Below are 57,671 nucleotides of genomic sequence, written 5' to 3'. Positions count from 1 at the left end.
AATCCTTCTGGGGAACATCTGAAAATGCCGTAAAAATCCAGATTTATTGTGCGATAAGTGCTTACTGTCTGGTCTCTATTGTGGCAGATAAACTGAAATTGCAGCATTCAACCTACGAAATATTACAGGTTTTGGGCATCTCATTATTAGATAAAACCTCTATAAATGAGCTTTTTATGAATATAGATTATAGTAATGTCAAAGAACTTGATTATAACCAACTGTCACTCAGTCTATTTTAACTGGACAGTAATGATATGATTTCCTAACTAATAAAACCATAAAATCAATTCCATTTGTCAATATTCCAAATAAGGCACCAAATTATTTTATGGTACAGAAGGATTTTAAATTGGAAGGAAAATACAGAAATGGCTTCTCTGTTAATAATCTTTTTACCTTAAATAATGTAGGGATAGTTACTTCAAGAGATTCTTTTGTAATAGGCGAAACCAAAGAAGAACTTGAAGAAAGAATTAGGAATTTTTTCTTGTTAGAGAAATCAGAACTTCAAAGAATATATGGCTTAAAAGAAAATAAAAAATGGAAAATTAATGAAGTTAAAAGTCTAAGAAATTCTTACAATCCGGATTTTATAAAAGAAGTTTCATACCGGCCTCTTGATAAAAGATATATTTATTATGATACTGTTTTTATTGAAAGAAGCAGAACTGATTTAATGCAACATTTCATTAAAGGTGAGAATGTTGGTTTAGCAATCGGTCGTCAAGGTCAGGTAATAGGTACAGAAAATTGGGATATTGTATCAATTACAAATAAAATAATGGACTTTAATTATTATAGAAGAGGTGGAGAATTGGTTTTCCCCCTCTACCTCTACCCGGAAACCAATGAGCAGCAAAGTCTGGAGCAGCCTTTGGTGAGAACGCCAAATTTAGACCCGCAGCGCGTAGAGCAAATAGCCACCGGTTTAGGCCTGGAGATCCTTGGGGAGGAATGACAAAAAAAACCGTGATGAGAGACCGGGTCATCCCGATAGTTGAGTTGTTTCCTGGTTAAGGTTCAAGGTGGTTTTTAAAAGGATAGGGCAACCAGGTTAAAAATTGTTATTTATTGTTACTATAAAAACGAAGTACCTCTAACAGCAAGGGAGCTTCAATGCGGTTTTTATAATCGAGACTGATATATTCAAAAAGTATTACCCCTTCTGTATTTACTACTATTCCGTTTCAGCAGCTGTATTGGCTAAAGTTTCCAGGGCGGTAGCTATTTGTGTAATTTCCTCATCGTTGGCCTGAAGTTGATGTTTCACCCTTAAAAATTCAGGGTTATTATAAGAAATATGTACAGCTCCGGTTTCATCTTCCCATACCAGCATTTTCTGAGGAAGATCAAGACCAATACTGTTAACAGATTGCATTAAATGAGTACCCAGGTTAGGATTTCCAAACATAATCACTTTGGTTGGGCGAAGTTCCATCCCTACACTGGCAGCGTTTGCCTGGTGATCTAATTCTGCCACAATACTTAAATTCTCATTAGCTTCTATTGCCGATCTAAGATTAGAGTAAGTGGAATCGAAATCGGTGGTACTTTCTACACTTTCAATTCCGGCATGTTCATCCACCAACTGGCTTGTAGTTTCGGTTGCCGAAGCATCTACCGCAGTTCCCACCAGGTTACTTAAGGCTTCAGATATTTGAGGAAGCGTAATTATATCTGCAACTCCGTATCTGGAAGCCAGATATTCTGTACTGTTGTAAAGCGCGAATACCTGTCCTTCTTCTTCATAGAACAAAACTTTTTGAGGAAGGTCAAGGCCGGCAAGCTGATTTTCCTGCATTAACGGAGTACCCAGGTTCGGGTTTCCGAAGAAAATAATTTGAGTGGGCGCCAGATCCATATCAACAGATGCCGCGTTTTGCGAATGATCCAGTTCCTGAACGATACTGATATTTTCATTATCCTCCAGGGCGGATTTTAAATTAGCATACGAGATTTGCATATTAAATGCACTTTCAAAATAAACTATGCCTGTGGCCGTTGGTGGATCTACTGAAATTTCAGCATTATTGTTGTCATCATCATCTGAGCACGAAGTCATCAGAATGAGAAAAGCGAAAAGTAAATTCATCTTCAGTATTATATAAAATTTTGATTCTAAGATACTTATCAATTTAAAAAAATGAGCAGCACTTAACATAACTTAACCCGAAGCTTTAAAGACTTATTAAATTTTAAAATATATTAGAAAATTTTTAAGATGTTTCCCGTCTTATTAGATTACCAATCAATTTTTAACTTATCTCTTATGAATTCCATCCTGAAAGATATCTGTAAAAGAGGAGCTCGGCTCCGCTAACAAAGAGGAAATCTTCAACCGGATTTACAAGAAATACTTTCCATCGGTAGAGCGCTATGTCGTTTTGACAGCGGAAACACAGCAGATGCTCAAGACCTGTTCAACTGGGCTTCAGATATGGTAGTTGGAGATACTGCTGAAGTTACCATAAATATGGAACTGAATCGAAAAGAATAGCTAGTCTATTAACCACATTAACTTTATTTCGGTTTTTTAATCATTGAAAATATAGTGTCGTAAACAAAGTTTGCGGCACTATATTGTTAAACCTTGCTAAAAAACATTCTGTGTAGAATGTTTTTAATTAGCTTTGCCATATGGAACAGGAATTAAAGACAGAAGCCACACGGAATCTGATCACGGAAACAGCTTTTATGCAGTTTTATAAAAACGGTTTTAAAGCTACCAGTGTCAATGAAATAATGAAAGCTACCGGACTTTCAAAAGGTGCCTTTTATCATAATTTCAAAAATAAGGATGAACTGGGCGTATTGGTGGTGAAAACAGCATTGAACAAAAGAATTTACCAGGCAATGATCGAGCCCCTCTATGCTCAAGGCGAAGCCAAAACTATTCTGAAAACAACTTTTCTGAATAAGTTTCAGGCTTTCACCAGCGATGAAAAACTAATGGGATGCCCTGTGAATAATTTAATCAATGAAATAGGCGGCTCCCAGAATTTGCTAAACGAGGCTTTAAAAGATCTTATAGAATCCTGGGTGAAAGCATTAGTTCAAATAATAGAAAGAGGTCATAAAGATGGTTCTATAAAACAGGAAACGAATCCGCAACAGGCGGCCATTTACCTGGTGAGTTCTTTTGAAGGGATGCGGGGCATTCGCAAACTTTATTCAGACGATACCAATTGGAATGCCTACAGATTCGCCCTTGAAAATTATATCGATCAGCTTTAAAAATAATATGACTAAATCAAGAAGAGACTTTATTATAAAAACCGGTCTGGCGGGAATGGCAGGACTATCATTTTCTGTACCTGGAATAGCAAATTCAAAGACAAATACAATGGATAACATTCAAAATAAACGCCCTGAAATCTTATTTTTTGATGTAAACGAAACTCTCCTGGATCTCAGGTTACTAAAAGAAAGCGTTGGAAATACCTTAAATGGAAAGAGTGAATTGGTGTCTTTATGGTTTACTACTATGCTCCAGTATTCTTTGGTAGAGACTGTGGGAAATCAATATAAGGATTTTGGAGAAATTGGTGCTGCTACCTTAATGATGGTAGCTGCTAATAATCATATTAAGCTCAGTCGCGAGAAGGCGAAAAAGGCTATATCTCCTATCACCTCGCTTCCACCCCACCCCGAGGTTAGAGATGCATTGGCCAAGTTAAAAGATGATGGGTATCGCCTTGTTTCCTTAACCAATTCTTCCAACGCAGCTGTTGAAAAGCAATTTACCAATGCCGGACTACTGGGTTTTTTTGAAGAGTGGCTTAGTATTCAGGATATAGGAAAATACAAACCCCACGCCGATGTTTATAACTGGGCAGCCCGAAAACTGGGAGTGAAACCGGAAGAAGCTATGCTTATTGCCGCACACGGCTGGGATGTGGCCGGAGCCCTTTGGGCAGGATGGCGTGCCGCATTTGTTAGTAGGCCGGGGCAGCAACAATACCCCCTTGCACCATCCCCTGAAATTGTGGCTCCCGAGCTAAAAGCTATTTCCGATAAACTAATTGCAATAGGGAAATAGGTTTTCCCTTGTGAATCATTTAAAAAATTATCAGAGACGCTCTTTGTCTATTTAGACATAGTACAGTTTACCAACAGCGTCTTTAATCTTAATGTTTAATCTTAAAATTTAAAATTATGTCAAACCAAACGTACAAAATCGGTTTAGAACCAGTAGAATTAGAAAATGCTAATGAACAACAAAAGGAGATCCTTGAGAATGCTAAGAAGGCAAACGGAATGATTCCTAATATGTATCAAAACATGGTGAATTTTCCGGCTTTGCAGAATACTTATGATTCCGGGTACAGTGATTTCAGAAAAGACAGTGATTTCACCCCTGCAGAACAAGAGGTAGTATTGCTAACTGTCAGCGTTGATAATTCCTGTGAATATTGCACGGCTGCCCATAGTTATTTGGCTGAAAATGTTTCTAAAACACCCAAAGCTGTTATAGAAGCTATCAGAGAGGGAAAGGAAATTGAAGACGATAAACTTAGAGCCCTTCACGAATTCACTAAGGTGATGAATGAAAGCCGGGGAAACCCTACCCCCGAACAAGCTAAGAAATTCCTGGATGCAGGATATTCTGAAAAACAGATCCTTGCCATTATTCTGGCCCAGGCAGTAAAAACTATAAGTAATTATTCCAACCATATTTTCCATACAGAAGTTGATGAAGCTTTTGCCGGACACAAATTGGAAACCGCATAGATTAGAATAGAAATTAAGGGAAGCCTTTAGCTGCTTCCCTTTTTATTGAACTATTTTTCTTTCCGTAGATAGTTATTATGTAAAAATCGACGGTATACAGAATATCTGCAGCTATTATCTTTTCATAAAGTTTTGGCAAGTCATCGCAGAGCTTCCCTTCTTTTGGAAGGATGATGATAAGACCAACTCCACCCTGGTTATTCTTATGTTGGCGCATGCCAATCCCTCTATAACTCAAGACTCCGGGGCCATAGCTTTTATGGATCAAGCCTAATTGTTGCTTTTATCACCAAACCTTTTGATGTAGTTTAGTTCTACAGCCGGCTTACCGATTATTTAAATAAGGTTTTTTTACAAAAAAGGGAACAGTTTTCAGAATAACTTATCCTGTCACTGATCCCTTATCTAATAATGAAAAAACTCAAGCTTCCTAAAAACATCTCTCGGGAAACTTCTACTAACCTTAAATTTAACCATTCCGGTTAGAAATCATACAGTGTATCAAGTACGCACTTTTTATTTATTTCTACTAAAGGGGAAAACCCCTGATTTTAACCAGGATTTTTCCCTGTTTTACTTAGAGGACGGTTGCACCTTGGTAAGGGATTGATAGTAACTAACAAAAAAAAGCCCTGAACAAGTCAGGGCTTTTATGATCAATAACTCTCTATTAAAAAATAGGTAGGGCACGAATTATCAATCTTCTATAAAGATGAAAAATCTATAAAGTTAAAAAAGGAGGGCAAAAAAGTGTGAACTCTTTTAGTCTAATTAAAGATAAGTATTTTTATCTAATGTTTAGGAATTATTCTATAAAAGCCCAACAAATTCGATTAAAACCTATATTTATCTTAATCTTGTAATGATTCTCCTATAATTTACTGATTATCGCGGCTATTAGAGCCTAACAAATCTCCTCTATCCTGGATTTATTATTAGCAGAAACCTCCTATTTCAGCCCAAGCATATTTCTGTTTTTCATATCCTAAAAAAAACCCAAAGTCTGACTTTCATCTTTTTAAGCCCAATATTCTTTCTAAATTTAATCGAGCGGTTCCGGGAAGTTCCGGGAAATAATAGGCTTTATCAAAGACTTCCAGACCCTTGCAAAAAATTAGATTCATAATAACAAACCAAGACGTTTAAAAGAATGCTGGATATATCGGAATTATCTGAAAAATCGATTAATCAAATTTTAACAAAGCTTGAGGAAGAGAAAGAGTTAAGTTGTAGTCTTCCCGGGGGTGGATTGCTTCATATAGAAAAGGATCTGCCCTATTTAATTGTGTACCGCCACCGGGAAAACGATGCCGGTACAGCCCGTATCGTAATGAGCGAGGCTTCTTATCTCATTATAGGAAATTCGGATTTTGAATTATATCAGGACTTGCTTTTTCAGGTTTCAGATAAACTGGCCACCGAATTTAAATCTTATCTGCTCTTTGAAATATATGCCGGAGAGCCCGGTTCCAACTGTTTTACCATTAAAGGTCCGGCCAAAAAGCTGGCTTCCTCTCTGGAACTTTTACAGGAGGAATTGGAAAAGATCAATGAACGCTATTCAGGGCTTTATCTCAAATCTGAAATAATGGATACCCCCAACCGGCAAAAAGAAGACGAATCTCCTTTAATGGAGATCGAACAAACCAAGCAATCGGGGGCTGTGGTGGTAGGCCTGGAAATCCCTCCTGTTTATCGAAATATAGATGGAGAGCTCTATCCGGTATTTTTCCGTGATTATCGCGATTTTATCGTTAAGGCTATCCATAAAGGGATCTTTGATTACATAAGAGTGCAAACCTCTTGTGGGGTGGCAAGCTTTCATGCCTTGGGTAGAAAGTATCTTAAAGACAAAATTTTTGAGATCGATAAAAAGCTGGGGCAGATTGAGAGTTCTTATGAATTCCTGTGGTTGATTTCCCCTTCCAATATTCACGAGATAAAAAAGGAATTTTTCGATTCGAATTACGAAAAACTGCTCGATTATCACTACCGCCTTTTACCCATAGATCCAGATGTGCTTAAACGGGAATTATACAACCTTAAAATAGAAGATATAGACGATCCTGCGATGTCTCATCTCTTCAGGGAAAAACGGGAAGAACTGGACCAACAGATCACAATGCTGAGTGAAAGAGGTACCAAAAACTTCTTTTACAACAGTATCAGGCTTTATAAAGGGATAGACAACATCTTATGTGAAGAAGCGGGAAATCTTCTGCGGGAAGTAGCCGAGGAAAAACCCGACAAGGATACTGAAATGATAGACTCCAGAGGTTTTGCCAGCCTTGCACGTCGGGAATTCGATTACTACGCCGAACAGGATGAAAATTTTAAAAGTAAGGTGCATATCCGCAAGGATGTAAATATCCTGATGGTCTCCAAAGGGGAACTTTTTATCCCTGAAGATTATAAAATGAATAAAACCGAAACCGAGGCTCTTATCCAGCACGAGGTAGGCACGCATGTACTAACCTATTACAACGGTAGCCAGCAACCGCTGAGTTTGTTAAAAACGGGCCTTGCAGATTACGATCCCTTACAGGAAGGCCTGGCGGTTATGGCTGAATATCTTGTAGATGGACTTACCGCAAACCGCTTGAGAACACTGGCCGGAAGGGTAATTGCCGGCTCGGCCCTGATGGAAGGAGGAGATTTTCAGCAGATATTCAGCCTGCTGTCTACAGAATATGGATTTTCAGGAGAAAGAGCTTTTAATATCACCTCCAGAATTATGCAGGGCGGCGGCTTTTTAAAAGATATCATCTACCTCAAAGGCCTGGTAGAACTAAGGCATCACCTTCAGAATGGAGGCGAATTTGAACCGCTACTGGCAGGGAAATTTGGCTTAAAACATATCGGGATCATCAAAGAACTAACAGAGAGAAAAATATTGAAGAAATCTGTGCTTAAGCCCAGGTATTTATTAACCCAGAACGTTCAAAACAAATTAAACCTAATCAAAGAGGGCTTACCTCTTTCAAAAATGATAACCAGATGAAAATTTGCTTTGTATTAAATGATGTGGAGACCGAGAAGGTTGGAACATCGGCACTGCTAATGAATGCAGCTTTTAACCGTGGTCACGAGGTATTTGCCATGGGAGTTGGAGATTTTAATTTCCACCATGACGGCCCTGTAAGTATTAATACTACACACGTACCAAAAAATACAAAAACGAAATCTCCCAAAAAATTCCTCGAGTTCCTGCAAAGCAGCAAGGCCAAAAAAAAGAGATTGACCTCCAAAGATATTGATGTGCTTTTCATTAGAAATAATCCTACTGAAGAGGAATCTGGTCGGGAATGGGCCGAGCAATCCGGGGTGGCCTTCGGACGTATGATGCAACAGGAAGGAGTGCTTGTTCTAAATGATGCCTATGCTCTATCCCACGCCTTTATCGATAAACTTTATTTCGAAGAGCTCCCCGAATCCATAAAACCCGATTCCCTTATCACCCGAAGCAAGGAAGACATCCTTAAGTTTTGGGAAAAACACGATAAGAAGATGGTCTTGAAACCCCTGGAGGGGTCTGGCGGAAGAGATGTTTATCTCATAGACGAAAATGAAAAGAATGTCAACCAGATCATTGAAACTATAAGTCAGCAGGGTTATGTGATCGCCCAGGAATTTCTTCCGGCTGTGAAGGATGGCGATGTACGTATTCTGTTGCTCAATGGCCGGGTAATGATAAAGGATGGTGTTCAGGCAATAATCCGCCGATCTCCGGGCGAGGGTGAATTCAGAAGTAATTTCACCCAGGGTGCCACAGCAAACAGCAGTGTTCTAACCCCGGAAATGCAACGCATTGTAGATCTTACCGCACCAAAATTAATCCGCGACGGACTTTTCTTTGTTGGACTCGATGTGGTGAAAGACAAACTCATAGAAATTAATGTGCTTAGTCCCGGTGGTATGGAACGATTCAAAGATATTGGCCTGCCCGATTTCACTCCAATGGTTATTGAGGCAATTGAGCGCAAGATAGATTACAAAGAAATGTATAAGGGACAGCTTTCTAACCAGGTCCTGGCTACTATGGAATAAATGCAGGAAGTATGGATAAACAAAAGAAAGAGATTCCAAGAATAATAGGAAAATACACCAGTGGTAAAAAAGGCCCGCTCCTTTTTGTCACCGGTGGCGTGCACGGAAATGAACCCAGTGGAGTGCAGGCGCTGGAAAAGGTGTTTTCTGAACTGGAAAAATCCAAACCGGAGATTGAAGGAACAATTATTGGCGTTTCCGGAAACAAGAAGGCCCTTAACCAAAATAAGAGGTTCCTGGATGAAGACCTGAACCGCACCTGGACGGAAGAAAACATTCAGCAGAGGAAAAAAGAAACCCACGAGCAACGAGAAATGTGGGAGATCATTGAAGTGCTGGAGCAACATCCTGAAAGCGATTTTACCAAACGCTATTTCCTGGATTGCCACACCACCTCCTCGCCCAGCCTACCCTATATTTCTGTGCAGGAAGTGAATGAAAATGATGAATGGGCACATAGGTTTCCAACCTATATCGTTCGTGGTTTCAGCGATATCGTGTATGGTTGCATAGACCATTACTTAAGCCGAACCGGGTTAACCGGGTTTGTGCTGGAAGCCGGACAGCACACCGATAAGACTTCAGTGGAAAATCACGAGGGAGTGATCTGGCTGGCACTGAAAGAGGCCTGTAACCTGGATCTCACCAAGATTTCCTGTTACCCGAATTGCATAGATAATTTCGCAGAAAAGAATGCTCCTGAGCAAAAGACTTTTGAACTGGTGCATCGTCACGGCCTGGAAGATTCAGACGAGTTTAAAACGGAACCGGGCTTCGAGAATTTTCAGAAGATTAAAAAAGGAGAGCTTCTTGCAATTCAGAATGGTAAGGAAATTAAAAGTGAGTGGGATGCACGCATTTTTATGCCGCTTTATCAGGCCCAGGGCAACGATGGCTTTTTCGTGATAGAAGAAGTAGAAGAAGTAGACTAAATAGAATTTTTTTACTATTCTCCGATAAAAAATAGAATGCCTATCATATTACGCCTCCCGAAAAATCGGGACAAGCTCTATGGGGCTTAAAAAACCTAAACTCTTATATTTCGCTCCTAACCGAGCTTTTCTAGTTCCATCGGGACCATATATTGATAGTAACGAAAAGTTTGTCATCGAAAAGAGAAGCCACGTGGGGGCGATATATTAGATAAGTCAGGGTGATTGCAAAGATTCAGGCAATTAGGTTAATTTTTACCGGCCGCAATTATAATCCCCTTAAAGTGAAATTACCTTAAGGGGATCTTTTATTTCCTTAATACACCTGCAACTTCACCTGTTTCGCAGTAGATGCGTAAAAACCAGTTATCTGAAATAAGTGTAATTCATTATTTTGCAAATTCAATACAAACCGGGGTTTTTACTTCCGCCGGCTCTAAATGAGGAATCAGTTTACCATCCATTTTATTGATCCTGAAAATACTGATATTATCAGAATTCTGATTTGCTGCATACAAAAAATTGCCATCGGGAGAGATCGCGAAATTTCGCGGAAACTCTCCCTGGGTAGCATAATGACCTATGAGTATAAGTTTCCCGCTTTCCTTGTTAACCTGAAAAGCAGCTATACTGTTATGTCCCCGATTGGAAGCGTAGAGAAAATTGCCGTTTGGATGAAGGTGAATATCGGCCGTAAAATTCTTTTCATCGAAATTTTCTGGAAGGCTGGGATAAGATTTAATGAGGCTTAGGCCACCTAAGGAATCCTTTTTAAAGACACTCAGAGAGCTGTTAAGCTCGTTTATGGTATAAGCGAACTCTTCGTCTTTAGAAAATGAGAAATGTCTTGGTCCGGCTCCCTCTTCCAATTCCACATAAGGTTTATCCTTAGGAGTTAGCTTTCCGGTTTCGGCATCAAAATTATAGATCCACACCTTGTCATTGCCCAGATCATTGATATAAGCAAATTTGTTATCCTTAGAGATACTCACCGAATGGGGATGAGAAGCTTTAGGATTTTCCAGCTCTATTTTTTGTTTTTTCTGAAGATTTCCCTTTTCGTCTCTTTCATAAAGCATTACCACGCCTCCAACATAATTTGAAACAAAGACGTATTTCCCGCTTTGATCGATCTCTATATGACAGGGCGCGAAGCTTTCCGTAGAGATTTTGCCGAGTTCTTCCAGGGAATTATCCGCATTTCTGCTGAAAGAATAAATATAACCTGACTCCCCGTCCCCGGGAGCCAGTTCACTTACGGCATAAAGATTTTTACCGTCGGATGAGGTTTTTACAAAACTCGGATTGATGACTTCGGCAACACAAACAGGATCACTTAAATCTCCGGTTTTAGCATCTTGATGCATCAAATAAACCCCGTTGGCCTTACCGTCTACGTGGCCCTCGGTTTTTGTGTAAGTACCAATGTAAACCGGGTTCTGAGAGACCAACGGAATACTCAATAGACCGAATAAAAATACAGGAAGGAATTTCATTTTGTTTATAACCATTTTTTACGTTTAAAATAGAATAGCATTAATACAAAGATAGTGAGCATAATTCCCAAAAGTACATAATAACTATATTTCCACTGGAGTTCGGGCATAAACTCAAAATTCATCCCGTAAACCCCTGCGATAAAGGTAAGCGGAATGAAAATGGTAGCGATAATGGTAAGCACTTTCATTACCTCGTTCATCTTGTTACTGATAGTAGTCATGTACATATCCATAAGGCCCCAGGTCATTTCGCGATATATATCAATATTATCTGAAACCTGGAGTATATGATCATAAAGGTCCCGCAAATAATTTCGGGTGCGATCGTTAATGAGATCCCCATCCATTTTTTCCAGCCTGCTCGCCACTTCCCGAAGCGGAAAAACAGCTCTTCTTATTCGTAAAATAGTACGTTTAAGCTCCTGTATCTCGAAAGTGATATCATCATTAGGCTGGCTTTCAAAAAGGCGTTCCTCAAGGTATTCTATCTTATCGGCAATATCTTCTATCACGATAAAGTAGTTATCTACAATCGCATCGAGTAAGGCAAAGAGCAGGTAATCGGCACCGTTTGAGCGTATTCGCCCGTGGGACTCGCTAAGCCGATCTCTTACATTATTGAATACATCTCCCCCGGCCTCCTGGAAACTGAGCACGTAATCTTTGCCCAATACAAAACTTATATGCTCATTTTCTAGATGTCCGTTCTTCCCGTGATAAAGCATTTTTGCCACTACGTAAATGTAATCTTCGTACTCATCGATCTTTGGTCGTTGGTTGGTGTTTACAATATCTTCAATGATTAGTTGATGCAGCTCATAATATTTACCCAGTTTTTCAATGTCTTCTGTATTGCTGAGCCCATCGATATTAAACCAGGTGACCTTGTCGGGTGCTTCAAATTTAAAAGCGTCCTCCGGAGTTTTGGAGATAAAGCGTTCAAAGCTTTTTTTATTATAATCAATAACCTCCAGTTTAGTCTCAACCGAGTCCTTATGGCCAACATAAGTCGCCGTGCCCGGGGCCTGGTGTAGCGCTTTATTAGGTTTGGGACGCCGAAGGGAATACCTCTTTCTTTTTACCATTAATTAATCTTTCCCATAAAGGTAGGAAAAAGACTTAAAGTTTAAGGCAAAGAAAAGTAAGCCGGTAATTTTCATAATAAAAAAGAGGCTGTCTAAAAGGAATACAGATCCAATTTTGTCACATTGAGCGGAGTCGAAATGTATCGATTTACAGCAAATGATTCTCGACTCAGCTCGAAATGACTTTTTGGAATTCTTTTTAGACAGCCTTTTGTAATTGGTTGTATTGATAATTACTCCACCACATACATCTCATTGGAAGCCTTGATATATTCCTGCGGATTAAAGGTATTTTCAAAACTGTTTCTCACCAGGTCTAATTTCAGTTTAAGCTGAGCCATCCTGTCCTTAAGGTATTTGTCTTCCTTATATTTTTCTATCAGGTGCTCATACTTATTGAGGTTCTCCAGAATTCTGAAGGTGATAGTTCCAAACCTGATCTTAAGATTCTGCACGGCGATCATTTGGTCGTGATAATCCTGTTTCCAGTTTTCCGGGTTTTTCGCCTTTTCTTCCACGATCTTATTTTCAGCGATCTTTGAAATATCTAAAATATACTGGGTTCGTTTTTTAGCATCGGTTTCGCCGGTGAAATTCTTTTCAAACTCTTTTAGATCGATCTCCAGCATAACGGTTAGGTTTTCTTTCAGAGCTTTATTCTGAAGTTCCTTCAACTCATTCAGACTCTTATTAATAGATTCCCATTCGGTTTCGATAAGGTCTTTATCGTGGGTAAACTGGGCCACCGTAGTGGTTAGCTTCAGCATTTCGGTGCTGCGCTCTCTAAGGTCCTGGTCGCGGCGTTTCAGGTTATTGATAAAACTACCAATTCCGTCAAATAGGCTTCCGGCAAGCATGCCGGTGAAAGGTGTTCCACTGGTTAGATCACCGGTTACGGTCAAGATATGACTTAAAGCATCGAGGCGGGCATCACCCTTTTTTTCTTCATCCACATATTTTTTAAAGGTGCCAAACCATTCCTTGTAACCATCATAGTTCATAGGATTACTCACCTGATCCAGCGTGGAATAAAATTCCCGGGAACTGTTAAAAAGGTTGAGCGGTTTAATTTCCCGCTCCATCGAGGCAAGGTTAAGCACTGCAGAACTATAATTGTATTTATAAACACTAACGATGTTTTTATCAAGCTCCTCCTGTTTCTCCTCCAGGTATTTTACACGCTCCAGAAGCTTCTCAACCTTTTCGGCAGAGGAATTTGAATTTTTTATACTTTCATCCAGGGTACTAATTTTAGAATCGATCTCTTTGATCCTGTAATCCAGGTTCCTGCTTAGGAGGCTTCGTTCCCTGTTGAGCTCGCTTAGCACCTGCTCGGTGACCGATTGATTTTCATTAAAGCTTTGAGCCTGGCTCACTGCAGGAAAGGAAAGCAGTAAACTAAATATAAATAAGTGTATCTTCTTCATAATATTTGGGTTAATAAAACCTGATTTTCAGTTTATAAGGTTAAAACGTACAGGATTTTTACATATTTTGTGCCAGCCTGTTATAAGGGTAAATTTAATGCCGAAACCCTTGCCTAAGCCTTAAATTTTCCTGAGCATTTGTAATTCAAGTGGTCATAATTTCCCCACTTTATGTTATATGTTACAGGTACCAGTTCCGGGATCTTTTTTATAAATTAATACCTGAGCCTTATCATATTCCTTATTTTTAAGAGGTTGTAACTTTAAAAACAAATCAGCAGTTGAATTATGAAAAAGTCTGGTCTTGATCTCTATTTTTTATTACCTATTAAGAATTTTATAGAAAAACAGACCTCGGTTGGACTGGTGTTGATCTTTTCGGCAATTCTGGCGATGATCGTGGCTAATTCTCCGTTAGCTGAAGCTTATCACAGCCTCTGGAAACAATACATCCATCTTGGCATAAACGATTTTGTTTTACGAAAAAACCTTTTGCATTGGATAAATGACGGGCTGATGTCTATTTTCTTTTTTATGGTAGGCCTGGAACTAAAAAGGGAAATCCTGCAAGGGGAATTGTCCAGCTTCGGTAAATCTATCTTACCCGTTGTTGCCGCCATCGGTGGAATGCTCGTACCGGCTGCTATCTACTATTACTTTAACGCCGGCGGACCGGGAGTCTCCGGTTGGGGAATCCCGATGGCTACCGATATTGCCTTTGCTTTAGGTATCCTTTTTCTGCTGGGGGACAGAGTTCCATTTACCTTAAAAATCCTCCTTACGGCAATTGCTATTGTAGATGATCTGGGAGCAGTACTGGTGATCGCCTTTTTCTATACTTCAGAAATTTCTATTGAAAGCCTGGCAGTGGGCGCTTTCTTTCTTTTAATTCTGATAACCGCAAATATTATTGGAATAAGAAATACGCTCTTTTACGCAATTATGGGAATAGGCGGTTTATGGCTGGCAATATTGCTTTCAGGGGTTCATGCCACCATCGCCGCGGTGTTGGCTGCCTTTGCTGTGCCTACTTCCAAACGTATCAATACCCCGCTTTTTCTGCGGAAGGCAAAAATGCTTTCTTTTGAAATAAAACAGCACAACCGCGACAGAGAAAAAAATCCCCTTGAAGCCGAGGAAAAGATTACCCATACCATAGAAAAGTTCTCTTCGTTAACTGAAGATGCAACTCCTCCCCTCCAACGCCTGGAACATGCACTTTATCCCTTTGTGAGTTTTGTGGTGCTTCCAATTTTTGCCTTTGCCAATGCAGGAGTTACTATAGATGTTGCCTCTTTTGATATCCTCCACAGCCCGGTAACCCTGGGCGTTATCTTCGGACTAATTTTCGGAAAATTCTTTGGAATTGTCATCTTCACCAGACTAATGGTCTTCTTTAAAATTTCGGCGCTACCCCGGAATGTGAAATGGAAACATATCTACGGACTGGGATTTCTTGCGGCGATTGGATTTACTATGTCCTTATTCATCACCGAACTCGCATTTGTAGATGAAGCTTTACAAGCCCAGGCAAAGATCGGGATTCTATTCGCTTCGATGCTTGCAGGATTAATAGGATATTTCTACTTAAACATCATCTCTAAAGCCAAAAAAAGAAAGAGTAAAGTTTAACAACGGAAGGATGTCGATTATTAAAATTTTCCTAAATTTAACTTGCAAAAGTTGATGGGACAATTCTTAATTAACTAATAAACCTGATTCTAATCATATTACAACCGGGACAATTGCCCAAAATTTGCCTCAAAATCTAGCTTGCATATGACCAGTTGTTTTCACTGTGGTGAAGAATGTAGAGAAGAGCATATACGGTATCAGGAGAAGGATTTCTGTTGTACGGGTTGCAAAACCGTCTATGAAATTCTGAATGAGAGTGACCTTTCCTATTATTACGAAATGGATAATAATCCGGGAATCTCACCGGCTTCTTCCCAGCGAAAATTTGACTTTCTTGACAATAAGGAGATCGTTGCAAAACTTCTGGAATTCAACGAGAACAACACCCAGGTGGTCAACCTGCTCATTCCCTCTATGCATTGCAGTTCTTGTATCTGGGTTTTGGAAAACCTCAATAAACTCAATCCGGGCGTAAAAACCTCTCAGGTTGATTTTCCGGGCAAAACAGTGCGAATCACTTTTGATTCTGAGGAAGTCTCATTAAAAGATCTGGCATACCTGTTAAGTAGAATTGGATATGAACCTTATATTTCCCTCAAAGATTTTGATGAAAAGAAACCGGATATAAACCGGAGCCTTATCTATAAATTAGGAGTGGCGGGCTTTGCCTTTGGGAATGTGATGTTCCTCTCTTTCCCCGAATATTTTGAAGTGGATGAATTCTGGTTAGACCGGTTCAAAAATTTATTCCGTTGGATGATGTTTGCTTTTTCCCTTCCCGTTGTTTTTTATGCGGGCTCCGGCTATTTCATTTCAGCTTATAAAGGTTTGCGGGCTAATATGTTGAATATAGATGTGCCTATAGCCCTGGGAATTGCCGTATTATTCCTGCGTAGCACCGCAGAGATTGTCCTGGACCTGGGAACAGGCTTTTTCGACAGTCTAACCGGTCTGGTGTTCTTTCTGCTTTTAGGTAGATTTTTTCAGCAAAAAACATACTCCTACCTCTCTTTTGAGCGGGATTATAAATCTTATTTCCCCATTGGAGTTACCAGGCTAAATTCAGAAAACATTGAAGAGCAGGTGCAGGTTTACAATATCGAACCCGGAGACCGTATCTTGATAAGAAACGGCGAATTAATTCCAATAGATGCGGTCCTGATGAAGGGCGATGCCCTTATAGATTACAGTTTTGTAACCGGAGAAGCCAACGCCGTAGAGAAATTACAGGGAGATACCCTGTTTGCCGGGGGACGCCAGCAAGGCGGATTGATCGAGATTGAAGCGATAAAAGCTATGAACCAGAGTTATCTTACAAAACTCTGGAGCAATGAAGTTTTTAAAAAGAATAAGAGTACAGCTTTTCAAAGTCTTATTAACCAGATCAGCAAGCGTTTTACCGCGGCCGTATTGAGTATTGCATTCCTGGCAAGCCTGTTTTGGATAATTTATGATCCTTCAAAGGTTTTAAATGTTTTCACCGCCGTACTCATTATAGCCTGCCCCTGTGCCATAGCCCTGGCTACCCCTTTTACACTGGGAAATTTGCTTCGCATCTTCGGAAGGAATAAATTTTACCTGAAGGAAGCAGGAATTATTGAACAGATGGCACAGATTGATTGCCTGGTCTTTGACAAAACCGGAACGATCACCACCAACAAAAAGGCAGAAATCTATTACGAAGGCCTTAAGCTCACCGAAGAAGAAGAAAAATTGCTCAGCGGAAGTCTGCGAGCATCCGGACATCCACTCAGCCGGCAGTTATATGATATTCTCAATAAAAATGAAATACTTACTCCGGATGAATTTACCGAACATACCGGAAAAGGCATTGAAACAAAACATAAACAAAGCAACTTAAAGATAGGTTCAGCCGAGTTCGTACAGCAACCTTTAAGCGAAGCCGCGCAAGCCAATAAAACCGCGGTGCATATTAGCAGTAACCGGGAATACAAGGGTCGTTATGTTTTCAGGAATTCCTATCGGGAAGGTCTGGAAGAACTCCTGGAAAAGCTTGGAAAAAACCGACAGATCTTTATTCTCTCGGGGGATAATGACGGGGAGAAAGAGCGCCTGGAAAAGATGCTTCCGCTGCAAACCAAATATTATTTTAACCAGAAACCTGAAGATAAACTGGAGTTTATAAAAAAGCTTCAGCAGCAAGGGAACAAGGTGATGATGGTTGGGGATGGTCTTAACGATGCCGGGGCCCTGGCCCAAAGTGATGTGGGAATATCGGTTTCAGAAAATATAAATGTTTTTTCTCCTGCCTGTGACGGGATTTTGGATGCTACCAAGTTAAAAGACCTGCATAGCTTTTTTGAAATTTCAGAAAAAGGGATGAAGATCATTAAATGGAGTTTTGTACTAAGCCTGTGCTATAATCTTGTGGGTCTGGCATTTGCGGTAACGGGGAATTTAATGCCGGTTATTGCAGCAATCCTTATGCCCCTGAGTTCCATTAGTATAGTAGCTTTTACCAGCCTGGCAACTAAGCTTGTTGGAAAAAGACTTAAGCAATTTTAAACTTATGAAACCTGATTGAAGTCATATTTTAAATTTTAACAAGCCATTATTTTTGTGGTGCAATTAACTAAACAATGAATATTATCTACCTGCTACTGGCATTAAGCGTTTTGGTAGCCATAATTTTCTTTATAGCTTTTATCCTCTCGGTAAAAAAGGGCCAGTATGACGATATGTATACACCTTCGGTCCGGATGCTGTTTGAAGACGAATTAGTAAACTCAAAATCCAAAAATAAAACCACCAAACAAGAGAAAACTGAATAATTATGCAAACAGAACAGTTTTATTACGATAATAAGATCGTAAAGAATTTTACCATTGCCACCCTTGTATGGGGTATTGTGGGAATGAGTATTGGCCTGCTTCTGGCCTTCATGTTTCTATTCCCTAACCTTACCGATGGCATTTCCTGGCTTAGTTTTGGCCGATTAAGACCGCTACACACCAACGCGGTAATCTTTGCTTTTGTGGGGAACGCTATTTTTGCCGGAGTATATTACTCCACCCAACGGCTACTCAAAGCCAGAATGTGGAGTGACGCCCTTAGTAAAATCAACTTTTGGGGGTGGCAGGCAATTATTGTTGCTGCAGCTATCACCCTGCCAATGGGTTTTACCAGTTCTAAAGAATACGCCGAACTTGAATGGCCGATAGATATCGCTATTACAATTGTTTGGGTAGCTTTTGGACTTAACCTTATTATGACAATGATTAAACGCCGGCAGCGCCACCTCTATGTAGCTATCTGGTTTTATCTGGCTACTTTCGTAACTGTTGCTGTTTTGCATATCGTAAACAACCTGGAAATACCTGTTTCAGCATTCAAAAGTTATTCTATTTTCTCTGGAGTTCAGGATGCCCTGGTACAGTGGTGGTACGGGCATAATGCGGTGGCTTTTTTCCTTACCACACCTTTCCTTGGGCTTATGTACTATTTTGTACCTAAAGCGGCCAACAGGCCTGTTTATTCATACCGACTATCAATTATTCACTTCTGGTCATTGATATTTATTTATATCTGGGCCGGACCACACCACCTGCTGTATTCTGCATTGCCTGATTGGGCTCAGAACCTTGGTGTTGCTTTCTCGGTAATGCTGCTTTTCCCGTCCTGGGGTGGGATGATTAACGGACTGTTAACTCTGCGTGGAGCCTGGGATAAAGTAAGGACAGATCCTGTACTTAAATTTATGGTGGTAGCTATTACCGGGTACGGGATGGCAACTTTTGAAGGCCCTATGCTTGCGCTAAAAAATGTAAACGCAATTGCCCACTTTAGCGACTGGATTATAGCCCATGTACACGTTGGTGCTTTAGCCTGGAACGGTTTCCTAACCTTTGGGATGGTCTACTGGATGGTGCCCAGATTGTTTAAAACAAAACTTTATTCGGTTAAACTTGCCAATGCGCATTTCTGGATAGGTACTCTTGGTATTATTATTTATACCCTGCCAATGTATGTTGCCGGATTCGTGCAGGCTTCTATGTGGAAGCAATTCAATCCGGACGGAACTCTTACCTACGGAAACTTCCTGGAAACCGTAAGTTCAATTATACCGATGTACTGGATGCGTGCAATAGGCGGTAGTTTGTATATCGTTGGTGCTTTCATCCTGCTTTATAACATCGTGAAAACCGTAAGACAGGGAAGCGCTGTAGAAGATGAACTTGCTGAAGCCGCACCGCTGCAGAAAGTTACCAGAAAACGTGTTACCGGTGAAGGTTACCATACCTGGCTGGAAAGAAGACCGGTAAAACTTACTCTTTATGCTACTATAGCTATTCTAATTGGTGGAATCGTACAGATAGTACCTTCGCTGATGGTAGACGATTATGTCCCGGTGATTTCCAGTGTAAAACCATACACGCCACTCGAACTTGAAGGCCGCGATATTTATATCAGAGAAGGTTGTGTGGGATGTCACTCCCAGATGATCAGGCCTTTTAGAAGTGAGGTGGAACGCTATGGAGAATACTCCAAAGCGGGTGAATATGTTTACGACTATCCTTTCTTATGGGGTAGTAAACGTACCGGCCCCGATTTAATGCGGGTGGGCGGAAAATACTCCGATAACTGGCACCTGAACCATATGTACGATCCGCAGAGTACCTCTTCCGGTTCTATTATGCCGGCCTACAAATGGTTGATCACCGATGAGTTGGATAAGAGCGATACCGAAACTAAAATGCGAGCTCTTAATACCCTGGGAGTACCATATACTGAAGAAGAGATCGCAAATGCACAGCAGTGGATGCTGGAACAGGGAACTGAGATTGAGGAAAATCTTCATACCGATCCTGACTTCGCACGTACCTATCAGGCCGATAAAGAATATGCGGAAGAGAACAACACCGAATTCGTAGAGATGCGTAACCGGGAGATCGTGGCACTTATTGCCTATCTACAACGTTTGGGAACCGATATTAAGGTAATAGATTCACAGGAAATTTCAGCTAAAAACGAGTAATCATGTTAAAATTTATAAAAGGAAATCTTGAAGCTATAGATGGGGTAACAATCTACCCCATCATCTCCCTACTTATCTTCTTCATCTTTTTTGTTGCCCTTTTCTGGTGGGTTTTCACTGCGAAAAAGGAACACATCAATGAAGTAAGTCAGCTACCCCTAGACCAAAACCAAGAAAACAACGAATTATGAAATCTACTTCGTCATATTTAAGAATTGCAGGATTCGTAATCCTGGCGTTCCTCTTAATAGAATTAAGCATCGAAGCTGAAACCACCTGGGTATTTGAGCAGTATCCATTTGTCTGGGTTGTTTTAGGCTTGATCCTTATCATTGCCATCGCTATTGAAGTCTCTCTGGCAGCCCTTAAGAATATGGTGCATAAAAGTCTTGATGAGAAGGGGCGCGATAAGCTTTTTCAGATAGAAAAAACCCAGCACGAAAAACGTACTGCCTGGTTTAGACGTATCTATGACAAGATGCTCACCAAAAAACCCCTGGAAAAAGAAGATGAGATTATCTTAGATCACAATTATGACGGAATTCGCGAGCTGGATAACGATCTGCCCGCATGGTGGTTATATGGTTTTTACATCAGTATAATCTTCGCGGTTATCTATATGGCACGCTACCACATTTTTGACGGACCAGACCAAACAGAAGAATACCTTGCTGAAGTTGCTAAGGCCAAAGAACAGGTAGAAGCCTATAAAAGAGAGAATCCGGATCTACTGGATGCCTCCAACGTTGAATTACTAACCGATGCTGCTGACCTTGAAGCCGGGGAAACAATTTATATGGCAAACTGTATTGCCTGTCACCGTACAGATGGCGGGGGTTCTATTGGCCCTAACCTTACCGATGAACACTGGATCCTTGGAGGAGGAATAAGCAATATTTTCCACACCATTTCTGAAGGAGGTCGCGATGGAAAAGGAATGGTGGCCTGGAAATCCTCTCTTAGTTCTGAAGAGATCGCCCAGGTATCAAGTTACGTGATGAGCCTGGAAGGCACCAATCCGCCAGATGGCAAAGCCCCTGAAGGCGATGTTTGGACAGAAGATTCAGAAGATTCAGAATAACTGGGAAATTGAATTTAAGAGAATAAAAAGTTGGAAAACAACGAAAGTTTTAGAGATACAATAGCCACCGCGGGCTCAAAAGGAGAGAGAAAATGGATCTATCCCAAGAAACCCGAAGGAAGGTTCTATGACTATCGTAAATACGTTAGTTACCTGCTTCTTATCTTTCTTTTTGCCGCACCTTTTATAAAGATAAATGGGAACCAGTTCCTGATGTTCAATATCCTGGAACGACGCTTCAATATCTTCGGATTTCCCTTCTGGCCTCAGGACTTTCACATTTTTGTGATTATGATGGTGATCGGGGTGGTTTTCATCATCCTCTTTACGGTTGCCTTTGGAAGGATTTTCTGCGGATGGCTTTGCCCCCAAACTATTTTTATGGAAATGGTGTTCCGAAGAATAGAATACTGGATAGAGGGCGACCGAGGTAAACAAATGCGTCTCAGTAAACAGGAATGGAATGCCGAAAAGATTAGAAAAAAAGCAATTAAATGGTTCTTGTTTTTCATTATCTCCTTTCTTATCGCTAATGTTTTTCTGGCATATCTTATTGGAAGCGACCGTTTGCTGCAATACGTAACCGATGGCCCGATGAACCATCTAAGCACCTTCTTTTCTCTGCTTATCTTCACCGGGATTTTCTATTTTGTCTTCGCCTGGTTCAGGGAGCAGGTTTGTGTTATCGCCTGCCCTTACGGAAGGCTTCAGGGTGTGCTTCTGGACAACAAATCCATTATAGTTGCTTATGATCATAAACGTGGGGAAAAAGAAAAAGGGCGTGCCAAATTCAAAAAGAATGAAGACCGTGAAGCCAGCGGAAAAGGAGATTGTATAGACTGTTTTCAGTGCGTACAGGTTTGTCCAACCGGGATTGACATCCGAAACGGGACTCAGCTGGAATGTATTAACTGTACGGCCTGTATAGATGCCTGCGATTCTATGATGGAAGCCGTAGATCTTCCAAAAGGCCTTATTCGCTATGCCAGTGAGGAAAATATTGAAAAAAAGGCAAAATTCAGGTTTACACCAAGGCTTAAAGGCTATACAGTAGTATTAGGAATTTTAACTGCAGTCCTTATCGGGATGCTGTTTGTTCGCAGCGAGGTAGAAGCGCGTATTTTACGCTTACCCGGCCAGCTTTATGAACACAAAGACGATAACGTGATCAGCAATGTGTATACCTATAAACTGGTAAACAAGACCACAGCCGATTTCGGTGATATTGAATTTAAACTGATGTCCCATCCGGGAACTGTAAAACCGGTGCAGGATAAGGAGATCGTGGTACCGGGACAGGAATTGAGTGAGGGAACATTGTTCATAGAGATCAATGCCTCGGCACTGGAAGATGAAAAGGAAAAGGTTGAAATAGGAATCTATAGCGGCGATAGACTCATTGAAACGACGAAGACGATGTTTATGGGTCCGCGCAGTTTTAATTAGGTCCTGTTTAACTAAAATTAAAATGATATACATATGAAAATTAACTGGGGAACAGGCATAGTGATTGGGATGACACTTTTTATAAGTTTTATCCTTTATCTGGTTTTCAATATGCTCACAAATGAAAAGTTTGATCACGATCTCGTGACTGAAGATTATTACAAAAAAGAACTTTTATTCCAGCAGGAGATCGATGCAGAAACACGGGGAAATGCCCTGACTGAAAATATAAGCGACCGAAGAATCGAAAACGGATGGCTTATTGAATTTCCTGAAGACCTTAAGCTCGCTGAAATTTCAGGGAATTTAAATTTTTACCGACCTTCTAACGCGGAGCTGGATTTTGATATTCCATTAAATCTGAAATCCAATCGTATTGAAATCGACGACGCAAAGCTGATTCCCGGAAGATGGAACATTAATATTCACTGGGAATATCAGGGGGAAAACTACCTGTATAAAAAAGAAATCGTATACTAAAATATGCTTGTTTCAGCGCTCATTTTCGGCCTTTTAGGAAGTTTTCACTGCATAGGAATGTGTGGACCAATAGCCTTTTTACTTCCGGTAGACAGGGAAAATTCCCTGCGGAAAGCGGGCCAGGTGAGCCTTTATCATATCGGGAGAATTTTCTCTTATGCTATTATCGGACTCTTATTCGGAATTATAGGCAAAAGCTTTGGTTTGTTTGGGCTTCAGCAGCAATTATCTATTGCCGTAGGAATCCTGATGATCCTGGTTATCTTCTTACCCTATAAAGCATTTAATAAAATTAATGGCTCCGGCCCTGTTTACAAGATTATTTCAAAAGTAAAATCGGGTCTGGGACAAAGCCTTAAGAAGAAAACGCCCGATACCTTTCTCACCGCCGGATTCCTAAATGGATTCCTTCCCTGTGGCCTGGTATATATGGCGGTTTTTGGGGCAGTAGCTTCGGCCAATGCACTAGAGGGTAGCCTGTATATGATGCTGTTTGGCCTGGGCACCGTACCGATGATGACCGCAGCGGTCTACCTGGGAAATTTTATAAGTGCCGGAGTAAGGCAAAAAATCACCAAAGCTGTGCCCGTATTTGTAGTGATTATAGGTCTGCTTTTTATTATACGCGGGATGGGATTAGGAATTCCCTACCTCTCTCCCATTGAAATGACTCCAAAAATAACCGCAGTTCAATCCTGCCATTAAATATAAAAATGATGACTTTAGCTAATAATCTCGCATTGGTAAACTGGGAATTGGGTACCTACATTATAGGTTTCTTTGTCGTGGTATGTGCCGCTCTTATTTTTATCGTAATAAAGATGATCTATGGAGATAAAAAAGAATAAGTTCATATTCTATAATCAAAAAAAAACACGGATTCATCCGTGGTTTTGGTTTTATAACAAAAATAAAATACGTTTTACATCGTCATAGAAAATAACCTGGTATCGGGAACATTTCTTTGTAACCTTAGATCAAAAGCCATACAGATATTGCGAACAAAAGGTCTTCCTTTTTCAGGAATATGTAATCCGGTTTCTGAGAACTCTACCAGCCCATCACTTTCCATTTCTCTAAGTTTCACCAGGACTTCCGGTAGTTCCTCAAAATAATCTTCAGGAGCTTCCCAGCTGGTTTCCAGACGACACATAAGATTAAGAATATGTTTCCTGATCTTAAGATCTTCTTCGTTTAAAATATGACCTCTAAAGACCGGGATTTCTCCTTTTTCAACTCTTTCCTGGTAAGTTTCAACAGTTTTTTCATTCTGCGCGAAACCATACCAACTATCGCTAATTGCCGAAACTCCCAGCCCAATCATCAAACCTGTATTGGAGGTGGTATATCCCATGAAATTCCGGTGAAGACTTTTCTCCTCAACTGCTTGATAAAGCGAATCGGATTTAAGGGCAAAATGGTCCATGCCTATTTCAACGTAACCGGCTTCTTCCAGCATCCGCTTCCCGGTTTCATACATTTCCCGTTTAGTTTCCCCATCGGGAAGATCATCGTCATTAAATCCTCGTTGGCCGCTCCCTTTTATCCATGGCACATGGGCATAGCTGTAAAAAGCAATACGATCTGGCATTAGCAACTTGGTCTTCTCTATGGTTTCAATTATATGTTCTTTTGTTTGAAAAGGAAGACCAAAAATTATATCGTGACCTATAGAATTATAGCCTGCTTCGCGCGCCTGGTCTGTAGCCCGTTTTACATTTTCAAAAGGCTGAATTCTGTGAATAGCGATCTGCACCTTCATATTATAATCCTGAACCCCGTAACTCACTCTTCTAAAACCTAATTCGGCAAGTTTAGTAAGATGTTCTTTGGTCGTATTATTCGGATGACCTTCAAAACTAAACTCCACCTCCTCTGCAAGCTCTGCTTTTCTGAAGATGGTTTTTAGCAAAAATTCAAGATTTTCTGGAGAGAAAAAAGTAGGTGTTCCTCCCCCAAGATGTACTTCTTTTATAATCGGTTTATAAGGAAGCTCCTGAAGGTACAATTCCCACTCGTGAATTAAGGTTTCAATATACGGAATCTCCACCCCGTGCTGTTTGGTGATGCGTTTGTTACAACCGCAAAAGGTGCACAGGCTTTCACAAAAAGGCAGGTGTAGATAAAGGCTTATTTCCCGATTTTCATTAAAGCGTTTAAGTAAGCTATCCTTCCAGGCCTGAACCGAAAATCCGGTATCTTCCCAGAAAGGAACGGTTGGATAACTGGTATAACGTGGCCCTGGAATATTGTATTTTCTGATAAGATCAGAACTCATTTAGTTTCGTTTAGGCTACAAAGTTAAAGCACCACCTAAACGATTAATATGATTTGAATCAGGTTACCGGGGTTTCTGGAACTCTAGTCTCCACCGACTTCTCCAATTAAATTAAAAGCACCTATAAGAAGTATAGTTTCGTTTTCTAAACTTTCCGGATTTTCTAAGCTAGTTACTCTTTCAAAAGTCTCTCCAGGAGATACACTTTGTTTTCTAAAATAATAGTTTTCCTCATCTTCCTTTTCCAGAACAAGAACAAAATATTCCCCATCCTGTTCAATTACGGCTTCTTCCGGCAAACCTTGTTTTTTAGCTTCACTTGTCAAAATTCGGGCTTCCACAAACATTCCCACCGTAAATTCTGAAGCAATACTGTCGGGAAGATGACCATGAACTCTTACATTCCTTTTCTGCTGGTCAATAGTTTTCCCTACCAGTACAACTTCGGCCTCAAAACTCTCATTTGAAGCTTCTGGAGTATTAAAAAGTATCTTCTGACCTTCCTTTATCTTTCTCACGTCTTTTTCAAAAACAAGGAGTTCAAGATGAATATGTTCAGAATTAATGATTTCCATTATTTGATCTGTTGGAGAAACGAAACTTCCCCGGCTCACCGAAATATTGCTGGCATTTCCACTAATTGGAGAATAAATATTTACCACAGAACGTATTTTACCGGCTTCTACTGCAACGGGATCTATGTTCAGCATTCGCAGTTTACTTTGCAAACTGTTTCTTGCGGTTTGAGCCCGTTTATAATCGCTTTCGGCTTTCAGAAAGTTTTTTCTGGAAGTTATATTTTCTTCAAGCATAGTTTGCTGCCGCTCAAATTCGGCTTTCAGGTAATCCAATTGACCGGCTACATCCATATAGTCCTGTTGCAACTGAACATATTCTGTACTTTCCAGGCTCACCAGAAACTGTCCTTTGGAAACCTTATCCCCTTCCAGCAACTCAATATCCCTTATGTACCCACCCATATAGGCATTAATGCTGGCCCTGTTTTGTGGGGGCACATCAATACGACCATTGCTACGCACTACTTCAGGAAAATTAGACTCTCTTAGATTTCCTGTTTCAAGTTCGCTATCCTGAAACTGGGCTTTTGATATAACGATCTGGTCATCCTGTTCTACTTCTTCCACCTCAGATTGATCAGCAGATTCTTTACAGGATACCAAACTTAAGGTCAAAAGCGCTATGAATATATATATGGATTTCATCGGTAATATTTTACAGGTTTAAATAATTTAAAGAAATGATGGTTTGGTTGTAGGCATTTAGGTTTTCCAGGTAAGACAATTCGATATCATAAGCATTTTCGAGACTCTGGATGTATTGAAAGAAGTCTATCTCTCCGTTCTCGTAACTGCCGTTTGCGGTTTTCAGGATCTCCCGGGAAAGCTGTCTGCCCTCATTTTCGTAATAACTAAGAGCCTCCTGGTATTTTCTAAGCTCGGCCTCGAGTTGGTTGAATTTGGTTTGAAGAAGGATTCTGTTATTTCGGGTCTCCTGCTCTGCTCTATCCATGGCGATTTTTGAAGCCTTAATCTTTGAGGCCTGTCCGCTAAAAAGAAGCGGAATTTTAATCCCTACCTGGTATCCATACAAACTGTAATCAATATCAGGAGTGGTCCCCTCAAAATAATTTATACTGAAATCGGGCAAAAGTTGCTGCTTTTCCAGCCTATTTCGAACCGTAAAGTAGTTTTCCCGGCTATCATAATAGTTCAGAAGTTCGTGGTTTTCTATTCCCAATCGCGTCATTTCCAGCTTTCTCAAACTATCTTTTTCAATACTGAAGTCTTCCTCTGCCTGAACTCTGCTCAACAACATCTCATAAGCCGCTTTAACTTCTTCTCCTGCTTGTTGATATCGGGTTTGTAATTCTCTTTGTTTTGCCTGAGCCGTGATCTTTTCGAGATAATTCGTTGCCCCCAGTTCAAATCGTCGTGTTGCCGCGTGAGCAAACCTGCTGTATAAACTGTCCAGAACTCTATAGATTTCCTCTTTCTCCTGTTCATATTTGAGTTGGTAAAAGGCTGAAGCCAGCTCTTTTTCTAACTGAAGGCTTACAAGTTGATAAGCCTCCTCTTGTACTCTCACATTTGCCTTATTGAGTTTTTTAGCCGAAAAGTAAACGGTGGGAAAAGAAAAGTTCTGCTGAATTCCAAAAATCCTAAAGGGCTCATCTGTTGGTCCCTGTTCCATTTGATTATAGTTGTAATAGACCTCGGTTTTATCGAAACTAAATGCCGAATTCACCATTGCATCAGCTTCAGCTCTGTTTAGGTCTGAAACCTGTAGCCCGGCGTTATTTTCAATAGCCAGCTGGCGAACCTCTTCAAAATTCAAATCTTTTTCCTGGCTGAATGCGGGAAGGGAAAACATCAAAATAATAATTGGTAATTTGTATTTACTCTTTTTAAAATGAACATTCTCCTTTTCTGTTTTTTTGCCCCCGAAAATGGAATATAAAACGGGCAATACCACCAGGGTCAATAAAGTTGCTGTTACCAGTCCTCCAATAACCACGGTTGCCAATGGTCGTTGCACTTCGGCTCCTGCTCCAGTTGAAATGGCCATAGGAAGAAAGCCCAGGGCAGCTGCAGAGGCTGTTAACAATACTGCCCGTAGTCTGTCTTTGGCTCCTTTTTTCATTAAATGGTCTGTATGTTCCATTCCCTCCTTCTTTAATTCTTTATAATGTTCAATAAGCACGATCCCATTAAGCACGGCTATCCCAAAAAGTGCGATAAATCCAACACCCGCCGAAATACTAAACGGCATATCTCTTATCCAAAGCAATAACACGCCTCCAACCGCAGCTAGTGGAATAGCCGAATAAATAATCAATGCATCCCGCACCGACTGAAAAGCGAAATACAGCAGAAAGAAAATAAGCACCAATGCTACCGGCACCGCAATCTTCAATCGGTCTTTAGCGCTTTGCAGGTTTTCAAACTGCCCGCCATAAGTGATGTTGTACCCTGGTGGTAATTCAATATTAGCACTAACCAGAGCTTCCACATCATCCACCACCGATTGAAGGTCGCGATTCCTAACATTCACCCCTACTACAATCCTTCTTCGCGTATCATCTCTGGAGATCTTGGCCGCACCTTTTTGATAACTTATTTCTGCAAGTTCACTAAGTGGAATTTTGTTTCCTGCCGGAGTGTCTACATACAGATTTTCCAAGTTTGAAATATCTTTTCGATTTTCTTCATTCAGTCTCACTACTAGGTCAAAACGTTTCTCACCTTCGAAAACGCTTCCCATTTTTTTACCTGCAAACCCGGCACTCACCACTTCATTAAGGTCTGAAATATTGAGCCCGTAGCGGGCAATTTTTGATCTGTCGTATTTTACACTCATCTGAGGCAGGCCGGCGATCTTTTCAACGATAATATCAGCGGCGCCTTCAACATTACTGATTAGGCTCTCGATTTGGTGGGCTTTGCGATTGAGGATATCAAGATCTTCCCCAAAGATCTTGATCGCAATATCGGCACGTACTCCGGTGATGAGTTCATTAAAGCGCATCTCAATAGGCTGGGTGAATTCTACTTCCATCCCGGGGATAATCATTAATGCCTCTTTGAATTTTCCTGCCAACCCATCTTTGGTATCAGCCGTTACCCACTCCTTTTTTGGGGTAAGAGTGATAATCACATCGCTTTCTTCCATAGACATGGGATCTGTTGGAACTTCAGCAGCTCCAATTCTGGTCACCGCCTGTTTTACTTCGGGAAATTCAAGCAGGATCTTCTCTATTTTGGTTGTGAGCTTTATGGTCTCACTCAAGGAAGTTCCTGTTTTAAAAACCGGCTGGATTACAAAATCTCCTTCATCCAGGGTGGGTACGAACTCTCCCCCCATAGTAGTGAAAATATATACGGTAATGGCAAGGACAACCACAGCAAGGCCAAGCACAAGTTTTTTGGCTTTAAGTGCCCATGTGACTGTGGGAGAATAAAGTTTAATAAGAAAACGCATCAGCCGAACTGAAATGTTCTTATCAGATAATTTTCCGGGTTTTAAAACCATGGAAGATATTACCGGAACATAAGTAAAGCACAAAATCATAGCTCCCACTAAGGCAAAACTAAAAGTTAAGGCCATGGGTCTAAACATTTTTCCTTCTACTCCACTTAGGGAAAGAATTGGAATAAAAACTATTAAAATGATAAGTTGGCCGAAAATTGCGGAGTTCATCATTTTCGAAGCTCCGGTAAAGGTGATTTTATTTTTAGCGCTGCTTAATTCAGATTTAGAAAGATTTTCAAGATCAGATCTTTTCATGGTCATCTGGTAGGCGATGTACTCAACGATAATCACAGCCCCGTCGATAATTATTCCGAAGTCGATCGCCCCCAGGCTCATTAAATTGGCGTCTACTCCGAAGAGATACATCAGGGAGAAAGCAAAAAGTAAACAAAGGGGAATTACCGAAGCTACTACCAATCCGGAACGCAGGTTTCCGAGCAATAAAACTACTACAAAGATCACGATTAGAAATCCCAGGATGAGGTTTTCTGTAATGGTCCAGGTGGTTTTTTTTATAAGTTCGCTTCTGTCCAGAAAAGCATTGATATACACCCCTTCAGGCAAGCTTTCAGAGACCTCAGCTACCCTATCCTGTACGGCTTCAATAACCTGTTTGGAGTTTCCATCTTTTATCATCATTACCTGGCCGAGTACCTTCTCCCCTTCGCCATTCCCTGTAATCGCACCAAAACGGATAGCATTTCCGAAGCCAACTTCAGCAATATCCCGAATATAAATCGGGTTGCCATTAGTATTTTTAACCACAATATTCTCAATATCCTCCAGGGAGTGCACCAGACCTTCTCCTCTTATAAAATAGGCCTGATTGAGACGTTCTATGTAACCACCACCGGCTATGCTGTTGTTTTTTTCCAGGGCGGTGTAGACTTCAGAAGCGGTGATATCCATCGCCATCAGTTTTTCTGAATCTATGGCTACTTCATATTGCTTAAGCTTACCTCCCCAGCTATTTACCTCTACCACACCGGGAATTCCGGATAGTTGTCGCTTAACTATCCAATCCTGGATAGTTCTGAGTTCCATTGCCGTATACTTATCTTCATATCCCGGTTTTGTATCAAGAATATACTGGTAGATCTCACCAAGTCCCGTAGTGATTGGGCCCATCTCAGGTTTACCGAAACTCTCAGGAATATTTTCTGAAGCCGATTTGATCTTTTCTGCGATGAGCTGCCTGGGTAAATAAGTACCCATCTCCTCCTCAAATACAATGGTCACCACTGACAATCCAAATTTTGAAACCGAACGAATTTCTATAACTCCCGGCAAGTTTGCCATTTCCAACTCCACGGGATATGTTATGAATTGCTCCATATCCTGGGTGGAGAGGTTTTGGGAAGTAGTAATAACCTGTACCTGATTGTTGGTGATATCGGGTACCGCCCCAATGGATAACTGACTTAAGGAATAAAGTCCGTAACCAATTATAAAAAAAGTAAACAAAAGAATAATAAGTTTATTCTTTATACTAAAACTGATAATTTTTGACAGCATATTTTATGTGTAATCTATGAAACAAAACCTAAGAGGTTAAAAGTACTAAAGTAGATTACACGTTTCGTGGGGGCTGAAAAATTTCGTGATTCCTGAGGGTAGAATGACCTTCTTTATACATGTAATTTAAGGAATTTTCCTGTACTGGAGATAATTTCACCAAAGAAAGTTTATGCTGCGGAATAAAAAAAACTAAAGCTGTCTGTATCGAATTTTGCTGATTAAAAGGTAAGTTATCGTGTTCAGGGTGGTCATCGTTATTATCCTGATGCGCTTCTTTTGCATTCCCATAATGTTTGGAGAAAAATTCAGTAAAACCATCGCCATAATTTTTGGAATGGTATTCCAAATGCTCTAGCATATCACCCACCCGCACCAGATCTTTTAGACCGGGGTTAAAACCCTGCAATAAAAGGGTAAGACTTAGATATATTACAGTGAATCGCTTCATAATCTAAGAGTAAAATTACAAAATGTTTTTCTTATTTTTTGAGGATTAATTAACTTCCTCAGGTTAAACAATGAAATTTCAGGGCTAACCCTACTTCCTCCTTCCAGTTCAAAAACCTAAATTTGAAGCCATGGAAGAATCCCGTTTGTTAAATACGCTTAAAGAATATTTTGGTTACGAAAGTTTCAGGCCGCTTCAGGAGAAGATTATAGCTTCGGTTTTTGAAGGCCGGGATAACCTTGTTATTATGCCCACCGGGGGCGGTAAATCTATTTGCTTTCAGCTTCCTGCATTACTGCTCCCGGAGATCACCCTGGTGATTTCCCCTTTGATCGCCCTTATGAAAGACCAGGTAGATGGGCTTACCGCTAACGGGATACCGGCAGCATTTTTAAACAGCAGCCAGACTGAAAATCAGCAACAGGATATTTTCAAAAGGATTGAAAAGCGAGAACTAAAACTCCTTTATGTCGCTCCTGAAAGTCTTCAGGTTATAGACCGGTTTCTTTCCAACGGAAAAGTGAGCTTAATCGCAATTGATGAGGCACATTGTATTTCGAGCTGGGGCCACGATTTCAGGCCGGCTTACACCCAGCTGGGATATTTGAAAAAGCGTTTTCCTGAAACCCCGGTAATAGCTTTAACCGCCACTGCCGATAAGGCCACCCGCCAGGATATTTGCAATCAACTAAATATTCCAAATGCTGAAAAGCATATCGCCTCCTTTGACCGGAAAAACCTGAGTCTGGAGGTGCGCCCGGGAATAAAACGTTTTGAACAAATCGAAAAATTTATTACTCCCCGAAAGAATGAAAGCGGAATAATCTATTGCCTAAGCCGCAAAACCACTGAAGAGCTCGCGTCAAAACTTAAGGCCAAAGGTCATATAGTTGAAGCCTATCACGCCGGCCTGCCCCATGATACACGCATACAAATCCAGGACGATTTTATTAACGACCACAGCAAGATCATATGTGCTACCATCGCATTTGGAATGGGAATAGATAAATCAAACATTCGTTGGGTGATACATTATAATATGCCTAAAAATATGGAAGGCTATTATCAGGAAATAGGTCGTGCCGGCCGGGACGGATTAGCTTCAGACACCCTGCTGTTTCATAGTTATGCCGATGTGGTACAGCTACAGAAATTTGCATCAAATGCCGGAAACAGCGAGGTGCAGCTCGCGAAACTGGACCGGATGAAACAATATTCTGAATCCCTTACCTGCAGGCGAAAGATTTTGCTGAATTATTTTGGGGAACTCAAACAGGAAGATTGCGGGAATTGTGATATCTGCAGAAACCCGCCTAAATTCTTCGACGGGACAATTATTGCCCAAAAGGCTCTTTCCTGCATATATCGTTTAAAGGAACAGGAACCACTAACAACAGTTATAGATGTGCTAAGAGGTGCTCAAAACGAAGCGGTTTTTTCTAAGAATCACCAGAGTTTAAAAACTTATGGGATTGGGAAAGAAACTTCCTGGCAACACTGGCAAAACTATCTTATTCAGCTTATAAACCTGGGATATATAGAGATCGCTTTCCATCGGCACAACAATTTGCAGCTTACAGAAATTGCAAGGAATGTGCTTTTTAATGGAGAGAAAGTTCAGGTCGCTAAAGTCCCAGACCGAAAAGCCATTCTTAAAAACACCGAAGAAGCCTCAACCGGAACTACAAATTCCCTCTTTGAAAGACTCAGGGAGTTGCGCTTAAAAATCGCTCATGAGGAAGGTATCCCCGCCTATCTTATCTTCAATGATGCCACCCTGAAAGAAATGGAGAAAGAACGCCCGATGACAGACGAAGAGTTTATCCAGATTAATGGAGTTGGCCGCAAAAAGATGCAGGATTATGGTTACCAGTTCATCAAAGAAATCATCGCATTTTCAAAGAAGAAGAGAAAACCAAAAAAGAAAAAGAAAGGCAATACCTATAAGATTACTCTGGAACTTTATCGGGAAGGTCTTTCAGTTGAGGAAATATCAAAAAAACGGGAGCTAGCCATAACTACCATCTATTCGCATTTGGCGAAACTCTACACCAACGGTGAAGAAATTGATATGAGTAGGTTGATCGATAAAAATGAGATCGAATCGGTGAAAAAGGCCCGGGAGAAACTCGGAAATCCTGAAACCTTAAAACCCTACTACGAACATTTTGAAGAAAGCCTGGATTACTGGACGATTCGTTGTGCACTGGCGGTTCTGGATAAAGAAGAAGTTCCCGGGGAATAATCAGGTAAAATCAACTTTGTTTAAAATAAGTCCAGATGCTGGTGCGATATAATCCATTTGCATATTACTGCCAGGCTTAAGGCTCATGCGAATGTCTTCCAGGTTAAACTCTCCACGCCCTACCAAAACCAATGTTCCCATCATCAATCTTACCTGGTGTCTTAAAAATCCTTCCCCGCTTATTCGGAAAAGGAAAGTGTTTTCAGGAAAGAAACTGGCTGTTATTTCTGTGTTTTCTACAATTTCAGATATAAGCATCTCCCTTTCAAATTTGCTGTTTTCTGAAACCCTTACGCAGTAATTTCTGAAATTATGCTGCCCTCTGAATAAAGCTGCAGCCTGTTTCATTTTTTCAATATCCAGATCCTCCTGGAAATTGGCCATTAACGGAGCACAAAAAGGATGGTTTTTATCACCAAAACTAAAAAGGTAAGTGTATTCCTTATATTTTGGATGCTGAATGATATTGAATTTCGAATCCACCTCTATGATGGATATGGCACGGATATCCTGAGGTAAATTAAGATTAAAAAGTTTTAGAAATTCCTCCAAATCCTCAAGAGGCCTTTCATCCAGAAAAAGTTCGAAGGCGCTTTCCATAGCCGAAACCATTGCATCGGTACGACTAGTACCAAGGATCTTGAATTTTTCCTCCGGCATTACATAGCGCAGCGTTTTGGTGACAAGACCTTCAACGGTTTTTACATGAGGTTGTTTTTGCCATCCGTGTAACCTGAACCCTAGGTATTGTATTTTTATTAAATAATAAAATCGCTTACGTTGCAAATTTTGTTTCCTTTTTTCTCTTTATTCTTCCATTGCTGGGTTGATTAATATTCCCAGCGTCGCTTCTCATTCATTTTTTCCATCTCATCGATGTCTTCTCCTGGAATAACCTTCGAAAAGGATGGATGCTGCTCTATGGCATATTCGATCTTGGTTACGATCTCTTCTATGGTCTCATTCTCGTAATCGATCTCCAGAGGGGGTTTGATCACGAAAGACTGGAGAATTCCTCGTTTTTTGATATGAAATCCTTTTTTATCGAAAGATCTTCTGAAACCATCTATCACAATAGGTATAACGATAGGTTTATAATCCTTAATAATATGGGCCGTCCCTTTCCTGATAGGTTTAAAAGGTTTAGTGGTTCCCTGCGGAAAAGTGATCACCCAGCCATCTTTTAAAGCTTTCCCAATATTCTCAGTGTCGTGCGGATTTACTTCCCGCTCCACTTCCTTTCCCTTTTCCCGCCAGGTGCGTTCTACACTCACAGAACCCGCATAAGCCATAATCCTTGTCAAAAGTCCCGAACGCATAGTTTCTTTGGCGGCAACGTAGTAGATATTGAGTTTTGGCTGCCAGATATATCCAATGTTTTTAATGGTATCTACACGGCCGCTAAGACTGGCATTAAAAACGTGAAACATGGCGGTTACATCGGCGAAGTATGTCTGGTGATTGGAAACGAACAGCACATTGGTATCGGGAAGGTCCTTGATGATCTCTGAGCCCTCGATCTTTAATTGATTAAACCCCTGGTATCGTTGATGAGTTAGCACTCCGAAGATTCGGATAAGCCACTTTTTTAAAAACAAAATATGCCCAAAGGGGTTTCTTTTAAACAAGCCCATGATGCTATTTTTAAAACTTTCTGTTTACGCTTAACAGTACTCCGGAAAACCGGGCAAATATAATATAATTAAGATTTTAGAGAACCTTTTCCAACAATACCTTTATTTCACTCAACATCATAGCAGTTGCGCCCCATACTATCTGGTCATTCAGCCTAAATGCCGGCACCTCAATATTTTTGGCGTAACTGGTACTCAAGGTTTGATTTACAAGGCATTTATTATCCAAAAAATGCTCAAGATTAACTTCCAGTATCCTTTCTACTTCACTTTCCTGCGGTACCATTTTTGGGGTATATTCCAGCATTCCCATAAAAGGATGCACCCAAAAATTACTGGGAGGAATATACAGTTTGGTAAGTTCCTTAACCACTTTTATTTCAGATTGTGGTATACCTACCTCTTCCTCGGTTTCTCTAAGAGCCGTATGTACAAGATCACGATCTGAGGTTTCTACCCTCCCCCCCGGAAAACCTATCTGGTTTGAATGCACCCCCTGGTAGGTTCTGCGTAAAATGAGCACCAGTCTGGTATGCCCGTCTTCTCCGGGGTAAAAGACGGCCATTACCCCGGCTTTTAAAGGATTTCTTTTTTCGATATCCAGCAAGGATAATTCATCAAGTCGGGTGGCAGGTATCAATTTATAGTGCGCTTCCTCGCCAGGAAGCGGTAATTTTTTTAATTTTGGGATCCTGTCTTTAAACTCTTGAAAATCCATGATACGAATTCTTTCTGTTTTATCCTTTGCGTTTATTTTGATCTTCAGCAGTTGTGAAGATAAGCAATCTTCTTCGAAAAATAATACTGAAACCGCCGTAGATACCCTGAAAAACAAACAACCGAAAGTTGATTCTGTCAGGCTTTCTGAAGAGGAAAAACCCCAAACCGAATCTCCTGAAGAAGAAGGAGTAACAAGTATAGATTTCCCCATCGAACAGGAGGAATTGATTCCAACCCTAACGAAGTATGGAGAACAAAACCCGGAAACCCGCATCAGGATTATCACCAGTTTTGGGGATATTGAAGTTAGTCTTTACAGGGATACCCCATTACACCGCGCTAATTTTATAATGCTAACAAAAGATAAGTATTTCAACCATACTTATTTTTACCGGGTTTCTCCCAATTTTGTCATCCAGGGCGGAAACTCAGATAACAGGGCGACCTCCCGGCACAGGAGTAAAATAGGTTCCTATCTAATTCCAAGTGAATTTGAAGCAGGATACCGGCACGTTCGGGGTGCTTTCTCGGCAGCAAAATACAGCGAGCAGAATGTAAGCAAGGCTTCTTCTCCTTTTGAGTTTTTCATTGTCACCAAATCCGATGGCGCACACCACCTGGACAATGACCATACTGTTTTTGGTCGCGTTACTAAAGGTATGGATGTTGCTGATGAAATATCCAAGGTGGAAACAGGCCAATCTGAATGGCCAATTGACAACATCGAAATGGATATTGAAATTATAGAATAAACCTAGCGGCCTGTATAATAATTATAATCTGAAATCACCTGTTGCACAAAATCACTGGGTTGTTGCTGCGGATCAATATCCAGCAGATTAGATAACTTTTTAGAGAGCATAAGGATAATTTGATGATTCCCGTTTATTCTGGCATTTCTGTAAAGATTTTTCACCTCCTGAATATCGGGATCTTTCAGCATACTCACCTGTGGATAAAGGGGCTGGTAATCTTCTGGAATATCTACTCCCAGGCTATTTTCAAGTCCAATTTGTTTCTTTTCGCTAATCACAGTGGTACCTGCTGCAATATCACCAAGACGCTGGCCTTTTCCGTTTAGCAGAATACTCACAACCGCAATCGCGCCACTGCTTATGCTTATATCTATTAGCCGAAGCAACCAACGAATCACAAAGTTGGAAAATTCGGGGCGGGAACCATCCATCTTTACCACCCGTAACTGCAGGATTTTCTTACCGGGGGTTTGGCCATTCCAAAGGCTTTCCCAAAGCAGGTAATAAAGTAGGACAGGGACACCCAGAATAAGATAATAAACGAATTCGCCTGCAGAATCCAGGCCAGTACCTGCAATAATGAATGAACTAAGAATAAGGTAAACCCCTAATAAAAAGCTATCTACAATAAAAGCCAGGATACGATCTCCAATGCCCGCCACGTTTTGACGAATACTTATATTTTGAGCGGTTTCAATTTGAAAATTATCCATTTAATCTGTTTCTTTGAGTCTTAATACCAAAACTATGCGCGAGGCAGCCTTTGTTAGGCAAAATAAGGATAAATGGTTAAAGTTTGAAAGCCTCCTTGAGAATAAAACTTCGCTTACTCCCGATCAGCTTTCGGCTTTATATATAGAGGTTAGCGATGATTTGAGCTATTCCCAAACCTTTTACCCCAAAAGCAACACCACTTCTTATCTCAACGCTCTGGCAGCCACCGCACATCGCGAGATCTACCATAGTCGCAAGGAACCGGGAAGCCGAATAATCAATTTTTATACACGGGAGTTTCCGTTGGAATTTTATAAATACCAGAAACAACTCCTGCTTAGCTTTTTAATTTTCATATTGTTTGCGGTTGTTGGCGCATTTTCAGCATCGGGAGATGCGGCCTTTGTAAGGTTTATTATGGGCGATGAATATGTGAATATGACACTACAAAACATCGCCGAAAACGATCCCATGGCTGTTTATAAAAAAATGGCCCAAACCGATATGTTCCTGGGCATCACCATAAATAATATCAGAGTGGCATTTACCGTATTTGTCCTGGGCATTTTCGCCGGCATAGGAACCGTCTTTGTGATGATGCAAAATGCCATTATGCTGGGTTCCTTTCAGTACTTTTTTTATGACCAGGGCCTTTTGTGGGAATCGGCCAGGACGATCTGGATACACGGTACCATAGAGATTTCGGTGATTATTATTGCCGGATGTGCAGGACTGGTGGTTGGTAAAAGTATGCTATTCCCCGGCACCTATACTCGGCTGGCTTCCTTTAAACGTGGAATAAAAAGCGGACTCAAAATAGTAGTGAGCACTTTGCCTTTCTTTATTATTGCGGGATTCCTGGAAGGTTTTGTTACCCGAATCACCCAAATGCCTGACTGGCTGGCGATCCTAATTATTTCAGGTTCCCTGGCCTTTATCCTTTTTTACTATGTATTTTACCCAATCTATCTTTATAATAAAATAAAAACCAACGATGAACCGCGACCTAATTCAGTTTAAACAGCAACGTGAAATGGGAGAAATTATAAGCGTTAGCTTTAAATTTCTCAGAGAAAATTATAAGACCTACTTCAGGTTGCTGATAAAAGTAGCCGGCCCGGCGTTTTTACTCCTAATCGCAGCCTTAAGTTATTATTCCTATAGCACACTCGGCGACCCCCTGAATTCAGAAATGTTTATGTCGGGTGGATTCGTTATTTCCTTTGGAATTCTGGCCCTAACCCTACTCTTATATTTTTCGGTGGTGTATGCCACGGTATTTAATCTGATAAAGTCCTATATTGAAAACGAAGGAGAAATCAAGGATGCTGAAGTTGCAGCCTGGGCGAAGGATGACCTGGGAAAAATGTTCGGCCTTAACATCATTTCCTGGATTTTTATCTTCGCCGGAATGATGCTCTTTTTAATTCCCGGGATTTATGTAAGTGTTCCTCTTAGTATCGCTATGGCAGCCCTCATCTTTAAACAGCAAAGCATTTTCGAAAGCATTACCGAAGGTTTTAAGCTGGTGAAAGATAACTGGTGGATGAGTTTTTTGACCCTGGTTTTTGTCTGGATTATCATATATGTGATAAGCCTAATCTTTCAGTTGCCGCTAATAATTTACACTTTTGTGAAGGCCTTTACCAGCGTGAATGAAGGATCAGCAGCAGATATGAGTGAGGTGTTCGACTGGGTGTATATCCTTTTTAGTATAATATCTTCGCTGGTACAGTATATCTTTTATTCCATAATCCCAATTGGGATTGCCTTTCTTTATTTTCACCTTAACGAAAAGAAAAACTTCACCGGCACTTACGAACGCATCGATAAGCTCGGAAATAATTCCTGATGAAAAAACTGCTCCCGGTAATAGCCATTCTTCTTTTTTTCTTCGGAAACGCATTTCCGCAGGAGGATAGCATTGGCCGGGCACCAACCAAACTTCAGAAAGTAGAATTTGATGAAAGTCTTCTCGAAGAGTGGCGAAACGATAAGGATTTTGGCTACCTGGAACGGGAAACTTCTACTGGATGGTGGACCCAATTCAAGGGCTGGATCAATAAAAAATTCCATGATTTTATGGACTGGCTCTTCGGAAGTTATGAACCGGGAAGCATCCTGGAACTCTTTATAACAATTCTCCCCTATCTGTTGCTTTTAATGGTTTTATTCCTGGTGGCCTGGCTCTTTGTTAAACTTAACCCGGCCTATGCTGCTGCTCCATCGGGGAAGGAAGCCCGGGTATTTTTTTCTGAAGAAGAAAAGATCATTAAGTCGGAAGATATTAACAAATTGATTAAAAATGCAATTTCCGAAGGAAATTACCGAATGGCTATAAGATATAATTATTTGGATACGCTTCGGAAAATGGATAAGCATGGCATTATCGATTATAGTTTTGATAAGACCAATCAGGATTATTTAGCAGAGATAAAATCTGAAGAACTTCAACACCAATTTAAAAGAATAACCCGCATTTACGAATATAGCTGGTATGGGGAATTCCAGGTTAGCCAGGAGAATTTCAACCTGGCAGAAAGCGCTTTTTTAAAGGCCGAAGAAATGATAAAAACCAGAACCTATGCCTAGAAGCTGGAAAATAGGATTCGGGATATTTTTCCTCGTTGTGCTGGCGCTAACCTTCCTGGAAGCCAACGAACCCGAACCCTTGAATATGAACGTCAGTTATTCCGGGAAAGACAAAATCCCGCTGGGGACGTTTGCCTTTTTTGAAAGCTGGAAAAATACCCGTGAAATCAAAGAGATTAACCAGCCTCCTTTCGAGTTTCTGGCCAAAGAGGAACTTCCCGAAGGCATTTATTTCTTTCTGAATGATTATGTGGTTTTTGATGATAATGAACTCAACAAGGTTCTGGACTGGGTAAACCGGGGAAATACAGTTTTTATTTCGGCTGGATATATCGGAAAGAATTTGCTGGACACACTTAATCTTGAAGCTCGTACCGACCTTAGAAACACCGATTTTAAAAGTCGACCGGAATTAAAACTCAAAAATCGCCAGGAAAACTTCAAGCTTAATTTTGATATTGAAGCCCTCACCTTCACCAAAATTGATTCCCTGGAACATAAACATAATATCCTGGGAACCACAGTCTTTTCAGGTAAGCCTTCAGAAGAAAAACCTAATTTCGTACAAACCAGTTTCGGAAAAGGGGAAATATTCGTGCATACCACGCCGGAGGCATTCAGCAACTATTTCCTGTTACAAGAGCAAAACTATCGCTACGCAGAGGCTGCCCTGACCTATCTGGATTCCGATAAAACCTTATGGTGGGACAATTATTATAAATCGGGAAAAAGCTTTTACAGTTCGCCGCTGTACTATCTCCTGGGAAATAAACCCTTAAAATGGGCCTACTATTTTGTGATTCTGGCAACGGTACTTTATCTTATTTTTCAGGGAAAACGTCGCCAAAGGCCCATTCCTATTGTAAAAACTTTAGAGAACAAAACTTACGATTATACCCGAAACATCAGTAATTTGTACCTGGAGCAGAATCGCTACCGGGAGATGACTTTAAAAAAAATTGAGTTATTTTTAGATCATATCCGCAGCCAATACCGGTTGTCAACCCAGGAACTAAACTCCGATTTTGAGGAGAAATTGATGGCCAAAAGCGGAAATAACGAAACAGAAACACAAGAGTTATTCAAAAAAATACGACAGCTTAAGGCACAGGAAAATATCAGCAAGGAAGAATTCCTGCAACTCACCCGTGCCATTGCCAGCTTTAAAAACCCCGAAAATGGAAAAACAGGAAACCACACCTAACAACGAAATAAATTTTGACAGCCGCATTCCCCTGGAAGACCTGAAAGAATCGGTTGAAAGTCTTAAATCCCAACTTTCAAAGATCATCGTTGGCCAGGATGAATTTGTGGAATTGCTCATAGTTGCTCTGCTTACCAACGGTCATGTGCTCATAGAAGGCGTGCCGGGTATTGCAAAGACCTTAACCGCCAAACTGTTTGCCAGAACCCTCAATACCGGTTTCAGCAGAATACAATTTACACCAGATCTTATGCCCAGTGATGTTTTGGGAACATCGGTCTTGAATATGAAGAACTCGGAATTTGAATTCAAACCCGGACCAATCTTTTCCAATATCGTACTTATAGACGAGATTAATCGCGCACCTGCAAAAACTCAGGCAGCGCTTTTTGAGGTGATGGAAGAACGCCAGATTACTATAGACGGGAAGATGTATGCTATGAGAGCTCCTTTTATGGTGTTGGCAACCCAAAACCCCATAGAACAGGAAGGTACCTATGCCCTGCCGGAAGCTCAGCTGGACCGGTTTCTCTTTAAGATAGAAGTAGATTATCCAACCGCAGATGAAGAACTTAGCATCCTTAAAGGTCACCAGCAAAGAAAAGGCAAGCTCCCGGAAACCGACATACAGGCCGTTTTGGAACCTGAACGTCTGGAAGAAATAAAAACCCAGATCCACGAGATAAAAATAGAAGAAAAACTCCTTGAATATATTACCAAAATAGTTGGCAAAACCCGTAACCATCCACACCTTTATCTCGGAGCTTCTCCCCGCGCCTCAATTGCTATTATGAACGGGGCCAAAGCAATGGCTGCAATTAACGGCAGAGATTTCGTCATTCCCGAAGATATAAGGAAGATGTTGCAGCCGGTTATGGCACACCGCCTTATCCTGAGTCCGGACCGTGAAATGGAAGGTCTGCGACCAAAAGATGTGATTGAAATGATAAGTCATTCGGTTGAAATTCCACGGTAGGTGATAAACTTCTTCAAATCCCTTTACCTCACACAGCGCTTTTTTCTGCTCCTCTTCGGGATCGCGGTGGGCTTCCTGTTTTCCTACTGGATACCCTTTCTTTATGCCGTGACCTGGATGATTGTGGTCCTTATGTTTATTTTATTGATTGTAGATATAAGCATTCTTTTTAGGGTTAAAGGAATTTCTGCGGAACGGATTCTACCCGGAAAATTCTCGAATTCAGATGAAAATGAAGTTAAACTGAAAATCCGGAGTTCCCGGAATTTCAAGCTTAGCTGTGAGGTAATTGATGAACTGCCTGTACAGTTTCAGAAGCGGGATTTTTTAATGCGCTTTATGCTGAAGCCCGGCCAGGAAAAAGAAGTCAGTTATTTTGTGCGACCCGTTGCCCGTGGAGAATACCATTTTGGCCGGCTGAATATTTTCACCTCCGGAAACCTGGGGCTGGTTAAGAAACGGAATACTTTCAATAGCAATCAGATGGTCAAGGTGTATCCTTCTTTTATGCAGATGCGACAGTTGGATTTCCTGGCAACCGACCAGCGGATTTCGCGTCCCGGCTTAAAGAAGATCCGTCGTATCGGCCATACTATGGAATTTGAACAGATAAAAGAATACGTGCGGGGCGACGATGCCAGGACCATAAACTGGAAGGCCACTGCCAAACAGGGCAACCTGATGGTGAATCAGTTTCAGGATGAACGTTCACAACCGGTTTATTCGGTAATAGATACTGGTCGGGTTATGAAGATGCCTTTTGAAGGGCTGAGCCTGCTGGATTATGCGATAAATTCCAGTTTGGCATTTTCCAATATCGTTCTCAAAAAGAAAGACAAAGTAGGATTGATTAGTTTTTCAAACAAAATGGAATTTCTGCTCAAAGCCAACTCCAGGATGAGCCAGTTAGACCTGATCCAGGAACACCTGTATAATATTGAGACAAATTACTTCGATTCAGATTACGGTCTTTTATACTCCCATCTGAAAAAGCAGCTTCCGCAGCGCAGCTTGCTTATGTTGTATACCAATTTTGAACATATATCAGGATTAAAAAAGCGCTTGGCTTCCTTAAAAGCCTTGGCAAAAAATCATCTTCTGGTAGTAATTCTTTTTGAAAATACTAGTTTACACGAACTTATTGAAGCCCGGCCTGAAGACATCAATATGGCAGCACATCAAACCCTAGCCGAAGAATTTGAACAAAATAAAAAGTTGATTTTAATGGAACTTCAGAAACACGGGATTCAGGCGGTGCTCACCAAACCCGAAGAGCTAAGCATCAATACCATCAATAAATATCTCGAGATCAAAGCACGAGGATTGTTATAAACAGTTTGATAGAAAATAAAATTCTTTCTTTTCTTAATAGAAAAATCTTATACATTTGCATCTACTGAAAATGAATATCTATGACAATAACACAATTAAATTACGTCCTGGCGGTTGCCGAGCATAAGAACTTTACCAGAGCCGCACAGAAGGTGTTTGTTACCCAGCCTACCTTGAGTATGCAAATCCAGAAACTGGAAGAAGAACTGGATATACAGATCTTCGATAGAACCAAAAAACCCATTCAGCTTACCGAAACCGGAAAAAAGATCGTACAGCAGGCTCGTAATATCGTGAATGAAAGCGATAGGATCCAGGATATTGTAGATCAGCAGAAAGGCTATATTGGAGGAATCTTTAGGCTGGGAGTTATCCCAACGATAATGCCCACCTTATTGCCAATGTTCATCAGTAATTTTATAAAAAAATACCCGAAGGTAAAACTAAAAATAGAAGAACTAAGCACCCAGGCAATTATAGAACGGCTTCGTGAAGGCCATCTTGATGCCGCCATTGCGGCGACTCCTCTGGAACTTAATGGGATAAAGGAGAATGTGCTATACTATGAGCCTTTTGTGGGCTACATCCCCCCTTCCCATAGATTGCATAAAGAGGCTAAGATCAAAGTTGAAGATCTTGATATAGACGACATCCTTTTATTGGAGGACGGGCATTGCTTTAAAGACGGGATTCTAAACCTTTGTAAGGCCACCCGGAATTATGATGAAGATCATTTTCAATTGGAGAGCGGGAGTTTTGAAACCCTTATCAAACTGTCTAATGAAGGATTGGGAATGACACTCCTGCCTTATCTACATACCCTGGATATCAAAGATTCTGAAAAAGAAAACCTTAGGATGTTTTATGATCCTGTCCCGGCAAGAGAGGTTAGTCTCATTTACAATCGCAGCGAACTCAAAATGCAGATAATTGAAGCTCTTCGAAGCACTATCGCAGGTGTGGTAAAAGGTGCAATTGCATTTCAGAATGTAAAGATCATAAGTCCGCTAAGCAACAACAAAAAGGAAGTTCAGCTCTAATATTCTAATTAGATCTTCAAAATAATAAAAATGGCTGTTTGAAGAACACTTTCAAACAGCCATTTATATTTATAAATCAATAATTTCTAATATTCTATTGCAGACCAGGTTCCCTGGTGATTGGGATAATCGAAAACACCACTCATTTCGTCTACTTCAATAGTACCGGTATAAGTGACATTGCCGGGGTCTGAACTATCAAAATCATAGATAAGATCATTGCCATTTAAAACCCAGGTACCATTGGTGAGGTAAGTTCCCGGAGATGAGGGCTCGTCGTAAACTGCAGTTCCATCAGCATTAAAAACCACATCTCCATGCCAGGAGGTATTTTGGTCATATACTACATGAAAATCCCAGGTAGTACCGCCTAAAGAATTTGTTGTGAACGATTCCTCACTGCTGTATGCGGTCCCTTCTGCATTGGTCGCGTAAGTTTTAAAATAGTAGGTTGTGTTTGCTTCCAAGTCTATTATTTCACTGGTAAAGGTTGCTGAAGATTCTGTGGTAAAATTATCAATTAGGCTTGGATTAGGATCGGTGCTCCATACTGTTCCCCGGGCTGTAACAGGGTCTCCCCCGTCATCATCAACTGTCCCGCTAATCTCAATTGTGGTATAGGTTTTTTCAACATTTGCACTGGTGGTCTCCAGACTCACCGTAGGTATCGTAGCCGCTAAAATTGTAGGATTATTATCTGATGAACAACTCGCAAGCAACAAGCTTAAACTAAATACAGAAAAGATTTTAAAAATAATTTTCATAAAAGATTGGTTTAATTTTTCCTACTTCAGAATTCAATTGGCTTTTCGGAATATTCCCAAAGTTGACTAACTGAAATAGAGCTCAGTTTTAGCAGAAATACCAGCGATAAAGTGTAGGGAGTACCAGAATTATGCATGAAATCCAGTTAGAAAGTGATCAAGGTACAAAAAAATAAAGAATATGTTAAATATTCAATAGAAGTATTGATTTCCTGGACTTCGAAGTAATATAAGTATAAAGAAATAACTAAATAAATATAAATTTTTCAACAAAATGAAATTGATCACTTAAATTATGTAACGCAGTAATTTTCCGAAACCTAATTTCAAAGGCTCATCTAAAATGATAAAAGCGGCTAGAAAGCCGCTTTTATTTTATGGATTTAAATAGATTAAACATTGATTCAGTTCCGGATGTTTGCGGGTCAAGGCTTCAATCCAGATTCTGAGTTCCTCAATTTCATGAGGTAAAAGTCGCTGCAAGGCTTTTTTTACTTCCTTGCAAAATAATACCGGGTCAAAACTAACTTTGTCAAGTACAGTTTTGGTGTATTCAAACATCGCTCTCGCCATAATTTGAACTGTTTAAGTTATTAGATAGGTTAATTAAAGCGTAGAAATTTGCTATATGCAGTAGTTTTTAAGAATACCTCAATATAAGAAAAATTTTGAATTGTTTAAGTATCAAAATTCATTTTAACAGGTTAAAAGCGTCGGTCACCTCCAATAACATCTCCCAGACCGCCTAGAATACTGCCTTCGCCTTTATCTTTTCCTCCTCCCTGTGGAGCAGCCTGTAAAACTCTGTTGGCTAAGCGTGAAAACGGCAGACTTTGTATATAAACCGTTCCCGGTCCTGTAAGGCTCGCAAAGAATAAACCTTCCCCGCCGAAAATGGTATTTTTAATTCCTCCTACAAATTCTATATCATAGTTTATAGTTTGTGTAAAACCAATAATGCATCCGGTATCCACCTTCAGTTTTTCCCCTGCGCGTAATTCCTTTCTGGCCATAGTACCTCCGGCATGTACAAAAGCCATCCCGTCACCTTCAATTTTCTGCATAATAAATCCTTCCCCGCCAAAAAAGCCCCGACCCAGTTTACGGCTGAATTCAATGCCAATAGAGACTCCTCGGGCTGCACACAAGAAAGCGTCTTTCTGGCAAATAAATTTGCCTTCATATCGGGTAAGGTCTATTGGAATAATCTTTCCGGGGTAAGGAGAAGCAAAACTCACTTTCTTCTTTCCAATGCCTTCATTGGAGAAAATCGTCATAAACAAACTTTCGCCGGTAAGCAGGCGCTTTCCGGCGCCAAGCACCTTCCCCAGGAAACCTTCATTCTGTTTTGAGCCATCTCCAAAAATGGTATTCATTTGAATTTCCTGATCCATCATCATAAAATTCCCGGCTTCGGCGATAACAGCCTCCTTTGGGTCCAGTTCCAGTTCTACGAACTGCATCTCCTCCCCGTATATCTGGTAATCTATTTCGTGTGCATTCATTATTTATGACTTTTGGTTGTTATCCGAATCTAACTTTTAAGCTTTACCGTCCATTCAAAATCGAATTCTGACACAACTTCTCCGGTCTCGTTCAGGCCGGTAGATTTCATCCAGAAAGTTTGCCCCTGCCCGGTAGCGATAGTGTTTTCTATGGCCTGATTTACCAGATGACCGTCTACGGAAGTGAACATAATTTTTCCTTTGGCCTTCTTAGTAAAGACCGCTTTATTTTGGGCCACTAACATAGAGACCATTTTATTACTGGCTTTTATCTGTTGCATAACCAGGGCACCAGTGCTGAGTTCAGCCGCCATAGCCTGTACCGCAAAGTACATAGACTTGAAGGGGTTCTGATTTATCCAACTGTGCTTCACTCCTACCTTGCAGGAATCGGCGTCTATTTGTTTTACCCGAACCCCCGTTATCCAGGCGCTTGGGAGGTTGGTCATTAAATAGACATTAAGTTTGCCAGGTGTAAAAGACATATCATTTTATTTTCTCCCTAAAATATTCAAATAAACATTACACCCCCAGCTGTCTTTTCTTAATTAAAAGTTAAATTTAGGTACTATGTCTTGCATAATACCTTTCTTTAACCATATATTTGTATTATAAATTAATAGGTTATGAACTCAGCAATCAAAAAAGAAGACCGAACCCTGGCAAGTCTGTTGCATCTATCGGCCTTTACCAAGTATTTTATTCCACTGGGGAATTTTATTTTTCCACTTGTATTATGGCTAATAAGGAGAGAAAATAAATTTATAGACCACCACGGGAAACAAGCTCTCAACTTTCAGATAAGTATCTTCCTTTACTTTATAGTTTTAGTTATGGGAGGAATTGCAGGAATGGTATTCACCGGGATGCAAATGAGTTTGGAGAGCACTCACTTTCCTTTTAAAGATGATCCCAATCTGGGAGAACTGGCTCGGCTTTTTCCTTTCGGATTAATCCTTGGGGGCGTACTCACCCTACTTCTGGGACTTTTTATACTGGAGATCTTTGCAGTAGTGCAAGCCGCCATCAAGGCTAGCGAAGGAAAAACTTATAAATACCCGCTTAGCATTAATTTTTTAGGAGCAAATAATAATTATTCATCAAATCATCAATCAGAAAATGAACAGTTTAACAACACTCAAAACTAAAGGCTATGAAGATTGAAAACACCAAAGCGCAAATGCGCAAAGGGGTTCTGGAATACTGCATTCTCTCTGTCCTAAAAGACGAAGATGCCTATGTAGCTGAAATCCTGGAAACCCTTAAAGACGCAAAACTGCTGGTAGTAGAAGGTACCATTTATCCTCTGCTTACCAGATTAAAGAACGCGGGCCTCCTTACCTACCGGTGGGAAGAATCCAGCAGTGGACCACCGCGTAAATACTACGGACTCACAGAAACCGGGAGGCTTTTCCTAAAGGAACTGACAACCACCTGGGACGAATTACAAACCGCAGTAAGTATTGTAACCAAACAAAAAAACAAGAATCATGAATAAGACCGTAAATATAAATCTGGCAGGTATTTTCTTTCATATTGATGAAAACGCCTATGCAAAGCTTCAGCACTATCTGGATGCTATAAAACGCTCTTTTACTACTACTCAGGGCAGTGACGAGATCATTGCCGATATTGAAGCCCGAATCGCGGAGCTTTTCAACGAAAAGATCCAAAACGATCGGCAGGTAATTAGCGTAAAAGAGGTAGAAGAAGTTATCGCCATCATGGGGCAACCCGAAGATTATATGCTGGACGAAGAGATCTTTGAAGACGAACCCGCAACCAAGACCAGTACAGGCTCAAAAGGAAAGCAACTTTTTCGCGACACCGAACACTCCTATGTAGGAGGGGTTTCGTCGGGCCTTGGACATTACCTTAATATAGAGCCCATCTGGATAAGATTGCTGTGGATACTGCTTACCATTTTCTCCAGCGGAGCTTTTGTTCTTATCTATTTAGCGCTGTGGATTTTTGTTCCTGAAGCAAAGACCACAGCCGATAAACTGGCGATGCGCGGTGAGGAGGTTACGATAAGCAACATTGAGAAAAAGATCCGTGAGGGTTTGGATAATGTTACCGGAAAGGTAAAGGATATCGACTACGATAAATACGGAAACAAGGCAAGGGAAGGCGCCGGTTCTGCTGCTACTGCCCTTGGCGATGTGTTAAGGTTTATTATTAATGTTTTCGTGAAACTTGTAGGAGTACTGCTTCTGCTGGTTGCCGGGGCAACTTTGATAGCCCTATTTATCGGATTATTTACCGTAGGTACTTTTGGATTATTTGATGCGCCCTGGAGCGATTATATTGAAATGGCTACCAGCGGCGCCCCACTTTGGGTGCTTTCACTGCTAAGCTTTTTTGCTGTAGGGATCCCGTTTTTCTTTCTCTTTATCCTCGGACTGAAGATCCTGGTAAAAAGACTGAAATCCATAGGAACCACTGCAAAATTGGTATTGCTTGGTCTTTGGCTACTTGCCGTAATCGGGCTTATCACTATTGGCGTTCAACAGGCTACCCACCGAGCTTTCGACGGCGAGCAGGTTAACACCGAAACTCTGGCTATCTATCCCCAGGATACATTATACCTTAGAATGAGAAATAACCCCGATTATTCGGCATACTCTCACAGAAGAAGTGATTTCAAAATCAAATATGACGAAAATGATCAAAAGGTATTGTACAGTTCTGATGTGAGGCTTAGTATAAAATCCTCCCGGGATTCTGTAGCCAGGTTAGAGATCGTTCGTTCTGCGGAAGGAAAAGATTATGTAGAGGCCCGCGATCGTGCCCGTAATATTGACTACGGTACGAGCTTTTCCGGGAATGAATTGCTGTTGGACTCTTACTTTACCACTCCTTCAGAAAATAAATATCGCGACCAGCAAGTTCGGCTCACACTTTATTTACCGGAAGGAAGCAGGCTTTATGCCGATGATAATATCTCTTCCTTTCACTGGGGGGATATTCTGAATCGCGGTGAAGAAGGTCATTTTGTAGAAGTAACCGAAGATGGTAGCATCTGTCTTGATTGTCCATCGACTGAATTTGATGATACCGATGATGTTTTTCCGGAAGATGATACTGAGGACACTATAGAAAGCAGCGACGAATGGGACGAGGCCGACGATTTTAATGCCCGTATGGAACAGGATAGCGGCCAGGCCAGAAACTTTAAGTTTAAACAGACCATAAAAATTGGTGACGGCACGCTAACTATCTCGTAATAATCAAAAAAACAGGAACAATGACTACATTGATAAATATACTGATCAATATGCTGTTGGCCGCACTTGGTTTTCAACAGGAAGTAGCGACGGATCCCCCACCCGATCAAACTGAGATCTCAGCTGAATGTAAGGCTCCTCAAGATGACTCAAAAATTTACAAATGTTAAGTTAGCCTCCCAAGCGGGAGGCTTTTCTTATATTTGTAGTAACCTCAATTTATTAAAATGAAAAAATTACTACTATTATTTCTTGTTCTGGGTACGATATACTCCTGTGGTTCACAAAAAGTAAAAGGCAGCAGAAATGTTACTACAGAACGAACTAATCTAAAAGACTTCACATCCGTAGAAATCCAGGGAGATTTTGAGGTGGGCCTTAAAAAAGGAAATCGCTCTCATATGGAAGTTGAGGCCGATGATAACCTCCACAGCCTCATCCAGACGGATATCGTCGATAACACCCTATTTATTAAAACCAGAAAACCTGTAAAAAGCAGTAAGTCTCTTGAGATAATTCTCACCTTTCCCGATATTTTGGATCGAATCCTAATCACCGATAATGTAGAATTATATTCCGATGAAGATTTGTATTTACAGGATGTCGAAGTGCGTATAAATGGAAAGGCAAAAGCCTTTCTAACTTTAACAGCAAGAGATTTTCAGTTTTATATGAACGACAAAAGTAAAACTGAACTGAACTTAACTGCAAGTAATGCCTATTTTCAGTTAAATAACTCCAGTGACCTTAAGGCTCTGGTCTATTCGCCAATCTTTAAGGTAGATCTTTATGAAAAAGCTTCAGCTAAATTAGAAGGAGAAACCAAAGAATTTGAACTTCGTAGCGAGCATTCTACCAAATTTGACGGTAGTAAACTCACATCAGAGAATGCAGTGGTAACTGCCGAAGGCCGTTCAAAAAATGAAGTTCAGGTGACCGGAAAGCTGAAACTCACTGCCAAAGACCGCGCAAAAATTGAGGTTTATGGCGATCCCGAGATCGAGCTAGTAGAATTTACCGAAAAAGCGGAACTTAAGAAAAAAGAGCAATAAGCGGCAATTTCTTTAAGGAAGGTTGAAATTACTCCTGCTCTCTGCTATTTACCTACTTTTATCCACCTATACTATAAAACATCTGTTTAAAACCGGGCTTTTATTTATGGCCCTTACCCTTACCCTTGTTTCCTGCCGGGAACAGGAAGAAGAAAAATCTGAAATGGAACAACTCATGGAAGAGGATGATGCAAAGGTTAAAGTAAAGGATGATAAAATTAAGGTGAAAACCGACGACAAGAAGATCAAGATAAAAACCGATGACGATGGGGATGTGACGAAAAAGGTAAAGATCGACGATAAATCAAGCTATGGACGGCGCTCTATAGCTGTTAAGAGGAAAACAGGAATCTGAAAGTACAGGCTCTTGTTTTCCTCTTTTTTTTTTTGCCAATAACCCACTCCCCCGGCCTGATTAAGCCCCCTCAAACATCTTTATACAATTCTTAATATTTTCTGAAATTTTTATTAAATTAGCAGTACCCTACCTAATTAAGATCATTACAACAATTTCATAAACCAAAATCCTGGAAGAATAGGTTTATGCCTTTTTGGGATGGGATTGATGAGGAAAAAAATAGAGGATATAACAAGTTGGGCACTATTATTAAGTAAAAATCAGATTAAATGAATGAATGGTTCAATAGCTTAGATATCAAATTACAAGTAATATTTATATCTAGTTTAACTTCTATTGTAATATTTTTTCTTGGATGGTTATTTCGAGTAATTTATGAGAGAACGTCCTTGAACTATAGGCTAAAAAAGGAATTTCAATTTGAACAAAAGAAAAAACTTAAGGAAGAAATTGCTAAAAATAAGACTCATCTATTAAATTCTATAGAGGAACTAAATCATCGTTTATGGAACTTTAGTCAACACGTTGATAAAAATTGGCATAAAATAGAAGATCCACAATGGCACGAGAATGATCAATATTATCTAAAGAGTTTTATATATAGATATTTGAAATTTCTTTATTGGACTTTAAAAACTGAGAAGGATACAATTTCTGTAGATACTACTATTGCAGATAACTCGGACATTTTATTTTTAAAATATGTAAAAACATTTAAAGATATTTTTACAGATGCAGACCTCTTGGAAGAATTAAATTATGATAGAAGTAAAAATACTAACCACTTTTTCAAAAATGATTTAGTTGGTTACAGTAAATATGTTCTCAATCCTAATGGAAGAGTTTTAGACTTCGATGAATTTCAGTCAGTTATTAATCGGAAACATACTGAATTTAAAGAGGTGGTAAATTATTTTTCAAATATTGAAAATAATAAAAATGATAAAAATGATAAAAATTTAAATATACTTAGGTGTTTTCATTTAATTTCAATCCAATTTTTGAACACCTTCGGACACGATTATCAAAAAACAAAAATTTCTAAAATTTATAGAATCACGGACTTATATAGGCCTGAGATTCAAATAAAGAATGGATTAAATGAGTTTATTGAAAAGAGTAAACTCAAATCGGAAATGAAGCAAATGTTGAGCAAAATAACAGTTCCCAATAACGGTTACCACAAATGGCGGGCAGACTTAAAAAGACAATATTTAAAACTTTCAACGAACTGGAGCTAAGCCAATAAATCCACGTTCCTATTCCCGATACTTGTCCATAACCAAAACCGTTGGCATCAATTATACTAACCAAATAATATGAAATTTTTTGCAATAAGATACTTTTCAGTAAGATCATCGATTACATTGTTTCCCTTAGAAAATGGTCTTGAGCCTCAAGATTTATTTGTCTATCCAATTATATCGAAAGAAGAAAGTGTTTATTACAACCGTTCTTATACAGCTAGAATTATTAATGAAAATAATAATGACAATATAATATTAGGCTATCTTTTAAAGAGTACTGATACTCACGTTATTCAACTGGACCAAGAATTATTCAACGAAGAAGACATTCAAAATTGGGAAAAATTGTTTTTTATTCTTGATCGAAAAAAACAAATAATAGCATTTGAACATAATTCTGCTGTTGCTTCACCTGAGAATGTGAAAAATGTGCTTCATAATCTGACTAACAATTATGCGAATACATACGGTTATGATATCAAATTAGATTTTCTAGTGGATAAGTTTGCATTTTGGGAAATAATTGAAGAATCAAATGGTCTCTACCAAATTGCATTTGATCTAAATGCTCCAAATCTTTTCGGTGGAACAAAGAAAGCCAATGAATGGCTAAGAATACTGAAGGAAAAACATAATATGTCCGAAGTAAAAGTAGATTTTCGGAATGATAGCGCTGATTTAAGATATGATGGTGAAGAATTAGAATCGTATAGGGATTATGCTGATTCTGGTGGTGGGAATTGGACTTTAGGTGTTATTAAGGATGGAAGAAAAAAGCAGTTTAAAAGCGCAAACCACTTAAGAAGAAAAGAAACAGAATTTAATGCAGATAATCCTAAGTCAATAAAAGAAAATTTGCGAAATTTAATAGATAGATTCTCCGAATTAATTAATTTATTAAACGATAATGAATAGGATTCTAATATTGCTTGGAATAATTATAGCCTCAACCGTATTGAACTTAGCGATGGATCAAAATTCTATTGGGATACTTTTAGAAAAATTAATATTTAATTCAATTTCAATTCTAGTAGGTTTATCTATAGCGATTGTAGGAATATTTTTAAGCTCCATTAATACAGTTTATTTATCAATTTATCGTTTAACTAAAAATAAAGATCAAGAAGAAATATTTACCACAGAAGAAATTCAAAATATCAAATCTAAATTATCAGAATTGGTAGATGAATTGAAAGAAAACTCTTTATTTTCTCTTTATACATTTTTAGCTGTCATTGTAATATTTTTCCTCAAAGAAATTGATATTCCTAACGTAACTTGGTTTATTCAAAGCGAATTTATTACAAAAGTATTCGTTATTAATACCCTAATTCTTATTGGAAATTTCCTAATATTTTGGGCAATAATTGACTCTATGAAGGTAGTTTTTCAAATTAGTAAAGCCTTCGAATTGATAAAAGAAGATGTATGAATGGCACCTAACAAAGAACTAAGCTAACTTCCAGGCATTTTACCCTAATTTTGAGACATAATTTTCATCATAGGGCAAACCCGATTTTACCACTGCAAAGGCCTGTTTAAGCAACTTATTACATACGGCGATCAATGCGAGTTCCTGGCTGCTTTCTGCCGTTTTTATAAATTTCTGCCTATTTTTCACGCAACCAACTGCTGTTTTAATCATCTTATAAATATGAAAACTATTACAGAAAATATCTCCAGGGGCTTATTAATAGTATTGTCCTTGTTATTTTTTTCCTCCTGCAGTGAAGACGATCTCAATGCTGAGGAAATTTATTTTGAAAGTATAGCCCGGCATTATTTAACCACGGGTGAGGGTTTTGCCGAACTGCAATTGGTAATTCGTGACCGGGAGAGCTGGGAAGAACTCCTGGCACAATTGAACTCGGTTAATGACCAGACAAAATACTTTAGCCGCACCGAATTTAATTTTTCAGAAGAAATCCTGTTGGTGGTTATAGACAAATTCAGGCCTAACGGCGGACACAGCATTGCGGTAAGCACTTTGCTGGAAAAAGATGGGGAAATTATAGCCCTCATTACAAAACCGCAGCAAGGTAACCCAACCACTATGGTAATGCAGCCTTATCATATTATCACCATAGAGAAGACGAATAAAAATATAGGCTTTATAAAGGAATATAAATAGAAAACCAGGTTTTATGGCAAACTTTCCTACAAGGCTTTTCATGGATATTTAAAGAAGCATATCCGGGAGAGGTTAGTCCGGAATATTCTGTTAAGCCTTTTATAAGACTTTCCGGGAAGGCTCCAAATATCAAAAAGTTTTTCTAATTTGTTAGCAACTTAGCTAACTAACCCATGATAAAATCTCACGAAAAACTCCTCTTTCCCCTTGTTGCTATAATTATAGGCAGCTATTTTTTCTTTAATGGTCTTGTTGAGGCAAAAGCTTTTCTTGGGCCCTTGGTCATAGCAATCATTCTCGCTTTATTGCTTATTCCACTGGGAAATTTATTGGAAAAAGGCACCTTGAACAGGAGTGTCTCCTCCCTTTTAAGCACCATTCTGCTTTTTATTGTTTCCCTTGGAGTTTTTGCGCTTATCTCCCTTCAGATAAAAAGTTTTGTAGACGATTGGGATAAGATCACCGAAACCATGAAACCCAAAGTCGAACAATTCACTGCTTATATTTATGAACATACTCCTGTAAGTAAAGAAGACTTTGATAAATACCGGGAAGAAAACGATATAGGAAGTATGGTCACCAGTATGGATTCAGGTAAGAGAGCATTTAATTTCTTTAATTCGGTAATGAGCTTTATAAGCAATTACCTGCTAACCTTTATCTATATCTTTTTTCTCCTGAATTATCGCAGCAGATTCAAAAAGTTTATTCTAAAACTATTTTCGGATGAGAAAAAGGAAGAAGTGAAGGAAATCATCACTGAAACTGCGCACATCGGCCAATATTACTTAAGAGGGAAGCTCATTCTAATTTCGCTACTTTCTGTTTTTTACAGTATAGGTTTGGGAGTTTCAGGCGTGGATAACTTCATCCTTATTTCAATTTTGGCCGCCTTTCTAACCTTAATTCCATTTATAGGAAATATAATCGGGATGGGGCTGGCAGTAATCTTTGGATATCTCACCCAGGGAGAAACGGGAATACTCATAGGAATCGTTATAACATTTACTATCGTACAGTTTATTGAAAGTTATATCTTGGAGCCATACATTGTGGGCGATAAGGTAGATATTCATCCTTTCTTCGTAATTCTTGCTATTATCCTGGGCAATATGGTTTGGGGAGTGATGGGAATGATCCTGGCTATTCCCGTATTGGGTATCCTGAATGTTGTTTTTAACAACGTACCGGCAATGAAGCCATTTGGATATTTACTGAGTACCGATAGTAAACAGGGGGATTCGCAATGAAAGACAGGATTAAAAAGCAACTTCTGGGATATCTGCATACCCCACCGCTTTGGCGCGGAGAATTATTGGGATTAAAACAATTTGATCCCGGAGAGACTATGCCCCAGGAAATACCGGATCCTAAAAAAGAAATACCGTCTCTGGCTTCCAATTTCGTTCTCGGTAAACGAATGGAAAGCTTCTTTGAACTTCTCATACAAAACAATAACCGCTATAAGCTGCTCGCCAATAACATTCAGATAAGCCGGGAAAAGATAACCCTGGGCGAACTGGATTTTTTGCTGAAAGATCTTCATACCAATCAGAATATTCATTTAGAATTGGTTTATAAATTCTATGTTTACGATCCCTCTATTTCTTCGGAAGAAGCCCGTTGGATTGGTCCTAACAGGAAAGATTCATTTTTACAGAAGATGGAAAAACTAAAGCAGAAACAGTTTCCCCTGCTTAATGAACCGGAAACAATGGATTTTTTAAAAACCCTGGAACTTACTCCCGAAGATCTTATTCAGCAGACTTATTTTAAGGCTAAGCTGTTCCTTCCCAGCAGATTTCAGCAACACAAATTCCCCAAACTCAATAAGGAGTGTATTGCCGGTTACTATTTATCCTTCAAAGAATTTGATTCTATTAACTACAATAATTTTAAATATTATGCACCTCCAAAACAAGACTGGCCGGTAGCTCCAGAATTCGGAATCGATTGGGTATCATTTTCAGAAATTAAAGAACAGATTCAATCCTCTTTTGACAAGAAAAAATCTCCACTTATCTGGATGAAACGTTCTGAAACTGTATTCGAAGCTTTTTTTGTTCTCTGGTGGTAAGAAATGAAATTAATTCTGAAGAATCTGCCTCTGAAGAGCAATAAAACAGAAACTCACAAGTATTAACTCTCCTTAAAAACCATTAGTTTTGACTTCTGAAATTTCCCCATTAGTGTCCATTAAAAATTTTTAATTGTTCTTTGAAATTACTGATAATCTATACTTTACAAGCCTAATAGGCGCGTGACGATTTGAATTGATTAGGTTTAGCCTCTAAAATTTGGCGGCCATGAATCAAGGAAAATACGTTTTCTCCCAATTGACGGGATATTTACCCCAACGGGTTTTTGATGGGTTTGTCAAAAAGCATGATGGAAACAGGTATGTGAAACATTTTACTTGCTGGAACCAACTACTCTGTATGCTATTCGGTCAGCTGACTAATCGAGAAAGCCTCCGAGACCTAATCGTTGCGCTTGATGCTCATAGTGGAAAATCATAT

Annotated in this window: 56 protein-coding genes and 1 pseudogene (1 of these 57 running past the window's edge); 39 read left to right on the top strand and 18 right to left on the bottom strand. The window is 39.9% G+C overall.

What is annotated here, in order from left to right:
- Positions 1-54, top strand: a pseudogene (locus tag BM266_RS17650) (transposase) (its annotated part extends 71 nt beyond the left edge of the window); the annotation flags it as partial.
- 277 nt (positions 55-331) lie between these two features.
- Positions 332-961: a type ISP restriction/modification enzyme gene (locus BM266_RS14255; protein WP_093410887.1), complete on the top strand. Its 630-nt coding sequence runs from the start codon at positions 332-334 to the stop codon at positions 959-961.
- Between the two features lie 219 nt (positions 962-1,180).
- Here BM266_RS14255 and BM266_RS14250 read toward each other — a convergent pair whose 3' ends face one another.
- On the bottom strand, positions 1,181-2,095 hold the full coding sequence (locus BM266_RS14250; RefSeq protein ID WP_093410894.1) for a DUF302 domain-containing protein: 915 nt from the start codon (positions 2,093-2,095) through the stop codon (positions 1,181-1,183).
- Between the two features lie 545 nt (positions 2,096-2,640).
- Here BM266_RS14250 and BM266_RS14245 point away from each other — a divergent pair.
- The 3 genes from BM266_RS14245 to BM266_RS14235 all read left to right on the top strand — a co-directional run bounded on the left by BM266_RS14245 (position 2,641) and on the right by BM266_RS14235 (position 4,734).
- On the top strand, positions 2,641-3,237 hold the full coding sequence (locus BM266_RS14245; RefSeq protein ID WP_093410886.1) for a TetR/AcrR family transcriptional regulator: 597 nt from the start codon (positions 2,641-2,643) through the stop codon (positions 3,235-3,237).
- A gap of 7 nt (positions 3,238-3,244) precedes the next feature.
- Positions 3,245-4,042 carry a haloacid dehalogenase type II gene (locus BM266_RS14240; protein WP_093410884.1) on the top strand — a complete coding sequence of 266 codons (798 nt, stop codon included), beginning with the start codon at positions 3,245-3,247 and terminating at the stop codon, positions 4,040-4,042.
- Between the two features lie 116 nt (positions 4,043-4,158).
- On the top strand, positions 4,159-4,734 hold the full coding sequence (locus BM266_RS14235) for a carboxymuconolactone decarboxylase family protein (RefSeq protein ID WP_093410883.1): 576 nt from the start codon (positions 4,159-4,161) through the stop codon (positions 4,732-4,734).
- A 13-nt stretch (positions 4,735-4,747) separates the two neighbouring features.
- On the opposite strand, the gene BM266_RS14230 is transcribed toward BM266_RS14235, so the two are convergent.
- Entirely contained in the window at positions 4,748-5,002 is a 255-nt protein-coding gene (locus BM266_RS14230) for a hypothetical protein (RefSeq protein ID WP_175494814.1), read from the bottom strand.
- Between the two features lie 882 nt (positions 5,003-5,884).
- On the opposite strand from BM266_RS14230, the gene BM266_RS14225 reads away from it, so the two are divergent.
- The 3 genes from BM266_RS14225 to BM266_RS14215 are packed head-to-tail and all read left to right on the top strand — an operon-like array spanning position 5,885 to position 9,713.
- A complete protein-coding gene (locus BM266_RS14225; protein WP_093410879.1) occupies positions 5,885-7,735 on the top strand; it encodes a peptidase MATCAP family protein in 1,851 nt (616 codons plus the stop codon).
- A complete protein-coding gene (locus BM266_RS14220) occupies positions 7,732-8,781 on the top strand; it encodes a glutathione synthetase (RefSeq protein ID WP_093410877.1) in 1,050 nt (349 codons plus the stop codon). The genes BM266_RS14225 and BM266_RS14220 overlap by 4 nt, the downstream gene beginning before the upstream one ends.
- An 11-nt stretch (positions 8,782-8,792) precedes the next feature.
- The gene (locus BM266_RS14215) at positions 8,793-9,713 is read left to right on the top strand and encodes a M14 family metallopeptidase (protein ID WP_093410875.1); all 921 of its coding nucleotides are present in this window, start codon (positions 8,793-8,795) and stop codon (positions 9,711-9,713) included.
- Positions 9,714-10,102: 389 nt separating this feature from the next.
- Here the strand turns inward: BM266_RS14215 and BM266_RS14210 are convergent, their stop codons facing one another.
- The 3 genes from BM266_RS14210 to BM266_RS14200 all read right to left on the bottom strand — a co-directional run bounded on the left by BM266_RS14210 (position 10,103) and on the right by BM266_RS14200 (position 13,724).
- On the bottom strand, positions 10,103-11,224 hold the full coding sequence (locus tag BM266_RS14210; RefSeq protein ID WP_093410873.1) for a lactonase family protein: 1,122 nt from the start codon (positions 11,222-11,224) through the stop codon (positions 10,103-10,105).
- Entirely contained in the window at positions 11,215-12,297 is a 1,083-nt protein-coding gene (gene corA / locus BM266_RS14205; RefSeq protein ID WP_093410871.1) for a magnesium/cobalt transporter CorA, read from the bottom strand. The genes BM266_RS14210 and corA overlap by 10 nt, the downstream gene beginning before the upstream one ends.
- A 233-nt stretch (positions 12,298-12,530) precedes the next feature.
- Complete coding sequence (locus BM266_RS14200) at positions 12,531-13,724, bottom strand: hypothetical protein (protein ID WP_093410869.1); 1,194 nt, start codon at positions 13,722-13,724, stop codon at positions 12,531-12,533.
- A gap of 288 nt (positions 13,725-14,012) precedes the next feature.
- Here BM266_RS14200 and nhaA point away from each other — a divergent pair, with 288 nt between their 5' ends.
- The 10 genes from nhaA (at position 14,013) to BM266_RS17505 (ending at position 24,210) form a co-directional block, all read left to right on the top strand.
- Positions 14,013-15,356, top strand: a complete 1,344-nt coding sequence (gene nhaA, locus BM266_RS14195) for a Na+/H+ antiporter NhaA (RefSeq protein WP_093410867.1) — start codon at positions 14,013-14,015, stop codon at positions 15,354-15,356.
- A gap of 147 nt (positions 15,357-15,503) precedes the next feature.
- Complete coding sequence (locus BM266_RS14190) at positions 15,504-17,885, top strand: heavy metal translocating P-type ATPase (protein WP_093410865.1); 2,382 nt, start codon at positions 15,504-15,506, stop codon at positions 17,883-17,885.
- Positions 17,886-17,959: 74 nt separating this feature from the next.
- The gene (gene ccoS / locus BM266_RS14185; protein ID WP_081211004.1) at positions 17,960-18,151 is read left to right on the top strand and encodes a cbb3-type cytochrome oxidase assembly protein CcoS; all 192 of its coding nucleotides are present in this window, start codon (positions 17,960-17,962) and stop codon (positions 18,149-18,151) included.
- A gap of 2 nt (positions 18,152-18,153) precedes the next feature.
- A complete protein-coding gene (gene ccoN / locus BM266_RS14180) occupies positions 18,154-20,355 on the top strand; it encodes a cytochrome-c oxidase, cbb3-type subunit I (protein WP_093410864.1) in 2,202 nt (733 codons plus the stop codon).
- Positions 20,356-20,357: 2 nt separating this feature from the next.
- The gene (locus BM266_RS14175; RefSeq protein ID WP_093410862.1) at positions 20,358-20,546 is read left to right on the top strand and encodes a CcoQ/FixQ family Cbb3-type cytochrome c oxidase assembly chaperone; all 189 of its coding nucleotides are present in this window, start codon (positions 20,358-20,360) and stop codon (positions 20,544-20,546) included.
- Positions 20,543-21,436, top strand: coding sequence for a cbb3-type cytochrome c oxidase N-terminal domain-containing protein (locus BM266_RS14170; protein ID WP_093410860.1), 894 nt, complete (start codon positions 20,543-20,545; stop codon positions 21,434-21,436). Before BM266_RS14175 ends, BM266_RS14170 begins: the two co-directional genes overlap by 4 nt.
- A gap of 30 nt (positions 21,437-21,466) precedes the next feature.
- Positions 21,467-22,882, top strand: a complete 1,416-nt coding sequence (gene ccoG, locus BM266_RS14165; protein ID WP_093410858.1) for a cytochrome c oxidase accessory protein CcoG — start codon at positions 21,467-21,469, stop codon at positions 22,880-22,882.
- Between the two features lie 33 nt (positions 22,883-22,915).
- A complete protein-coding gene (locus BM266_RS14160; protein ID WP_093410856.1) occupies positions 22,916-23,362 on the top strand; it encodes a FixH family protein in 447 nt (148 codons plus the stop codon).
- A 3-nt stretch (positions 23,363-23,365) separates the two neighbouring features.
- Entirely contained in the window at positions 23,366-24,067 is a 702-nt protein-coding gene (locus tag BM266_RS14155) for a sulfite exporter TauE/SafE family protein (protein WP_093410854.1), read from the top strand.
- An 8-nt stretch (positions 24,068-24,075) separates the two neighbouring features.
- Positions 24,076-24,210 (top strand): hypothetical protein, encoded by a 135-nt coding sequence (locus BM266_RS17505; RefSeq protein ID WP_262506708.1) that lies wholly within the window; start codon positions 24,076-24,078, stop codon positions 24,208-24,210.
- A gap of 74 nt (positions 24,211-24,284) precedes the next feature.
- Here BM266_RS17505 and hemN read toward each other — a convergent pair whose 3' ends face one another.
- The 4 genes from hemN to BM266_RS14135 form a co-directional block, all read right to left on the bottom strand.
- Positions 24,285-25,640: an oxygen-independent coproporphyrinogen III oxidase gene (hemN, locus tag BM266_RS14150; RefSeq protein ID WP_093410852.1), complete on the bottom strand. Its 1,356-nt coding sequence runs from the start codon at positions 25,638-25,640 to the stop codon at positions 24,285-24,287.
- An 83-nt stretch (positions 25,641-25,723) separates the two neighbouring features.
- The gene (locus BM266_RS14145) at positions 25,724-26,863 is read right to left on the bottom strand and encodes an efflux RND transporter periplasmic adaptor subunit (protein ID WP_093410850.1); all 1,140 of its coding nucleotides are present in this window, start codon (positions 26,861-26,863) and stop codon (positions 25,724-25,726) included.
- 10 nt (positions 26,864-26,873) lie between these two features.
- On the bottom strand, positions 26,874-31,205 hold the full coding sequence (locus tag BM266_RS14140) for a CusA/CzcA family heavy metal efflux RND transporter (protein WP_093410848.1): 4,332 nt from the start codon (positions 31,203-31,205) through the stop codon (positions 26,874-26,876).
- 55 nt (positions 31,206-31,260) lie between these two features.
- The gene (locus tag BM266_RS14135) at positions 31,261-31,656 is read right to left on the bottom strand and encodes a hypothetical protein (RefSeq protein WP_093410846.1); all 396 of its coding nucleotides are present in this window, start codon (positions 31,654-31,656) and stop codon (positions 31,261-31,263) included.
- Between the two features lie 130 nt (positions 31,657-31,786).
- On the opposite strand from BM266_RS14135, the gene recQ reads away from it, so the two are divergent.
- Positions 31,787-33,901 (top strand): DNA helicase RecQ, encoded by a 2,115-nt coding sequence (gene recQ / locus BM266_RS14130; RefSeq protein WP_093410843.1) that lies wholly within the window; start codon positions 31,787-31,789, stop codon positions 33,899-33,901.
- Here the strand turns inward: recQ and truA are convergent, their stop codons facing one another.
- The 3 genes from truA to BM266_RS14115 form a co-directional block, all read right to left on the bottom strand.
- Positions 33,902-34,687: a tRNA pseudouridine(38-40) synthase TruA gene (truA, locus tag BM266_RS14125; RefSeq protein ID WP_093410842.1), complete on the bottom strand. Its 786-nt coding sequence runs from the start codon at positions 34,685-34,687 to the stop codon at positions 33,902-33,904. It abuts the gene before it with no gap.
- Between the two features lie 44 nt (positions 34,688-34,731).
- Complete coding sequence (locus BM266_RS14120) at positions 34,732-35,535, bottom strand: lysophospholipid acyltransferase family protein (RefSeq protein WP_093410840.1); 804 nt, start codon at positions 35,533-35,535, stop codon at positions 34,732-34,734.
- Positions 35,536-35,611: 76 nt separating this feature from the next.
- The gene (locus BM266_RS14115; RefSeq protein WP_093410839.1) at positions 35,612-36,253 is read right to left on the bottom strand and encodes an NUDIX hydrolase; all 642 of its coding nucleotides are present in this window, start codon (positions 36,251-36,253) and stop codon (positions 35,612-35,614) included.
- On the opposite strand from BM266_RS14115, the gene BM266_RS14110 reads away from it, so the two are divergent.
- On the top strand, positions 36,252-37,007 hold the full coding sequence (locus BM266_RS14110) for a peptidylprolyl isomerase (RefSeq protein WP_093410836.1): 756 nt from the start codon (positions 36,252-36,254) through the stop codon (positions 37,005-37,007). The genes BM266_RS14115 and BM266_RS14110 overlap by 2 nt on opposite strands.
- A gap of 2 nt (positions 37,008-37,009) precedes the next feature.
- Here the strand turns inward: BM266_RS14110 and BM266_RS14105 are convergent, their stop codons facing one another.
- Positions 37,010-37,723 carry an RDD family protein gene (locus BM266_RS14105; protein WP_093410834.1) on the bottom strand — a complete coding sequence of 238 codons (714 nt, stop codon included), beginning with the start codon at positions 37,721-37,723 and terminating at the stop codon, positions 37,010-37,012.
- 34 nt (positions 37,724-37,757) lie between these two features.
- Between BM266_RS14105 and BM266_RS14100 the strand changes: the two genes are divergently transcribed.
- From BM266_RS14100 to BM266_RS14070, 7 genes are all read left to right on the top strand, one after another.
- Entirely contained in the window at positions 37,758-38,744 is a 987-nt protein-coding gene (locus BM266_RS14100) for a stage II sporulation protein M (RefSeq protein WP_093410832.1), read from the top strand.
- Positions 38,719-39,576 (top strand): YciC family protein, encoded by an 858-nt coding sequence (locus tag BM266_RS14095; RefSeq protein ID WP_093410830.1) that lies wholly within the window; start codon positions 38,719-38,721, stop codon positions 39,574-39,576. Before BM266_RS14100 ends, BM266_RS14095 begins: the two co-directional genes overlap by 26 nt.
- Complete coding sequence (locus BM266_RS14090) at positions 39,576-40,316, top strand: DUF4129 domain-containing protein (protein ID WP_093410828.1); 741 nt, start codon at positions 39,576-39,578, stop codon at positions 40,314-40,316. The genes BM266_RS14095 and BM266_RS14090 overlap by 1 nt, the downstream gene beginning before the upstream one ends.
- Positions 40,309-41,520, top strand: coding sequence for a DUF4350 domain-containing protein (locus tag BM266_RS14085; RefSeq protein ID WP_093410826.1), 1,212 nt, complete (start codon positions 40,309-40,311; stop codon positions 41,518-41,520). The genes BM266_RS14090 and BM266_RS14085 overlap by 8 nt, the downstream gene beginning before the upstream one ends.
- Positions 41,495-42,496, top strand: a complete 1,002-nt coding sequence (locus BM266_RS14080) for an AAA family ATPase (protein ID WP_093410824.1) — start codon at positions 41,495-41,497, stop codon at positions 42,494-42,496. Before BM266_RS14085 ends, BM266_RS14080 begins: the two co-directional genes overlap by 26 nt.
- Positions 42,497-43,828 carry a DUF58 domain-containing protein gene (locus tag BM266_RS14075; protein WP_394333130.1) on the top strand — a complete coding sequence of 444 codons (1,332 nt, stop codon included), beginning with the start codon at positions 42,497-42,499 and terminating at the stop codon, positions 43,826-43,828.
- Between the two features lie 80 nt (positions 43,829-43,908).
- Positions 43,909-44,868 carry a LysR family transcriptional regulator gene (locus BM266_RS14070; RefSeq protein WP_093410822.1) on the top strand — a complete coding sequence of 320 codons (960 nt, stop codon included), beginning with the start codon at positions 43,909-43,911 and terminating at the stop codon, positions 44,866-44,868.
- A gap of 86 nt (positions 44,869-44,954) precedes the next feature.
- On the opposite strand, the gene BM266_RS14065 is transcribed toward BM266_RS14070, so the two are convergent.
- The 4 genes from BM266_RS14065 to BM266_RS14050 form a co-directional block, all read right to left on the bottom strand.
- Positions 44,955-45,632, bottom strand: coding sequence for a hypothetical protein (locus BM266_RS14065; RefSeq protein ID WP_093410821.1), 678 nt, complete (start codon positions 45,630-45,632; stop codon positions 44,955-44,957).
- A gap of 375 nt (positions 45,633-46,007) precedes the next feature.
- A complete protein-coding gene (locus tag BM266_RS14060) occupies positions 46,008-46,205 on the bottom strand; it encodes a hypothetical protein (RefSeq protein ID WP_093410819.1) in 198 nt (65 codons plus the stop codon).
- Between the two features lie 131 nt (positions 46,206-46,336).
- Positions 46,337-47,137: a TIGR00266 family protein gene (locus BM266_RS14055; protein WP_093410817.1), complete on the bottom strand. Its 801-nt coding sequence runs from the start codon at positions 47,135-47,137 to the stop codon at positions 46,337-46,339.
- A 29-nt stretch (positions 47,138-47,166) separates the two neighbouring features.
- Positions 47,167-47,622, bottom strand: a complete 456-nt coding sequence (locus BM266_RS14050) for a DUF4442 domain-containing protein (protein ID WP_093410815.1) — start codon at positions 47,620-47,622, stop codon at positions 47,167-47,169.
- Between the two features lie 141 nt (positions 47,623-47,763).
- Here BM266_RS14050 and BM266_RS14045 point away from each other — a divergent pair, with 141 nt between their 5' ends.
- From BM266_RS14045 to BM266_RS14010, 8 genes are all read left to right on the top strand, one after another.
- Positions 47,764-48,285: a DUF4870 domain-containing protein gene (locus BM266_RS14045; protein WP_093410813.1), complete on the top strand. Its 522-nt coding sequence runs from the start codon at positions 47,764-47,766 to the stop codon at positions 48,283-48,285.
- Between the two features lie 5 nt (positions 48,286-48,290).
- On the top strand, positions 48,291-48,635 hold the full coding sequence (locus tag BM266_RS14040; protein WP_093410811.1) for a PadR family transcriptional regulator: 345 nt from the start codon (positions 48,291-48,293) through the stop codon (positions 48,633-48,635).
- The gene (locus tag BM266_RS14035; RefSeq protein ID WP_093410809.1) at positions 48,628-50,364 is read left to right on the top strand and encodes a PspC domain-containing protein; all 1,737 of its coding nucleotides are present in this window, start codon (positions 48,628-48,630) and stop codon (positions 50,362-50,364) included. The genes BM266_RS14040 and BM266_RS14035 overlap by 8 nt, the downstream gene beginning before the upstream one ends.
- Positions 50,365-50,591: 227 nt before the next feature.
- Complete coding sequence (locus tag BM266_RS14030; protein WP_093410807.1) at positions 50,592-51,416, top strand: GIN domain-containing protein; 825 nt, start codon at positions 50,592-50,594, stop codon at positions 51,414-51,416.
- 106 nt (positions 51,417-51,522) lie between these two features.
- On the top strand, positions 51,523-51,771 hold the full coding sequence (locus BM266_RS14025) for a hypothetical protein (protein WP_093410891.1): 249 nt from the start codon (positions 51,523-51,525) through the stop codon (positions 51,769-51,771).
- A 272-nt stretch (positions 51,772-52,043) separates the two neighbouring features.
- A complete protein-coding gene (locus BM266_RS14020; protein WP_139220660.1) occupies positions 52,044-53,015 on the top strand; it encodes a hypothetical protein in 972 nt (323 codons plus the stop codon).
- A gap of 78 nt (positions 53,016-53,093) precedes the next feature.
- On the top strand, positions 53,094-53,936 hold the full coding sequence (locus BM266_RS14015; RefSeq protein ID WP_139220659.1) for a hypothetical protein: 843 nt from the start codon (positions 53,094-53,096) through the stop codon (positions 53,934-53,936).
- Positions 53,929-54,453, top strand: coding sequence for a hypothetical protein (locus tag BM266_RS14010; protein ID WP_093410801.1), 525 nt, complete (start codon positions 53,929-53,931; stop codon positions 54,451-54,453). Before BM266_RS14015 ends, BM266_RS14010 begins: the two co-directional genes overlap by 8 nt.
- Before the next feature lie 39 nt (positions 54,454-54,492).
- Here the strand turns inward: BM266_RS14010 and BM266_RS16975 are convergent, their stop codons facing one another.
- Entirely contained in the window at positions 54,493-54,666 is a 174-nt protein-coding gene (locus BM266_RS16975) for a hypothetical protein (RefSeq protein WP_394333131.1), read from the bottom strand.
- A gap of 9 nt (positions 54,667-54,675) precedes the next feature.
- Between BM266_RS16975 and BM266_RS14005 the strand changes: the two genes are divergently transcribed.
- From BM266_RS14005 to BM266_RS13990, 4 genes are all read left to right on the top strand, one after another.
- On the top strand, positions 54,676-55,152 hold the full coding sequence (locus tag BM266_RS14005) for a protease complex subunit PrcB family protein (RefSeq protein ID WP_093410799.1): 477 nt from the start codon (positions 54,676-54,678) through the stop codon (positions 55,150-55,152).
- Positions 55,153-55,325: 173 nt separating this feature from the next.
- The gene (locus BM266_RS14000) at positions 55,326-56,402 is read left to right on the top strand and encodes an AI-2E family transporter (RefSeq protein ID WP_245760454.1); all 1,077 of its coding nucleotides are present in this window, start codon (positions 55,326-55,328) and stop codon (positions 56,400-56,402) included.
- Entirely contained in the window at positions 56,399-57,229 is an 831-nt protein-coding gene (locus BM266_RS13995; RefSeq protein WP_093410797.1) for a DUF1853 family protein, read from the top strand. The genes BM266_RS14000 and BM266_RS13995 overlap by 4 nt, the downstream gene beginning before the upstream one ends.
- A gap of 229 nt (positions 57,230-57,458) precedes the next feature.
- Positions 57,459-57,671, top strand: a 213-nt coding sequence (locus BM266_RS13990; RefSeq protein ID WP_139220658.1) for a DUF4372 domain-containing protein, incomplete at its 3' end; no start/stop codon positions are given.

This window comes from Salegentibacter flavus (genome assembly GCF_900115145.1).
GTDB classification, from domain to species: domain Bacteria; phylum Bacteroidota; class Bacteroidia; order Flavobacteriales; family Flavobacteriaceae; genus Salegentibacter; species Salegentibacter flavus.
This window is presented reverse-complemented; position numbering and strand designations above follow the sequence as displayed.

Bases quoted from the DNA above. Each gene is read 5' to 3' on its own strand.
- BM266_RS14085 (WP_093410826.1), top strand. From the start codon at position 40,309: ATGCCTAGAAGCTGGAAAATAGGATTCGGGATATTTTTCCTCGTTGTG.
- BM266_RS14175 (WP_093410862.1), top strand. From the start codon at position 20,358: ATGTTAAAATTTATAAAAGGAAATCTTGAAGCTATAGATGGGGTAACA.
- BM266_RS13995 (WP_093410797.1), top strand. From the start codon at position 56,399: ATGAAAGACAGGATTAAAAAGCAACTTCTGGGATATCTGCATACCCCA.
- BM266_RS14120 (WP_093410840.1), bottom strand. From the start codon at position 35,535: ATGGGCTTGTTTAAAAGAAACCCCTTTGGGCATATTTTGTTTTTAAAA.
- BM266_RS14170 (WP_093410860.1), top strand. From the start codon at position 20,543: ATGAAATCTACTTCGTCATATTTAAGAATTGCAGGATTCGTAATCCTG.
- BM266_RS14095 (WP_093410830.1), top strand. From the start codon at position 38,719: ATGAACCGCGACCTAATTCAGTTTAAACAGCAACGTGAAATGGGAGAA.
- BM266_RS14100 (WP_093410832.1), top strand. From the start codon at position 37,758: ATGCGCGAGGCAGCCTTTGTTAGGCAAAATAAGGATAAATGGTTAAAG.
- BM266_RS14050 (WP_093410815.1), bottom strand. From the start codon at position 47,622: ATGTCTTTTACACCTGGCAAACTTAATGTCTATTTAATGACCAACCTC.
- hemN (WP_093410852.1), bottom strand. From the start codon at position 25,640: ATGAGTTCTGATCTTATCAGAAAATACAATATTCCAGGGCCACGTTAT.
- BM266_RS14000 (WP_245760454.1), top strand. From the start codon at position 55,326: ATGATAAAATCTCACGAAAAACTCCTCTTTCCCCTTGTTGCTATAATT.
- BM266_RS14115 (WP_093410839.1), bottom strand. From the start codon at position 36,253: ATGGATTTTCAAGAGTTTAAAGACAGGATCCCAAAATTAAAAAAATTA.
- BM266_RS14035 (WP_093410809.1), top strand. From the start codon at position 48,628: ATGAATAAGACCGTAAATATAAATCTGGCAGGTATTTTCTTTCATATT.
- BM266_RS14220 (WP_093410877.1), top strand. From the start codon at position 7,732: ATGAAAATTTGCTTTGTATTAAATGATGTGGAGACCGAGAAGGTTGGA.
- BM266_RS14110 (WP_093410836.1), top strand. From the start codon at position 36,252: ATGATACGAATTCTTTCTGTTTTATCCTTTGCGTTTATTTTGATCTTC.
- BM266_RS14010 (WP_093410801.1), top strand. From the start codon at position 53,929: ATGAATAGGATTCTAATATTGCTTGGAATAATTATAGCCTCAACCGTA.
- BM266_RS14210 (WP_093410873.1), bottom strand. From the start codon at position 11,224: ATGGTTATAAACAAAATGAAATTCCTTCCTGTATTTTTATTCGGTCTA.
- BM266_RS16975 (WP_394333131.1), bottom strand. From the start codon at position 54,666: ATGATTAAAACAGCAGTTGGTTGCGTGAAAAATAGGCAGAAATTTATA.
- BM266_RS14045 (WP_093410813.1), top strand. From the start codon at position 47,764: ATGAACTCAGCAATCAAAAAAGAAGACCGAACCCTGGCAAGTCTGTTG.
- BM266_RS14190 (WP_093410865.1), top strand. From the start codon at position 15,504: ATGACCAGTTGTTTTCACTGTGGTGAAGAATGTAGAGAAGAGCATATA.
- BM266_RS14020 (WP_139220660.1), top strand. From the start codon at position 52,044: ATGAATGAATGGTTCAATAGCTTAGATATCAAATTACAAGTAATATTT.
- BM266_RS14060 (WP_093410819.1), bottom strand. From the start codon at position 46,205: ATGGCGAGAGCGATGTTTGAATACACCAAAACTGTACTTGACAAAGTT.
- BM266_RS14250 (WP_093410894.1), bottom strand. From the start codon at position 2,095: ATGAATTTACTTTTCGCTTTTCTCATTCTGATGACTTCGTGCTCAGAT.
- corA (WP_093410871.1), bottom strand. From the start codon at position 12,297: ATGGTAAAAAGAAAGAGGTATTCCCTTCGGCGTCCCAAACCTAATAAA.
- BM266_RS14160 (WP_093410856.1), top strand. From the start codon at position 22,916: ATGAAAATTAACTGGGGAACAGGCATAGTGATTGGGATGACACTTTTT.
- BM266_RS14145 (WP_093410850.1), bottom strand. From the start codon at position 26,863: ATGAAATCCATATATATATTCATAGCGCTTTTGACCTTAAGTTTGGTA.
- ccoS (WP_081211004.1), top strand. From the start codon at position 17,960: ATGAATATTATCTACCTGCTACTGGCATTAAGCGTTTTGGTAGCCATA.
- BM266_RS14070 (WP_093410822.1), top strand. From the start codon at position 43,909: ATGACAATAACACAATTAAATTACGTCCTGGCGGTTGCCGAGCATAAG.
- BM266_RS14235 (WP_093410883.1), top strand. From the start codon at position 4,159: ATGTCAAACCAAACGTACAAAATCGGTTTAGAACCAGTAGAATTAGAA.
- BM266_RS14080 (WP_093410824.1), top strand. From the start codon at position 41,495: ATGGAAAAACAGGAAACCACACCTAACAACGAAATAAATTTTGACAGC.
- BM266_RS14040 (WP_093410811.1), top strand. From the start codon at position 48,291: ATGAAGATTGAAAACACCAAAGCGCAAATGCGCAAAGGGGTTCTGGAA.
- BM266_RS14240 (WP_093410884.1), top strand. From the start codon at position 3,245: ATGACTAAATCAAGAAGAGACTTTATTATAAAAACCGGTCTGGCGGGA.
- BM266_RS14200 (WP_093410869.1), bottom strand. From the start codon at position 13,724: ATGAAGAAGATACACTTATTTATATTTAGTTTACTGCTTTCCTTTCCT.
- BM266_RS14135 (WP_093410846.1), bottom strand. From the start codon at position 31,656: ATGAAGCGATTCACTGTAATATATCTAAGTCTTACCCTTTTATTGCAG.
- BM266_RS14140 (WP_093410848.1), bottom strand. From the start codon at position 31,205: ATGCTGTCAAAAATTATCAGTTTTAGTATAAAGAATAAACTTATTATT.
- BM266_RS14155 (WP_093410854.1), top strand. From the start codon at position 23,366: ATGCTTGTTTCAGCGCTCATTTTCGGCCTTTTAGGAAGTTTTCACTGC.
- BM266_RS14245 (WP_093410886.1), top strand. From the start codon at position 2,641: ATGGAACAGGAATTAAAGACAGAAGCCACACGGAATCTGATCACGGAA.
- BM266_RS14225 (WP_093410879.1), top strand. From the start codon at position 5,885: ATGCTGGATATATCGGAATTATCTGAAAAATCGATTAATCAAATTTTA.
- BM266_RS14090 (WP_093410828.1), top strand. From the start codon at position 39,576: ATGAAAAAACTGCTCCCGGTAATAGCCATTCTTCTTTTTTTCTTCGGA.
- BM266_RS14055 (WP_093410817.1), bottom strand. From the start codon at position 47,137: ATGAATGCACACGAAATAGATTACCAGATATACGGGGAGGAGATGCAG.
- BM266_RS14030 (WP_093410807.1), top strand. From the start codon at position 50,592: ATGAAAAAATTACTACTATTATTTCTTGTTCTGGGTACGATATACTCC.
- ccoN (WP_093410864.1), top strand. From the start codon at position 18,154: ATGCAAACAGAACAGTTTTATTACGATAATAAGATCGTAAAGAATTTT.
- BM266_RS14255 (WP_093410887.1), top strand. From the start codon at position 332: ATGGTACAGAAGGATTTTAAATTGGAAGGAAAATACAGAAATGGCTTC.
- BM266_RS17505 (WP_262506708.1), top strand. From the start codon at position 24,076: ATGATGACTTTAGCTAATAATCTCGCATTGGTAAACTGGGAATTGGGT.
- BM266_RS14105 (WP_093410834.1), bottom strand. From the start codon at position 37,723: ATGGATAATTTTCAAATTGAAACCGCTCAAAATATAAGTATTCGTCAA.
- BM266_RS14215 (WP_093410875.1), top strand. From the start codon at position 8,793: ATGGATAAACAAAAGAAAGAGATTCCAAGAATAATAGGAAAATACACC.
- BM266_RS14015 (WP_139220659.1), top strand. From the start codon at position 53,094: ATGAAATTTTTTGCAATAAGATACTTTTCAGTAAGATCATCGATTACA.
- recQ (WP_093410843.1), top strand. From the start codon at position 31,787: ATGGAAGAATCCCGTTTGTTAAATACGCTTAAAGAATATTTTGGTTAC.
- BM266_RS14025 (WP_093410891.1), top strand. From the start codon at position 51,523: ATGGCCCTTACCCTTACCCTTGTTTCCTGCCGGGAACAGGAAGAAGAA.
- nhaA (WP_093410867.1), top strand. From the start codon at position 14,013: ATGAAAAAGTCTGGTCTTGATCTCTATTTTTTATTACCTATTAAGAAT.
- BM266_RS14065 (WP_093410821.1), bottom strand. From the start codon at position 45,632: ATGAAAATTATTTTTAAAATCTTTTCTGTATTTAGTTTAAGCTTGTTG.
- BM266_RS14005 (WP_093410799.1), top strand. From the start codon at position 54,676: ATGAAAACTATTACAGAAAATATCTCCAGGGGCTTATTAATAGTATTG.